Origin of the sequence: Actinomadura sp. SCN-SB, from assembly GCF_043906805.1 — a bacterium.
GTDB lineage: Bacteria > Actinomycetota > Actinomycetes > Streptosporangiales > Streptosporangiaceae > Spirillospora.
Window position 1 is genome coordinate 1 of the sequence record NZ_JBIMPP010000059.1, and the last position, 49723, is coordinate 49723.

Below are 49723 nucleotides of genomic sequence, written 5' to 3' on the forward strand. Positions count from 1 at the left end.
CGTCCACCACCGGCCGTCGCGGCTGCGCGAACCGCACCGGCGCCGGATGGACGGCGTCCGCAACGCCCTGTGGACCACCTGGCTGCGCAGGCCGCTGCCCAGCGCCCTGCGGCGCACCGGCGGGCTGCTGCGCCGCGTGCCCCGCGACCGGGTCACGGCCGCCGCGCTGCTCCGGGCGGCACGGGGCGTCCCGTGGGTGATCCGCGAGCGCCGTCCGGTGCCGCCCGCGGTCGAGGCCCGCCTGCGGACCCTGGACGAGCCCCAGCGGCGCTCCCGCGCCCGCCGCTACGTCAGCTAGACCCGCGAGCCCCGGAGGACACCGCCATGGAGGACGACGTCACCATCGTGGTCATGACCCGTGACCGGGCCGGCGAGCTGCGCCACAGCCTGCCCCGGCACGAGGCGCCGGTGATCGTGGTGGACAACGGCTCCACGGACGGCACCGCGGACGTGGCGCGGGAGGCCGGGGCGCGGCTGATCCGGCTCCCGGAGAACCGGGGCGCCGCCGCCCGCAACATCGGCGTCCGCGAGGCGGACACGCCCTACGTCGCCTTCGCCGACGACGACTCCTGGTGGGCGCCCGGAGCGTTGCGCCGCGCCGCCCGCACCATGGACGCCTACCCGCGGACCGCCCTGGTGACGGCGCGCGTGCTGGTCGGCGAGGACGAGCGGCTCGAACCGGTGTCGGAGGAGATGGCCCGCTCGCCGCTCGGCCACCCCGAGCACCTGCCGGGACGCGCCGTGCTCGGCTTCCTGGCCTGCGCCGCGCTGGTCCGCCGGGACGCGTTCCTGGACGCCGGCGGCTTCTCCGGCACGCTGCACTTCGGCGGCGAGGAGGAACTGCTGGCGCTCGACCTGGCCTCCGCCGGCTGGGGCCTGGCCTACCTGCCCGAGCTGGTCGTCCACCACCATCCCTCCTCGCAACGGCCCGACCCCGCGCTCAGGCTCCGCAGGCAGATGCGCAACCGGCTGCTCACCGCGTGGCTGCGCCGCCCGCTGCCCGCGTTCGGCAAGGAGGTGCTCGCGGCGCTCGCGACACCGGACGGCAGGGGCGCTCTCGCCGACGCCGCCCGCACCTGGCCGAGCGTCGCCCGCGACCGCCGCCGCCTGCCGCCCGAGGTCGAACGCGCCCGCGCCGCGCTGGACGGCGACTAACCGGTGGCTAATGGTGCCAGGGAAGCTCGACCGGCTCCGCCGGGACGTGCCCGGCCAGCAGCTCCCTCAGGAGCGGGACGAGTCCCAGCGGGTAGACGACGTCCTGCGTGGTGGCCAGCTCGTCCACCGTCCACCAGCGGTGACCGGTGACCTGCGAGCGCTCGAAGTCCTCCTGGCCGGTGGTGTCGACCTCGTGCGCGTGCGTGCGATACAGGAAGAAGTCGTCCCGCAGCGTCCCGCGGATCCAGCCGAGGTCGGCGTAGCCGGACGTGACCGCGACCGGGGCGCCCAGCTCCGCCGGTTCGACCACGAGGCCGGTCTCCTCGCGCAGCTCGCGCGCCGCCGCCTCGGCCAGCCCCTCGTCCTCGCCGACGCCACCGCCCGGCGTGAGCCAGTAGTGGTCGACGCCGGGCGTGTGCCGCTCGGCGAACCGGAACAGCAGCAGCCGGTCGTCGCCGTCCAGGAGCAGGACCCGCGCCGAGCGGCGCTTGTATCCCTCCCCGCGAAGGGAACGGAGGCTCACCCGGTCAGCTCGGAGTCGAGCTTGGCCAACTGCTCGTCGTAGATGCGCTGGAGGCCGCGCGGCGCGAACGTCCGCTCGAAGAAGCCGCCGACGCCGCCCGCGCCGTTCCACGTGGTCGTCACCCGGACCCGCGCGCCCTCGCCCGCGGGGGAGACCGACCAGGTCGTGACCATCGAGGAGTTGGCGTCCCGCTCCACCAGCGTGCGCTCCTCGGGAACGGTCACCGTCATCAGGCAGTCGCGCACCCGCTTGCTGGTCGCCGCCAGCTTCCAGTGCACGACGGTGCCCTCGCCCTGGCCGCCCTCGCGGACCTCGTACTCGCTGAAATGCCCGGTCAGGATCTTCGACCGGGTGCCCTGGTAATCGCTCAGCGCCTCGAACGCCCTGTCCGCGCCCGCGCCGATGGTCTTCTCTGCGGTAGCCGTGACCTGACCCATGCGCCCCATCCTTCCAGACACGCGCACGGCGCCCCGTCCCAAGACACGGGACGGGGCGCCGTGGGGGGTGCCGTGCTCAGCCGAGGGAGGCCGGGCGGCCCTCCTTCGACGGGCCGTGGTAGATCGAGTTGATCACGATGGGCCAGGTCACCCGCGGCCAGGACCGGAAGGTGATCTCGCTGCCGGCCAGGGTCGCGTGGCCCTTGCCGACATCGAAGCTGACCACGTTGGCCAGACCGCCCAGCGCCTCGGTCCCGTGGGCGTACCCGCTGGCGAGCAGGTCGCCGTCACCGGGGTAGGTGGACGCGACCGTCGCCTCGCCGGTGACGCGGTAGGCGGCGTCCTGGTTGAACCAGACCGGCCACTTCTCCGGCATGCCCCACGCGGCCGGGACGTCCGGCTTGTAGGAGGCGCGCAGCAGCGCGCCGGGCGCGCTGAACTCGGAACGGTCGGTGGGCGTGGCGTTCTGCACCGGCAGGTTCAGCAGCTGCCGCGCGGTCTCCGAGCCGCTGCCGATCGCGACGAGGTTGCCGCCGCCCGACACGAAGTCGCCCAGCTTGTTCCAGCCCTCCTCGCCGACGCCGCGCGCCCACGCGAACTGCGGCGGATTCTTGGCCGGGTCGAGCCCGTTGACGATGGTGTTCCGGGACACGCCGTCCGCCAGCACGATCGTGTCGTACTTCCCGCGCAGGTCGGCGTAGTCGTCGGCGCCCACGACCGTGTAGTCGATCCCGTACTGGTCGAGCATCCACGTCATCCAGCCGCCGGGCATGTTGTTGGCGCCGCGGATCAGCCCGACGCGGGTGCCCGGCTTGAGGGTGAAGCCGTCCACCTTCGGCATCGAGTCCGTGCCGTACACCGGGATGCCGGTGCCGGCCGCGACCGACTGGAGCGCCTGGCGCGCGGCGTGCGTGGGCGGGACGACGACGGTGCCGGGCGCGAACGTCCGTCCCGCCGCCTTGAACGTCTCACCGGAGCGGAACACCGGCACGCCGGCCTTCTGCAGCCGGGACAGCACGTGCGCCACACCGTACGACTCGGGCGCCACCAGGTACGCGCCGCGCGGGTTCGCCGGCATCGTCACCGGCTGCGGCACGACCTTCGCCACCTTCCGCAGCGAGGCCGTGAACGGCTTGTCGATCGGCTCGACGTCGACGCCCAGCAGCATCCCCAGATTGTCGGTGGTCTCGCTGTACGGCATGATCAGCGGGCAGTCCGCGCACTTGCGCGCCGACTGCTCGGGATAGTCGTCGGCCTGGAGCAACTGGTGGATCCAGCGGCCCAGCGGCTGCCGGGTGCGCAGCACGTACGAGCCCGCCGGGTAGGTCTTGCCGCCCGCGGTGAACGCCTTTTTGGCCTGCTGGATGTCCACCAGGCCGAACTCGAGGACCTTCAGCATCTCGTACACGGCGAAGGGGTCGCGCTGCCCGGCCGGGATCACGTACGCCTCGGGCGTGCCCGGCTGGATGTCCGGCAGCGCCGTGCCGTTCTTCGTCGTCCGGTACAGGTTGTTGTACAGCCACGACTCATGGTTGTCGGCGATGTACTTCATGCCCGCGTAGGCCGCCGTCTTGGCGTAGTCGACGATCTGCTCCAGCGTCCACGTGTCGCTGTCGTAGGGCAGGAAGTTCCGCATCGACTTGGTCTGCGAGCCCAGCGGCCTGCCGTCGGAGCTCTTGAACGGCAGCGCCAGGTCCCGCACGGAGGCGATCTCGGTCAGGAACAGCGAGGTGCCGATGAAGGAGTTGTAGCCCGACACGTCGGCGTTCCAGAAGATGCCGTAGGCGTCGTCGGTCTGGACGCCCTTCTTGTTGCCCGCGACGAGGTCGCGCACCACCGACTGGCCGAGGGAGTTGGCCGACTGGATCGTGATGGGGTCCACGCCGTTGCCGAGCGGCTCGTCGAAGGGCGGCGCCCAGATCCGCGGGTTGCCGGTCCCCGCCTGGTGCATGTAGTGCCCGGCGACCGGACGGTAGGTCTGTTCGAGCCGTACCCGCGTCCGTGTCTCACGCTGGGTGAACATGAACCAGTCGCGGTTGTTGTCGTGCCCGACGTACTTGTGGTACAGGTCCGGGTACACGCGGTTGTACGGGGTGCCCTCGGTCTTGTTGAAGTGATCCACGACCATGTGCTGCCCGTCGGGGTTCCCGGACGGGATCACCATCAGCACCACGTTGTCCAGCACGTTGTCGGTGTAGGCCGACTTCTCGGTGGCGAAGCGGTGCACGATGTCCACGAGGGCCTGGGTGTTGCCGACCTCGGTGGAGTGGAGACTGCCCTCGATCAGGTAGACGGGTTTGGAACGCTCCGAGAGCCGCCGCGCCTCCGACTCGGAGATCCCGGGCGTGGCCAGGCGCTGGTTGTCCTTGACGATCCGGCCCAGGTCGCGCAGGTTCCGCGGTGAGCTGATGAACAGGACCGGGTAGTCGTTGTTCATGGTCGTCTTGTCCACGACCTTGTAGTCGACCCGGTCCGAGCGGTCGCCGATCAAGCGGAAGTACTGCTTGATCCGGTCGAAGCCGGCGAGCTTGCCGGTGGTCCCCATGGCGAAGCCGAAGAAGTCTTTGGGCGCTGGAATGGTCGAGCCAGGTGCCGTGCGGGTGACGGCGCTGCCCACGCCGACCGCGTCGGAGTGCAGGGGCACTGCGACGAGGGCGGCGGAGGTCAGCGCGGCGGCCAGCACGCGGGTGGTACGCCCGACCGAGGGGCGTCGGAGCATTCGATCTCCCGTTGTGCAAGCGGTGGGGGGCATGGATCGAAGAACGCTGGTGCGACCGCCGGCCGGTACGGTCGAGCCCAGAGTGGATCATGAAGTGCCGTGAGTCAATGCGTGATCACCACTTTCCGCGCGGTGCCGTGCCGGCCATCGCGCCGTGTTCCCCTTCCACGTCGCTGGGTAAGGCGGGGGCATGCGTTGTGGGGGTTCGCGGCTGGTCGTGATGGCCCTCCCCGTGGTGGTCGTGTGCGCGGGCCTGTGCGCGGGGTGCGGTACGGGATCCGACAAGGACGGCGTGCGCGCCGCGGCGAACGGTCTGTTCCGGGACGTACGCAACGGCGACGGCCACGCGGCGTGCGCCCGCCTCGTGCCGCGGGCCGCGAGCTCACTGGAGACGGGCGATGCGCGCTGCGACCAGCAGATCCTCCGGCTCGGGCTGAAGGGCGGGCCGCTCGGCCCCGTGGAGGTGTGGGCGGACCAGGCCCGCGTCCGCGCCGGCGCCGACACCGTGTTCCTCACACGCTGGGGGAGCGGCTGGCGCGTCACCGCGGCCGGCTGCGAGCCGCGCGACGACCGCCCGTACGACTGTGACGTCTCGACCTAGGAGGGCGGGCCCATGAGAACGGTGTTCGCCCTGACCCTGACGATCATCGTGACCGGGCTGGCGTACTTCGCCGCGATCGGGCTGCTGCACCGATGAGGACCTGGCTCCGGGAGAACGCGCTGACGCTGTTCTTCCTGGTCGCGCTGGCCGGTGCGCTGGCCGGGCAGGCGTTCTCCGGTCTCGCGCTGTTCAACGAGCGGCAGGCCGCGCAGGGCGCGCCTCCGGTCGGCATGGCCGACTACCTGACCGGCTCGCGGTTCGCGGTGGACGTGACCGAGAACTGGCAGTCGGAGTACCTCCAGTTCTTCCTCTTCATCTATGTGACCGTCTGGCTCACGCAGCGCGGCTCGCCCGAGTCCAAGGAACCGGGCAAGGAGGGCAGGGAGAGCGCGAGAGACCAGAAGGTGGGCGAGTACGCCGGGCCGGAGTCGCCCAGGCCGGCGCGCGCCACCGGCCTGCGCGGCGTGCTGTTCGCCAACTCGCTCGGCCTCGTCATGGCGGCGGTGTTCTTCGGCTCCTGGGCGGCGCAGTCCCTCACCGGCTGGGTCGCCTACAACGCCGACCGGCTCGCGGAGCACGAGGACACCGTCTCCTGGCCCGGGTACCTGGGCCGGCCGGAGTTCTGGAACCGGACGATGCAGAACTGGCAGTCGGAGTTCCTGGCCGTGGCGTCCATGGTGGTGCTGTCGATCTACCTGCGGCAACGCGGCTCGCCCGAGTCCAAGCCGGTCGGCGCCCCGCACAGCAGCACCGGAGTTGAAGGGTGACACGGACGTCCAGGACGTTATGGTCGTCATCACGGATCGCGTACGAGTGGTGGCGCATACGTGGCGAGCACGTGGCGAGCACGTGGCGAGCCGGCGTGGCGAGCGGGCGTGGCGAGTACGGAGGTGGGGGCATGCCGGCGGGCGAGTGGGCACCGACGGGCGTCGACCTCGCGACGCCCAACACGGCGCGGATCTACGACTATCTGCTCGGCGGCAAGGACAACTACGAGGCCGACCGGAGGGTGGCCGAGCGGCTGCTGGAGATCATTCCCCAGGCCAGGACGGCGGCGCGGCAGAACCACCTGTTCATCGGGAGGGCGGTGCGGTACCTGGCGGGGCTGGGCGTCCGCCAGTTCGTCGACATCGGCTCCAAGCTGCCGGCGAGCGGCAACGCGCACGAGGTCGCGGCCGCGGTGGCGCCCGGCGCCCGGGTCGTGTTCGCCGACTCCGACCCGGTGGTGCTCGCGCACGCGCGGGCACTGCTGACCGGCAACGTCGACACGCTGGTGGAACGGTCGGACCCGGTGCGCCCGGACGCGGTGCTGGACGAGCCGCGGGTGCGCGGGCTGCTCGACCTCGACCGGCCCACGGCGGTGATCCTCGACCGGGTGCTGCACTTCATCAAGGACGAGGCGGAGGCCGTGGAGGCCGTCGCCCGGCTGGCCAGGGCGCTGCCGAACGGGTACGTGGTCTTCACCCACATCACGCAGGAGCCCGCGCCGGAGTCCAGCGAGGACGTCGGGCGCGTGTTCCAGCCCAGCACCTCGCATTTCTGGGGGCGGTCCCGCGCGGAGATCGAGCGCATCGTCGCCCCGCTGGACCTGGTGGAGCCGGGCCTGACCTACACCTCGGAGTGGCGCGGCGACCCGTCCGAGGAGCAGGTCGACAAGCACGAGTACACCTACACGCTCGCGGGGGTCGGACGCACCCGTTCCTGAGCCCGTCCCAGGACGTGTCGGGACGCGCATCACGGACGTCCGGTAAATCGGAGACTGGCCGCAATGTGCCGAGTGCCCGATCTACCGTCCCGCGATGGAATCATGTCGGGGACGCGAACCTTGGTGACCATGACGATCGGGCGGGTCAGTGTGATGTCTGAGAACGGTCGCGATCGAGCCCCGCACGCCTACATCGACGACCTGAGCGGGGCCGGCGGCACCTGGCTGACCTCCGGCGCCGGTGGGACGGGCGGAGCGGGCCGAGCGGATGGATCGGGCGGTGCCGGGAGCGGCACCTGGTGGCATGCCTACCGGGATGTGGTGCCCAGGTGGTTCGAGACCTACCTGGAGGTGGAGCCGTCCGCGAGCCTGGTCCGCGTCTACGAGCCCGAGTACGTCCCGGGGCTGCTGCAAACGGAGGACTACGCGCGCGCGACGATCGCCGCCTGGCACCGTGGCGATCCGCCGGAGCGCATCGAGCGCCGTGTCGAGCTGCGCATGCTCCGCCAGCGGATCGTGCACCGCCGCTCGGACCCGCCGCGGCTGTGGGCGGTCGTGGACGAGCGCGCCCTGCGGGCCGACGTCTGCGACGCCGCGACGATGCGCGGCCAGATCGAGCACCTGCTGAAGATGTCCGCGTGGGCGAATGTCACGCTTCAGGTCCGGCCCGCCGCGGCGGACGCGGCCCTCGACCCGGTGTGCCTGCTGCGCGTCCCGGACCGTGCGTATCCCGACGTGCTCTATTTGGAACGACCGGCCGACGCCCTGTACCCGAACGAGCCAGGCGAGATCCGGCACTACCTGAACATACTGAACGGCGTCGTGGACGAGGCGCCGCCACCTGAGGCGAGCGCCGGAATCCTCCACCGGCTGCTCGACGCCCTTTAGCACATCCGCAATTTCCGTTTATGTCACACCCGATCTCGCTAAAGTGCTGATCCCGATGTGCCGAGGGGGAGGGGTGAGGCATGGACGCCTACCGGCGTACCTTGGGGGCCGCGAGCCACGGGGAGTCCCTGGAGACCGTGGCCCTGGAGCCGTTGATGACCCGGGACTACGACACGCGGCCCGCCCTGGTGTTCGAGCGGCTGCGGGCCAAGTACGGGCCGGTCGCGCCGGTGGAGGTGCTCGGCGTGCCGGTGTGGCTCGTCCTCGGGTATTCGCAGGTGCTGGAGGTCCTGCGCAACCACCGGGGCATCTGGAGCAAGCGGCTGACCGACTGGCGCGCGTGGGCCGACGGCCGCGTTCCCGCCGACTGGCCGCTGCGTCCCGCCTTCGAGGTCAACCACGTCATCTTCCAGGAAGGTGAGCGCCTGCGCGCGCTGCGCGCCGCGTACGCCGAGGCGCTGACGCCGTTCCAGGACGCCTCGCACCCGCAGGCGCGGAGGCTGCGCGCCGCCGCCACCCGCTACGCCGACGAGCTGATCGACGTGATGACCGAAGGCGGCCCCACCGGCTTCGCCGACCTGTGCGCCCAGTACGCGAGGCCGCTGCCGCTGATGGTGGTCGACCGGCTGCTGGGCTTCGAGGGCGAGGCCGGCGACGGCGTGCTCATGGACATGTGGCGGGTGCTGGACGCCGGGCCCGACTCCACCGCGGCGCTCGACCGCCTGCTGGCCGCGCTGGCCGAGCTGGGCGCGGAGAAGATGGCCAGGCCCGGCGACGACCTGCCCTCCCTCATGCTGGCCGCGTACCCCGGCTTCACGATCGACGAGCTGTCCCGCGAGCTGATGATGCTGGTGGGCGTGATCGGCGACTACATCGGCATCCTCATCGGCAACACGATGGCCGAGGTGATCGGCGGCGGGCCCCGGGCCAGGGCGGCGCTGTCGGTCGGCATGATCCGGGAGACGATCAACCGGGTGGTGATCACCAACCCGCCGATGCACAACCTGAGCTTCCGCTGCCCGTCGGTGGACACCCGGCTGGGCGAGTTCACGATCGGCGCGGGCGAGCCGGTGATGCTCTCGGTCGCCGCCGCGCACGCCGACCCCGCGTTCGCCGGCGGCCTCGACTCCGACGCGCTCTACAGCACGCGCGCGCACCTGGCCTGGGGCGCGGGCGCGCACGAGTGCCTGGGACGCGAACTCGCCACGACCGTCGTCACCATCGCGATCAGCCGGCTGTTCGAGCGGTGCTCCGCGCTCACGCTGACCCTGCCCGCCGACCAGCTTCCCTGGCGCCCGTCCCCGCTGATCCGCGGCCTGCGCTCGCTGCCCGTCCGGTACGAGCTGGCCGATTCCGGCCCGGGACCGGTCTCCCCGGCGCACGCCTCCCCGCAGGGGGACGCTCCGGCCCAGTCCACCGAGCAGGACCCGGGACCGGAGCCGGTGCGGTCCGTGCTGCGCCGCTTCCTGAGGAGCCTGCGCCGCGAGCGCTGATCCCGGTCGCGCGCCGTCCGCGGGGCTATCGTGGACGTCCCGGCACGATGGGGGGCTACCCATGACAGACCTTGCCGCGATCGCGGCCGAGCGCGACCGCCTGCGGCGGCGGTACCTCACCGAGCCCGCCGAACGCGCGCCCAGCTCGGCGCGCGGGCTGCACCACATGGCCCTGGTGTCCGGCGACGTCGAGCGGACGATCCGGTTCTACCAGGAGCTGCTGGAGTTCCCGCTGACCGAGATCTTCGAGAACCGCGACTACCCGGGCTCCAACCACTTCTTCTTCGACGTCGGCAACGGCAACCTGCTGGCCTTCTTCGACTTCCCCGGGCTCGACCTCGGCCCGTACGCGGAGGTCCTGGGCGGGCTGCACCACATCGCGATCTCCGTCGCGCCCGCCCAGTGGGAGCGGCTGCGCGGCAAGCTCGACGCGGCCGGCGTCCCGTACCAGGTGGAGAGCGAGGTCTCGCTGTACTTCCGCGACCCCGACGGCGCCCGGCTCGAACTGCTGGCCGACCCGCTGGGCGAGATGTACGGGGAGCGCGTGGGCTGAGCCGCGGCCGCCTCCGCGATGCCCGGAAAACCTTTGGTGCCGTTCGACCCCGCGCGGATACCGTTCGCGGTGATCAGAACGAGTCCGCAGCGAGCGCCGAAGGAGGATCGTCATGGTCGCCACCCGTCTGGGACTGGCCGCCGTCCGCAACATCGGGGTCATGGCCCACATCGACGCGGGCAAGACCACCACCACGGAGCGGATCCTCTACTACACCGGCGTCTCGTACCGGATCGGTGAGGTGCACGACGGCGCCGCGGTCATGGACTTCCTCAAGCAGGAGCGCGAGCGCGGCATCACGATCACCGCCGCCGCGACGACCTGCCATTGGACGGTGGACGGCGCCGATCACGCCATCACGCTCATCGACACGCCCGGCCACGTCGACTTCACCGTCGAGGTGGAACGCTGCCTGCGGGTGCTCGACGGCGCGGTGACCGTGTTCGACGGCGTCGCCGGGGTGGAGCCGCAGTCGGAGACGGTGTGGCGGCAGGCCGACCGGTACGGCGTGCCGCGGATCTGCTTCGTCAACAAGCTGGACCGCGCGGGCGCCGACTTCGCCGGCTGCGTCCGGATGATCGCCGACCGGCTGGGCGCGGTGCCGCTGGTCGTCCAGCTTCCCATCGGTTCCGAGGCCGGCTTCACCGGCGTCGTCGACCTGGTCGGGATGCGCGCGCTGGTCTGGCCGGGCGAGGCCGGGCCGGGCGAGGCGTACGACGTGGTCCCCGTCCCGGACGAGCTGGCGGAGGAGGCCGCGCGCATGCGCGCCGCGCTGCTGGACACGCTCGCCGAGCACGACGAGCGGTTCATGGAGCTGTACCTCGGCGGCGGCGAGCCGTCCGAGGAGCAGGTGCACGCCGCGATCCGCGCGCTCACCCTCGCCTCCGGCGCGTCCGGCGACGTCACGATCACACCGGTGCTGTGCGGCACGGCGTTCCGGAACAAGGGCGTGCAGCCGCTGCTGGACGCGATCGTGCGGTACCTGCCGTCGCCTCTGGACGCGGGGGAGGTCGAGGGCGAGCCCGCCGGTCCGGGGGCGCGCGCGGGCGCGGTCGTGCGGCGCGGCCCGTCGGACGACCAGCCGCTGGCGGCGCTGGCCTTCAAGATCGTGACCGATCCGCATCTGGGCCGGCTCGCCTTCGTCCGGATCTACTCGGGACGGCTGGAGACGGGCGGCACGGTGCTGAACCCGGTCAAGGGCGTCCGGGAGCGGATCGGCAAGATCTACCGGGTGCACGCCGCGTCCCGGGAGGAGATCGGCGCGGCGGGCGCGGGCGACATCGTCGCCGTGATGGGCCTGAAGAGGACCGTCACCGGCGAGACGCTGTGCGCCGCCTCCGACCCGGTGGTCCTGGAGCCGATGGACTTCCCGGCGCCGGTCATCGAGGTCGCGGTCGAGCCCAGGTCGCGGCGCGACCAGGACCGGCTCGCCACCGCCATCCAGCGGCTGGCCGAGGAGGACCCGTCGTTCCGCGTGCACACCTCCGAGGAGACCGGCCAGACCGTCATCGGCGGCATGGGCGAGCTCCACCTGGAGGTGCTGGTCGACCGGATGAGGGAGGAGTACCGGGTCGAGGCCGCGGTCGGCCGTCCGAGGGTCGCCTACCGGGAGACCATCAGGCGGGCGGTCCCGGCGGCCGAGGTCCTGTTCCGCAAGCAGAACGGAGGCAAGGGGCACTACGCCAAGGTGCGCATCGCGGTCGAGCCGATCGAGCCGGACGATCGGGCCGAAGGGGGCGGGGACGCCGCGTACGAGTTCGTCAACCGGGTCACCGGCGGCCGGATCCCGAAGGACTTCATCCCTTCGGTGGACGCGGGCTGCCAGGAGGCGATGCAGTTCGGCGTCCTGGCCGGGTACGAGCTGACGGGCGTGCGCGTCATCCTGCTCGACGGCGACTTCCACACCGAGGACTCCTCGGAGTGGGCGTTCCGCACCGCGGGCGCCATGGCCTTCAAGGAGGCCGTGGCGCAGGCGTCGCCGGTGCTGCTCGAACCGGTGATGGCCGTCGAGGTCATCACTCCGGCCGAGTACATGGGCGAGGTCATCGGCGACGTGAACGCGCGCCGGGGCCAGGTCCGGGCGCTCGGGGAACGGTCGGGCGCACGGACGATCGACGCACTCGTGCCATTGTCGGAAATGTTCGGATATATCGGTTCGCTGCGTAGCGCGACCTCCGGCCGTGGCGCCTACACGATGCGCTTCCATTCCTACGCCGAGGTCCCGGACGCCGTGGCCGCCAAGGTGATCCGGGCGGCCGGAGGCTGACGTCCCGGCCCCATCCCGGCCCCGCGCGGGGCCGGGATGGGGAGGCGCCCTCCCGGGAAAAGGGATAAAGCACGCGATATCGCTAAAACCCCGTGGATTTTCCGACCTGGATTGCCCGTGCGGGATCCCTCTGCCACCCTGTTGCGTGCCTCGCCCCGTATCGGGAAGGACCCGCGATTCATGGATCGGGCTCCCCGCGGCCGGGACGTTCCGTGGTGCGCGAGCGGCGGTGGTGACCCATCGTGAGATGGCTCAAGAGGTCCACCCCCGCGGCGCCCCCGGCGTGGTCCCCGCCCGCCGCCCAGGCCGTACCCTCGCAAGCCCTTCTGCCCCCGCCGGCCCCGCACCCCCCGCCAGGGGACGACCCGGCGGCCTGGCCGGTCGTCTGCGAGCAGTTCGCGCAGCAGGTGCTGCTGCTGGCCGAGCACGTCCGCCCGGCGATGGACAAGTTGGAGGCAGGGGAGGACGACCCCGAACGGCTCCGGCTGCTCTACGAGGTCGACCATGCCGTCACCCGGATGCGCCGGGCCGCCCGCGACCTGCGCGTGCTCGGCGGTGCCGGCGCCGAGGAACTGGACGGCCGCACCACCTCGCTGGTGGACGTGTTCCGCATGGCCGAGTCCTCGATCGAGCGCTACACCCAGGTCGTCATCGGCAAGGTCGTCCACCTCGCCGTCGTGGCGTACGCGTCCGACGACGTGGCCTCCCTGGTCGTGGCGCTCCTCGACAACGCCACCCGTTACTCGCCGTCCACCGTGACGGTCAGCGCCCACCTGCTCGACAACGGCGCGGTGATGCTGCGCATCGAGGACGCGGGCATCGGCATGGACCCCGAGCGCGTGCGCGCCATCAACGCGCTGCTCGCGGGCCCCGTCCCGCCGATCGACGCCGACACCGGGCGGCACACCGGCTTTCCCGTCGTCCACCGGCTGGCGCGCAAGCACGGCATCGGCGTCCAGCTGGCCTGCCGCCCGTCCGTCGGCGGCGCGGACACCGGCACGATCGCGATGGTGGTCATACCGCCCGCGCTGCTGTGCGAGATCCCCGCCGAGCCGTCCGATCACGGGGCCGTGCGCCCGGCCGGCGCCGACGACCGCTCGCTGGCGCACCTGACCATGGCGCATCGGGCCGAGCGCCCCTCGCACCGGCCGCTGGAGCCCGTACCGTCCCGGCCGTCCGGCAACGGGGGCGAACTGCCGCGCAGGGAGAGCATGAGCCTGCGCCGCGCCGAGGGCGGGGAACCGCCCGCCCCGGACGCCGGAACGGAACGCGACCCGGTGGAGGCGGCCCGGTCGTTCGCCGCGGACCTGGAGGCGTTCACGGAGGGCGAGCGCGAGGCGCGCGAGGGCGGCGACCCCGCCGCCGGCACCCCCGAGGAAGACCGAGAAGGCCCGGAAGGACGATCCGCATCATGACCGTCAACGCCGAGCGCGGGCGCCCACGCCGCCCGGAGGACTTCGGCTGGCTGCTCAACGACTTCGCCTCCGGCACGCCGGGGGTGGCGCACGCGCTGCTGGTGTCCTCCGACGGGCTGGCGCTGGTCGGCTCCGGCTCGATGCCCGCCGACTTCGCCGACCCGATGGCGGCGATGACCAGCGGGATGATCAGCCTGGGCAACAGCATCGCCCGCAGGGTCGGCGAGAGCGGCTGCGAGCAGGTGATGCTGAAGTTCCCCTCGGGGCACTTCCTGTTCATGAGCATCGGCAGCCTGGCCGGGCTCGCCGTGCTGGTCAACGAGGGCGCGAACCTGGGCGCCGTCGCGTACCGCATGACCCAGCTCGTGCAGAGCGTCGGGCATGTGCTGACCCCGCAGATGCGCGACGACCTGCGCAGGATGACGGCCGCGGGACACGCCTCATGAGCGCCCACCCGTGGGTGCGGCCCTACGTGCTGACCGGCGGGCGCACCAGCGGCCGCCGCCAGTTGCTGGTGCACACCCTGGTCTCGGGACGCGAGTACGACCCGGCGTTCGCGTCCCGGCTCCTGCCCGAGGCCAAGGCGCTGTACGACAGGGTCCACATCGTGAGCGAGTCGGTGGCGGAGCTGTCCGCCCACTGCGGGGTGTCGCTGGGGGTCACCCGGGTGCTGCTGAGCGATCTGGCCGCGGGGGAGCGGATCGAGATCGGCCCGGAGACCACCTCCCCGTACGACCCGCGCCTTCTGGAGAGAGTGATCGATGGTCTACGGCAGCTCGCCTGACCCCCGGACGGGGCCCCTCCCCCCGCGCTCGGTGGAGTCGGCGAAGATCGTGGTCGCCGGCGGCTTCGGCGTGGGCAAGACGACGCTGGTCGGCGCGATCTCGGAGATCCCCCCGGTCAACACCGAGGCGTGGATGACTCAGGCCGCCCGCACGATCGACCCGCTGGGCGAGGCCGACGGCAAGACCACCACCACCGTCGCGATGGACTTCGGCCGGATCACGCTGGCGCCCGACCTGGTGCTGTACCTGTTCGGGACGCCCGGCCAGCCGCGCTTCTGGCCGATGTGGGACGACCTGTGCCGCGGCGCGAGCGGCGCGGTGGTGCTGGTGGACACGCGGCGCCTGGACGTGTCCTTCCCCGCGGTGAACTACTTTGAGAACGACTCCGACGTCCCGTTCATCGTGGCCGTCAACCTGTTCGACGGGATCAGCACGCACCCGCTGCCCGCCGTGCGGGAGGCGCTGCGGCTGCCGCCCGAGATCCCGCTGACCAGTTGCGACGCCCGCGACCGCGGCTCGGTGGCGCGGGTGCTGACCGAGGCGCTGGCGCACACCATGCGCGCCACCGCGGGCCCGCGTCCGGGCGCGCTCACCACTCCCTGACCCCGACCCGGCCCCCGTCACCCCCGCCGGTGGGCCGCCGCAAGGAGGAAGCGTTGCGCAGGATCCTGATCGTCGGCGCCGGACAGGCCGGTCTTCAGCTTGCGCTGAGCCTGCAATCCGAGGGCTACGAGGTGACGGTGATGTCCGCCCGTACCCCCGAGGAGATCCGCACCGGCCGGATCATGTCCACTCAGTGCATCTTCTGGCCGCAGCTCCGCATCGAGCGCGAACACGGCCTCAACCAGTGGGAGGACCAGGCGCCCCGCATCGTCGGGCAGCGCTCGGTGGTCGCCGGCCCGCCCGGCCAGAAGGCGCTGGACTTCATCGGGCGGTGGGACGACTACGCCCAGTCGGTCGACCAGCGGGTCAAGATGTCGGGCTGGCTCGAACTGTTCGAGTCGCGCGGCGGCAACGTGGTCTACCACGGCGTGATGACCTCCGACCTGGAGGGCCTGGCGGCGCTGTACGACCTGACCCTGATCGCCGCGGGCAAGGGGGAGCTGGTCGAGCTGTTCGACCGCGACGCGTCCCGCTCGCCCTACGACCGTCCGCAGCGCCACCTGTCGTGCATCTACGTGCACGGCATGCGTCCCCGCCCCGACTATCCCGAGCCGCACGTGCGCATCAACGTCACGCCCGGGGTGGGCGAGCTGTTCTACATGCCGGGCCTCACCAACTCCGGCCCGTGCGACATCCTGCTGTGGGAGGCGGTGCCGGGCGGGCCGTTCGACTGCTGGTCCGACCACCCGGCCCCGGAGGACCACCTGACCCGCACGCTGGACATGATGCGCCAGTACGCGCCCTGGGAGTACGAGCTGACCGTCGGGGCCGAGCCCACCGACGCCCGCTGCGTCCTGTACGGAGGCTACGCGCCGACCGTCCGGCACCCGGTCGCGCGCCTGTCGGACTCGGCCGCGGTACTGGGCATGGGGGACGTGGTCGTGGCGAACGACCCGGTCACCGGCCAGGGCGCCAACAACGCGGTGCGCTGCGCGGAAACCTACTTCCGCGCGATCGTCGAGCACGGCGACCGGCCGTTCGACACCGACTGGATGCAGCGGACCTTCGACGCCTACTGGGAGTACGCGCGCCACCCGACCGGCTTCACGAACCTCATGCTGGGCCCGCCACCCGAACACCTGCTGAAGATCCTGGGAACGGCCAACGAGGTCGAGGAGGTGGCCTACCGGTTCGCCTACGGCTTCGCCAACCCGCCGGACCTGGAGAACTGGCTGATGGACCCAGAAAAAGCAGAGGCATACCTGGCGTCTGTCACTTAGCAAGCGTGTGTTTATTGCAAGCGCGAGCTGCGCTCCTCGCCTGGCGGCTCGTCGCTTGTCGCGCTTGCGGCGATCGCTGCATCGCTTCGACTCGCCCAGGGGCTCGCTTCGCGATCAGGGTCTCGCTGGCGCTCGCCCCTGCCTTCGGTCGCGATCGCAGCGCTTGGGCGACCGTTCGTGGCCGGGGTGTGATCGTGGGGGTCTGGGTGGCGGGATCAGGTGGTGAGGATCAGTTTTCCTCGTGGGTGGCCTGTTTCCAGGTGGTGGAGGGCGGTGGCGGCCTCGGCTAGGGGGTAGGTGCGGTCGATGACCGGCTTGAGGGTGCCGTTTTCGGCCAGTTCGGTGAGGGTGAGCAGGTCGTCCTTGCGGACCAGGGTCAGGAGGTTGCGGAGCCTTTGGCGGATGAACGGGGTGAGGAGGAGAGCGCGGAACTGGCGTTCCATTCCACCCAGGACGGCGCCGCCGTCCTCGCCGCCTGCCATGATCAGGACGCCGTTGGGGGTCAGGGCGCGGCGGAGGCGGTTGAGAGGGCGGTTGCCCGCGATGTCGAGGATGATGTCGTAACGGGTCGAGGTGCCGGTGGGATCCTGCGTGGTGTAGTCGATGATCTGTGAGGCGCCCAGGGAGCGCAGCAGGTCGTCCTTGCCGGGGCCGCAGACGCCGGTGACCTCCAGGCCGTCGGCGGCGGCGAGCTGGACCGCGAAGGTGCCGTTGCCGCCGGACGCGCCGATGATCAGGATCTTCTGGCCGGGGCGGGCCTTCGCCTTGCCACGGAGGGCCTGGACGGCCACGGCGCCGGAGGTGGGCAGGGCGGCGGCCTCCTCGACGGTCAGGCCGTGCGGCTTGGGGCGAGCCTGCGCTCCTTGACGCACACGTACTCGGCGAAGGCGCCGGGGGACGAGCCGAAGACCTCGTCGCCGGGTTTGAACGCGGTCACCTTCGAGCCCGTTCCCTCCACGGTTCCCGCCAGGTCGGTGCCCTGGATCTTCTGGCGGGGGCCGCGGAATCCGGCGATGAGGCGGAACAGGTACGGGCGGCCCGTCGAGACGTGCCAGACGCCCCAGTCGACGGCGGCCGCGTGGACCCGGACCAGCACCTCGTCGTCGCGTGGCGCGGGACGGTCGAGGTCGCGGAGTTCCAGGGCGCCGCCGTAGACGTCCTGGACGATGGCTTTCATGGTGGGTCTCCTTCGTCCTGGGGGTACTGGAACACCTCGTCGAGCGTGGCGCCGAGCGCGTGCGCGATCTGGAACGCCATCTCCAGGGACGGCGAGTAGCGGCCCTGCTCGATCGCGATGATGGTCTGGCGGGTCACACCGACGCGGTCGGCGAGTTCGGCCTGGGTCATCCGTCCCCGGGCGAACCGCAGCTCCCTGATGGAGTTGGTGACCCTGGTGGGCCTCACCACCGGGGGACGCCCCGGCGGTAGGCGGCGATCTTGGAGATCGACTCGGTGATCGCCGACAGCGCGAACGCCAGATAGAGCGCGTTCGCGATCCAGAAGTGGTCGGCCTCGGCCAGCGCGAGCAGCAGGGCGGCGACCGCGCCGAGGACGACGAACGAGTGCCCGACGTGCTCGCCGAACACCCCGATCTCGCGGTCCCGCTCGTCCCGCCGGCCGTCGTCGCGCGGCGCGGCCATCCTGACCGCGACGTGCAGCGCGATCGTCGTGCCGACCGCGATCCCGGCCGTCCACAGCAGCGCCGCCGCGTACGGGACGTCGGCGGCGGGGGCGTCCAGCAGCCGCGGGAGGACGAGGGCGAGGTAGACCGCGTAGGCGCAGGCGGCCACGACCGCCAGGATCCACGCGCGTTTCTCTTCGAGCGCCATGCCGGGAATGTAAAACAAACCAGACATCATGTCTAGTGTTCTTTACATCTCCGGGCCGCCGCACGGCGACCGGGCCGCCGACGGAGTCGACGGCCCAGCGGCCCGGGGGGTGAGGTTCGTCAGCGGAAGCGGCGGTAGAAGCCGCGGATGTCCTCGATGAGCAGGTCGGGGGCGTCGTGCGCGGCCCAGTGGCTGCCGCGGTCGTACTCGTTCCAGGACACGATGTTCTTGTGGTCGCGCTCGGCGAAGCGGCGCAGCGGCCGGAAGTCGAAGGCGAACGAGGCGAGGCCGATCGGGAAGGAGGTGGGCTCGGTCACCGGCGCGGCGTGGTGGTTCTCGTAGTAGAAGCGGCCGGCCGAGGCCGCGGTGTTGGTCAGCCAGTAGATGGTGGCGTTGGTCAGGATCACGTCCCGGTCGGGGACGCCCGCCAGGAGCTGGCCGATCCAGGCGAGCTGGCCCGCGGGCGAGTCGGCCAGCGCGTGCGCGAGGGTCTGGGGCTGCGCCTGCTGCGCCTTGTCGTGGACGGAGTGGCCGACGAAGCCCTGCAGGAACTGCATGTACTGCAAATCCTCGGGCGTGAGCCCCTCGAACTCGGCCGGGTCACCACTCCTAATGTAGGCCCCATGAACGAAACCACGCAGATCACGCCGTTCCGCATCGAGGTCCTCCAGGTCGACCTCGACGACCTCGCCGACCGGCTGGCGCGCACCCGCTGGACGCAGGAGCTGCCCGAGGCCGAGGTCACCGACGGCGTCCAGAAGGGCCCGATCCAGCCCGGCTGGGAGTACGGCGTACCGCTCTCGTTCGTCCAGGACCTCGTGGCGCGCTGGCGCGACGAGTACGACTGGCGCGCCTGGGAGGCCAAGATCAACGCCTTCCCGCAGTTCACCACCGAGATCGACATCGGCGCGCACGGCAACGACGCCGGCGCCATCATCAGCCCCGAGCTGGGCCGCAGGCACGGCGACCGGATCATCGGCGTGCACGTCAACCAGATCTTCTCGTTCCCGACCGAAGGATCCGTTCCTAATGAACCGCAACACTGGAAAAATGTTGGACACTTCGACCCGGCTGCTGCGACTGCTGTCCCTGTTGCAGACACCTCGCGAGTGGACGGGCAAAGAACTGGCGGAACGCTTGGAGGTGAGCGCCCGCACCATCCGTAACGACGTGGATCGGTTGCGTGCGCTCGGCTACCCGGTGAACGCGACGCGCGGCTCCGCGGGCGGTTACCGGCTCGGGGCGGGCGCGCGGCTGCCACCCCTGGTCCTGGACGACGAGGAGGCAGTCGCGGTGGCCGTCGGCCTGCGCACCGCGGCGGGCGGCACGATCGCCGGTGTGGAGGAGACGTCCCAGCGGGCGCTGGCCAAGCTGGAGCAGGTGCTGCCGGACCGGCTGCGCCGCAGGGTCAACGCGTTGCAGACCTACACGGTCCGGGTACCGGCGACCTCGTCGGCGCCGCGGGTGGACGGTGAGACGCTCGCCGTGCTGACCTTCGCCTGCCGTGACCACGAGCGGCTGCGTTTCGACTACCGCAACTACGACGGCACCGAGAGCCGCCGGCTCGTCGAGCCCTATCGGCTGGTCAACTGGGGGCGGCGCTGGTACCTGGTCGCGTGGGATCCCGACCGGTCGGACTGGCGGACGTTCCGCGTCGACCGGCTCGTCCCGCGCCTGCCGACCGGTCCCCGCTTCACCCCGGTGGAGCCGCCCGAGAACGTCGTCGAACGCGTCATGCGCGGCGTCTCGTCGGCGGCGTGGCGGCACCGCGCCGGCGTCACCGTGCACGCCCCGGCCGAGCGGATCATCGAACGGATCAATCCCGCGGTGGGCAGGGTGGAGGCGGTCGACGAGAACACCTGCGTGCTGCACACCGGGGCCGACAGCCTGAACAGCCTCGCCGTCCATCTGGGCCTGCTGGGCGTGCCGTTCACCGTGGCCGGGCCACCGGAACTGGTGGAGGTGCTGCGCGACCTGTCCGACCGCTACCGGGAGGCCACCAGGCCGAGCTGATCATCTGTCGCCGCGGGGGACCACCAGCCCGGTCTCGTAGGCGTGCACGACCGCCTGGGTGCGGTCGCGCAGCCCGAGTTTGGCCGGCAGCCGGCTGACATGGGTCTTCACCGTCTCCTCGGTGACGACCAGCCGGTCGGCGATCTCGATGTTGGACAGGCCGTCGGCCAGCAGCCGCAGCACCTCGGCCTCGCGGGGCGTCAGCACGTCCAGCGGCGCGGGCCGGCGGACGGGCCGGATCCTGGCGAACTCGGTGATGAGCCGGCGGGTCACCGTGGGCGCGAGCAGCGCCTGCCCCGCGTCGACCACCCGGACCGCCTCGAACAGCCGCTCGGCGTTCATCTCCTTCAGGAGGAACCCGCTGGCGCCGGCGGCCAGCGCGTCTAGACGTGCTCGTCGAGGTCGAAGGTGGTCAGCATGATGACGCGGGGCCGGTCGCCGTCGCTCTCGGCCACGATCCCGCGGGTGGCCTCGATGCCGTCCATCACCGGCATCCGCACGTCCATCAGCACGATGTCGGGGCGCTCGGCGCGGCACAGCCGCAGCGCCTCGGCGCCGTCGGGCGCGTCGCCGGCGAACCCGGCGCGCACCACGTCCTGGTCGTCGGCCACGACGATGCGGATGCTCATGGCGGCGGCCTTTCCATCGGCAGGTCGGCCTCGACGACCAGGCCGCCCGCGGGAGTGGAGCCGATCGTCAGGGTGCCGTTGACCATCGCCGCGCGTTCCGGCATGCCGGTCAGCCCGTGCCCGCCCGCGTCCCCGCCCGCCGTCTGGAGTCCGGGGCCGTTGTCGCGGACGCGCAGCCGCAGCCGGTCGGCGGCGTAGTCCAGCTCGACGTCCACGGCCGCGCCCGGCGCGTGCCGGCGGGCGTTGGTGAGCGCCTCCTGGACGATGCGGTACGCGGTGAGCTCCAGCCCGGGGTCGAGCCGCGCCACCCTGCCCCGGACGATCAGCCGGGCGCCGGCGCCGGTGGAGTCCCTGGCCTCGTCGACCAGCGCGATGAGCTGTCGCAGTCCGGGTTGAGGCCGCCGGTCGTCCTCCCCGGCGTCGGCCCTCAGCACGCCCAGCACCCGCCGCATCTCGGCCAGCGCCGACCGTGCCGTGTCGCCGATCTCCAGCAGCCGCTTCTCGCCCTCGGCGGGCATGCCGGGAGTGGCCAGCCGCGCCGTCTCCGCCTGCACCGCGATCATCGAGATGTGGTGCGCCACCACGTCGTGCGGCTCCCGCGCGATGCGCGCCCGCTCGCCCCGCGCCGCGTGCTCGACCAGGGTGTCGGCCAGTGCCCGGCGGGACGCGTCGCGCCGGGCGGTCTGGCGGCGTGCCCGTACCGCGGCGCCGGTGAGCAGGGCGGCACCGGTCACCACCAGCATCGGCACCAGCGGCGCGCGGCCCGCACGCGGGCCTGCTGAACCGCGACGGCGGCTACGTCCTGCGGGCGGGCGCCGACGAGCTGGACTTCCGCAGGTTCGAGCGGCTCGCCGCAGAGGGGACGGGTGCGCTCGGCGAGGGAGACCACGTCCGAGCCGCGGCGCTGCTCGGCGATGCCATGGCGCTGTGGCGGGGACCGGCGCTGGCCGAGTTCGCCGACCAGCCGTTCGCGCGTGCCGAGGCGGCCCGGCTCGACGCGCTGAGACTGCGCGTCCTGGAAAGCCGGCTGGAGGCCGACCTGGCCTTGGGAGGGCACGGCGACCTGGAGGGCGAACTGAAGTCTCGTCTTCGGCGCCCGCGCGGCACGTCCCGTCGGGCAGGTGTGCCGGCGGTTCGTCGCCGAGGGCTTCCCCGGCATCCGCGACTGGACCCTCTACACCGGCTCCGGCCGCGCCTTCCTCACGGTCGGGATCGGCGGCGACCGGGTCTACTGCTACGCCGACCTCATGGGCGACAGCCTCGACCCGTCGCTCAACGACAACTGGCGGGCGGAATTCCGCGACTTCGCCGACCCCATCCCCGCCCTGCTCGACCAGGGCGGCGACGCGCTGCCCGGCCTGATCGAGGAGGTGGCGCCGCCGGTGTGGTCGGAGGGCCGCGTCGTCCTCATCGGGGACGCCGCGCACGCCAGCTCGCCCAACCTCGCCCAGGGCGCCGCGATGGCGGTGGAGGACGCGCTGGTCCTCGCCGACCTGATCAGCACCCGTCCCATCGGCGAGGCGCTGACCGCCTACCGCGAGCGGCGTTCGCCGCGCGTCTCCTGGGTCCAGGACCAGCCGCACCACCGCGACAAGCTGCGCAAGCTGCACCCGGCCGTCCGCAAGCTCAGCCTGCGGCTGGCCTCCTCGAAATTCTTCGTCGCCGCGTACCGTCCGCTGCGCGAGCGGCCCTAGCGTTCGGGCGGGCTGGGCTCGGAGCCGAACACCGTGTCGTCCAGGTCGTCGTCGGGCGGCGTGTCCGGCGGCGGCCGTCCCTCCGTACGGCCGAAGTCCGCACCGGCGTGCGGCCCGCCACCGCCGCTGGTGCCCGTGCCGCCCACGATCCCGGCCGTGTCGGCGTCGGCGTCCTCGCGCGACACCTTCCGGGGCGCGCGCACCCCGGGCCGCCGTCCGCGGAACCGCGGGTCGTCCGGGTGCTTGGCCAGCTCCTCGGCGAGCTCGCGGGCGTGCCTGTCGTCCCTTTCCGTCACGACCTCACTCTCCCGTGAGGTCGTCGCGGTTCCGCCCGGACTCCTCCAGCGCGTCCTCCAACGCGGCGCCGACCGCGGGCCGGTCGTCGGGCTCGTGCCGCGGCTCGGCGTCCGCGCGCCGGTCCGGATCCCCGCCGGGCCGCATCACGGTCTGGTCGGTCTTCGCGGTCTTCGGAGCGTTCTCCTCGGGCCTGCTCATTTCCGTCATCCCCCTCGTCCTGGTCGTAGGGGACGGCTACCCGGCGGTGATCGGGTCTAACGGATGCCGCGCAGATCATGCGGCGGGGGCTGCCGGGTGCCGCTCTGGTAGATGTGGGGCATGAGCGATGCCGTCGTGGTCGGCGCGGGACCCAACGGGCTGGTCGCGGCCAACCTGCTGGCCGACGCGGGCTGGACGGTGGAGGTGCTGGAGGCCCAGCCCGAACCCGGTGGGGGAGTGCGCAGCGACCACGGCGTGCGCCCGGACTTCGTCAGCGACGTGTGCAGCTCGTTCTACCCGCTCGGGGTGGGATCGCCCGTGATGCGGTCTCTGGGACTGGAGCGGCACGGGCTGCGCTGGCGGCACGCCCCGGCCGTGCTCGCCCATCCGCTGCCGGACGGGCGGTGCGCCGTCCTGGAACGGGACGTCCGGCGCACCGCCGAGGGGCTGGAGCGGTTCGGCGTCGGTGACGGCGAGGCGTGGACGCGGCTCTACGAGAAATGGGAAGAGCTGGGCGGACCGCTGCTGGACGCCCTGCTCGGCCCGTTCCCGCCGGTCCGCGCGGGCGCCGCGCTGGCGGCCAGGGCGGGACCGGCGGAGCTGCTGCGGCTGATGCGCTTCCTGCTGCTGCCCGTCCGCCGCCTCGGCGAGGAGGAGTTCACCGGACCCGGCGGGCCGCTGCTGCTGGCGGGCTCGGCGATGCACGCCGACCTGTTCCCCGAGTCGTCCGGCGGCACCGCCTTCGCGTGGCTGCTGGCGATGCTCGGGCAGAGCCACGGCTGGCCGGTGCCCGAAGGAGGCGCCGCCGAGCTGACGGCGGCGCTCGTGCGCAGGCTGGAGTCGCGCGGCGGGCGGGTCCGGTGCGGCACGCCGGTGACGTCGGTGGTCGTCCGGAACGGGCGTGCGCTCGGCGTCCGCACCGCCTCCGGCGAGGCGGTCCGCGCCACCAGGGCCGTGCTCGCCGACGTCCCGGCCCCGGCCCTCTACGGCGGGCTGGTCGGCTGGGAGCACCTGCCGCCCACGCTGCGGGACGACATGCGCCGCTTCACCTGGGACCACGCCACCTTCAAGATCGACTGGGCGCTGTCGGGGCCGGTCCCGTGGGCCGCCTCCGAGGCCGCGCGGTCGGGCGTGGTGCACCTGGCCTCCGGGATCGACGCCATGACCGCGTACAACGCCCAGCTCGCCACCGGAAGCGTGCCCGCCGACCCGTTCCTGCTGGTGGGGCAGATGACCACCGCGGACCCGTCCCGGTCGCCGTCGGGCACCGAGTCGGCCTGGGCGTACACCCACGTGCCCCAGCGCGTCACCGGGGACGCGGGGCCCGACGGGATCACCGGGGCCTGGGACGAGCGCGACCGGGCGGCCATGGCCGGCCGGATCGAGAGCGTCGTCGAACGCTTCGCGCCCGGCTTCCGGGACCGGATCCTCGACCGCCGCGTCCTCGCGCCGCCCACGTTCCAGGAGCACAACGCCGGCCTGGTGAACGGGGCCCTGAACGGTGGCACGAGCGTCCTCCACCAGCAACTGGTGTTCCGGCCCGTGCCCGGCACGGGACGTCCGGAGACGCCCGTAACCCGGCTGTACCTGGCGTCCGCGTCCGCGCATCCGGGCGGCGGTGTGCACGGCGCGTGCGGCGCCAACGCCGCCCGCGCGGCCCTCCGCGCCTCCGGTCCGCTGGGACGGCTCGTGGCCGGGCCCGCCCTCTCCGGCCTGCAACGCCTGCTGGCCGGGGGATGAGCGCTCAGGGACGCACGCCCGCCTGGTCGGGGACGACCTTGGGCAGGGCGCGCAGCCAGCCGTCCAGGTCGGACGGCCACCAGCGGCCCGCCGTCAGATGCGACAGCACGTCCCGTACCGCCGAGGTCGACGCCGGCGCGGGCACCACGCGCGCGGGCGCGGCCCCCGCCAGGACGCCGAGCCACCAGTGGCGCAGCGTCTCCGGCATCTCCTCGGGATCCAGGACGACGTAGTAGTCGGGCAGCAGCGCCCGCTCGGCGCGCAGGTCGGCCAGCGCCGACTCGATCGCCACCTCCAGCCCGCCCGGCGGCGCGGCCCGGTCGAAGAAGTCCACCCAGGCGTCCCGGACCCCGGCCAGCGGGTCGCCGTCGTGCACGACGTAGGTCGAGGACGAGTGGGCCGCCAGCGCGCTGAGATCGGCGGGATCGCGCTCCCCGGCCACGACGGCGCGCACGTTGTGCAGGCCCCCGAGACCGGCCACGACCTTGTCCGCCCCCTGCCCCGCCACCACGACCACAGTGCTGCTCAGCCGCCGCATGCTCTGGAGTCTACGTCGCGGCCGCCCCGGACGATCACTGCTGCCGCGGGCCGTAGGCCGTCAGGAAACGGTCCCGGAAGACGCTCATCGGCCAGACCGGCGCCGCCGGTCCGGGCCGCAGCCCGTCCTGCCAGCCCCACGCGGAGATCCGGTCCAGGACGGCCCGGTCGCGGGCGACGATGCCGATCGGCACGTCCCGGCTCGCGCCGTGCCCGGTGACGAGCGGCAGCGGCTGGTGATCGCCCAGGAAGATCAGCACCAGCCTGTCGTCGCCGTACCTCTCCACGTAGGAGATCAGCGTCTCCAGCGAGTAGGCGATGGACCGCGCGTACTCGACGCGGACGCGCGCGGGATCGCCCAGCAGGGCGCGCGGGTCGTGGGCGGTCGCCGGTACGCGGTGGTAGACCGAGCCGTCCCCGACCCGCTCCCAGCCGATCATCGTGGGGACGCGCGCCCAGGCCGCGTGGCTGGACAGCAGCGGGATCTCCGCCATCACCGGCTCCCGGCCCCGCCTGCCGTGTTCGAGGCGCCGGAACGCCGCCATCGTGAACTGGTCGGGCATCGTGGCCCAGCCGAACGACGGACCCCGGTACCCCAGGTCGCGGGACGTGTAGACGGTGTCGTAGCCGAAGAACGACCCCTCCGGCCAGGCGCGGGAGACGCCCGGCATCACCCCGACGCTGCGCCGGCCCGCGCGCTGGAAGGCGCGGTTGAGGGTCAGCCGGTCGCTGGAGACCAGCGTGCGATACCGCTGCTGGTCGTCGATCCACAGGCCGGACAGCAGGGTGGCGTGCGCCAGCCGGCTTCCGCCGCCCGCCGTCGAGGAGGTGAGGAACCCGCTGCGGGAGGAGAACCCGGCCGCGGCGAGCCGCCGGTTCCCCGCGTCCAGGACGGGCAGGACCCGCCGCGACATCGGCGGGGTCTCGATCGCGCTGCGGCCGTAGCTCTCGACGAAGGCGAGCACCACGTCCTTGCCGCGCAGCGCGGTCAGCAGCCGGTCCTTCGGCATGTCGCGGAAGGCGTCCGCTTCGGCCATCCTGGCGAACGCCTTCTTGTCCTTGAGCGTCGCGTGCGCCTTGCGGACGTGCTTGTAGGCGAGCTTGGCCGAGCCCTTGGACGCGACCGGCACGCCCGGGACGAGCTGCGCGCCGAGCGCCGCACAGGTGACCCAGGCGGGCACCAGCACGGCGACGGCGGCCGTCGTCGTCCTGTCGTACCGGACCGCCAGCGTGGCCAGGCGCATCGCCGACAGCGCCATCCCGGCCACCACGGCCAGGATCGCGACCCCGGCGGCCACCACGATCCCGGCCGCCGCCGCGGTGCCGGCGGACGAGGCCAGGAACTTCACGGCGGGGCGCAGCAGCGCCCAGTCCAGGATCGGGTCGAACGGCCTGACCAGGACCTCGTGGAAGCCCGCGTCCAGGATCTTCACGATCAGCAGCAGCCCCAGCCCGGCGCCCGCCAGCGCCGCGACCGGCCGCCTCGCCCGCGCCGGCAGGACCAGGACGAGCGCGGCGCCCAGAAGCGCCTCGACCGGCAGCCGGACGAAGGCGCCGGGCCTGATGCCGCCGATCGTGACGGGAAGCAGCAGGGCGAACAGCACGAGCGCGGCGGCCAGCCCGTCGGCCGCCCGTCCCGCGAGACGCCGCCACAGGAGGCGCGGGGCCGCGGGTCCCTCCTCGGAAGGTTCGGACATCGGCACCTGGAGACCCTCCCCCCTGCCGATCCCTCGGCACTGCGAGGTACGTGGAGGGGGCGGGCCCGCGTTCAAAACGTCGATTAGGGTGGCGCCATGGCGGGTGAGCGAGACAGCGCACGGGTGGACGTGTGGATCTGGTCGGTACGGCTGGCCAAGACCCGCTCGATGGCGTCCACCGCCTGCCGCGGCGGCCATGTCAGGGTCAACGGGAGGCCGGTCAAGCCCTCGCACGCGGTGAGCGTCGGCGACGAGATCCGGATCCGCCGTGAGGGCCACGAGCGCGTCGTGATCGTCTCCCGGGTCATCAGCAAGCGGGTGGGCGCTCCCGTGGCCGCCGAGTGCTATGTCGACAAGAGCCCGCCGCCCCCGCCGCGCGAGCAGCGGGCCCCGGTGGCCGTCCGCCCCCGTGGCGCCGGCCGCCCGACCAAGCGCGAGCGCCGGAGCATCGAACGGCTGCTCGGCCGGATGCCCCGCCGCTGACCCGTTCCGTCTTCTGTGCCGTTCTAGGGTCGGCGCGTGCCTGCGGTCTGCGCGGAGCCGCTAAATAAACTTGAGTCGAGCAGACTCAACTGACTCCGGGCCGGTCCGCGCTAGGCCAGGCCGGGCGGGGTGGTGCCGGTGACGTCGTGGACGAAGCCGTACGCGCGGGCCTGCTCCGCGCCGAGGACACGGCCGCGCCGGGCGTCGTCGCGGATCTCCTCGGCCGGCCGCCCGGTGAGCCGTGCCAGCCGCTCGTAGAAGACCTCGACCTGGCGGCGGTGCTGCTCCTCGAACAGCGCCATCTCCGCCGCCGTCCCGTCGAACCGCTCGCTCGGCTCGACCATGCGGATCATCGCGTTCGGGGTGATCTCCCGCCGCCGGGCTCCGGCGAGCACGAGCAGCGCCGCGCCGCCCAGCCGTCCCACGACGAGGGCGTGGACGGGGCAGGTCAGCACGTCCATCGTGTCGAGGACGGAGAAGGCCGCCTCAAGCCCGGCGCTCTCCAGCCGCAGGTGCAGGGTGATCGGCCGTCCCTCGCCCAGCGCGTCCAGCGTCATGAGCCGCGAGCACAGCTCGGCGGCCCGCTCGCCGTCCAGGTGCCCGTGCGCCATGACCACGCGCAGCTCGACCAGCCGGTTCGTCTCGTAGGCCAGGATCCGGGACGGCGGCAGCGGATCCCGGCGCGGTGGATCGGGCTCCGGCTCCCACGGCCGGAACCCGGGGATGAGCGGGTCGTGGCGGCGCGGTCCGGGACGGTCGGGGAACGGGAAGCTCATGGTGGGTCCACCCTCCAGCCGATCGTGCGGTCGATGGCGGCGGCGTACCGTTCGAGCGTCGAGGCGCGCACGTCGCCGTGGCCGGCCTCCAGCCGGGCCACGGCGGACTGCGAGGTGCCCATCCGGGCGGCCACCTCGGTCTGCGACAGTCCGCTCGCCCTCCGGAGCTCGACCAGCTCGGCGATCATCCGCTGCCGCCGTTCCCGCATCCGGGCGCGGTGGCGCAGCGCCATCTCCCGGAACCCCGGCAGGATCGGGAGATCGTCGTCGGGCCGCTCGCTCATGCCTTTCACGGTATCTCGAATATGAGATAACCGCCAGGGCACCCGTTGCCGGCCCGCTCTCGTTGGATAACTTGGCGGCATCGGTTGTGAGGAGGAGCGATGGCGTCTTCTCTCCTTGCGGGCGCCACCATCACCGCGCGGCAGGTGCCGGAGGCGGGGCGGGGCGGCAGGCTCGGCGTCCTGCTGCGGGAGGTGCACCGGAAGGGCGCCGTGTCGCGCGCCGAGCTGGCCGGGCGGATGGCGGTGAACCGGAGCACGGTCATGGCGCTGACCGCGAAGCTCGCGGCGGCCGGCCTGGTGCGCGAGGAGAGCTCGGCGGCGACGGGACGGGCGGGCCGCCCCTCGCTGGTGGTGCGCGCCGAGAGCGACCTGGTGTACGTGCTGGCCTTCGACGTCGCGGTGGACCGCCTGGTCGCCGCCAGGGTCGGGCTGGGCGGCCGGGTGCAGCAGCGGCTGGAGGCGGTGCGCCGCCGCCGGTACCCCGATCTCGACGAGGTGGTCCGCGTCCTGTCCGGGTTCGGCACGGCGCTGGTGGACTCGGCCCCGCCCGAGGCCAGGTGCGTGGGCGTCGGCGCGTCCTTCTGCGGCCTGATCAGGGCCGCCGACGGGATGGTGCGGCTGGCGCCGAACATGGGGTGGACCGACCTCGACTTCGGCCCCGCCCTGGGACGCGGGCTGGGGCTCGGGCTGCCCGTGGCCGTGGGCAACGTGGCCCATCTGGGCGCGCTGGCCGAGTACGAGCGCGGAGCGGGCGTCGCCAGCCGGAACCTGGTCTACCTGCACGGCGATGTCGGCGTGGGCGGCGGCATCATCGTCGACGGCCGGCTGCTGGACGGCGACGACGGCTACGGCGCCGAGCTCGGGCACATGATCGTCAACCCGGTGGACGGGCGTCCCTGCAACTGCGGCTCGCGCGGCTGCCTGGAGGCGGAGGTCGGCGAAAGCGCGCTGCTGGAGGCGTCCGGGCGCGCGGGCGGGCCGGTCGGCCGGGACGGGGTGCGGGCGGTCGTGGACGCGGCCGCGAGCGGTGACGAGGCCGCCCGGCGGGCGCTGGATCGGGTCGGCGACTGGCTCGGGATCGGCGTGGCCAACCTGATCAACCTGTTCAACCCGGGCGTCGTGGTGTTCGGCGGCATGCTCCAGGAGATCTACCGGGGTGCGGCGGAACGGGTGCGGGCGCGGGTGGCCGCCAGCGTGCTGCCCGTCTCCCGGGAACGGGTCGAGCTGCGCACCGCCGCCCTCGGGTACGACTCCACGCTCGCGGGCGGCGCGGAGCTGGGGTTCGCCCCGCTCCTCGCCGACCCGCTGAACGTCCTGGAGCGCGTGCCTAGGCGAAGTCCATGACCTCCCCGAACGCTCTACCGGTGGTACCTCGGGGGACCAGATGACACGTCCTGGCCGACCGCGGCACGAGTGACGGGGCCGGAGGCGTCACACTGGCCTCGTGCGGACACTCATCATCGACAACTACGACTCCTTCACCCATAACCTCGTCCAGTACGTGGCGAGGGCCGGGGGAGAGCCCACCGTCGTCCGCAACGACGAGCCGGCATGGGGCCCGGGGTCGCTGCGCGGCTTCGACAACGTCGTGATCTCGCCGGGGCCCGGCAGGCCCGACCGCGAGGCCGACTTCGGGATCTGCGCCGAGGTGATCGAGCACGCCCGCGTCCCGCTACTCGGCGTGTGCCTGGGGCACCAGGGGATCTGCCACCGGTTCGGCGCCCGCGTCGTCCCGGCCCCCGAGGTCCGCCACGGCAGGCCGTCGCTGGTCGAGCACTCGGGGGACGCGCTGTTCCGCGGGGTGCCGTCGCCCTTCTCCGCCGTCCGCTACCACTCGCTGACCGTCGAGGGTTTGCCGCCGGTGCTGGAGCCCATCGCCTGGGCGGACGACGGCGTGCTGATGGGCGTCCGGCACAGGGAGCGGCCGATGTGGGGCGTCCAGTTCCACCCGGAGTCCATCCGCACGGAGCACGGGCAGCGCATCATCGACAACTTCATGGAGCTGACCGCCGAACGACGCGGTCGTCCAGCACGGGCGAGGCGCCCCGCCGCTGCGCCCCGGCCTCCCGTACCGGACGCGGACGGCGCCGCGTACCGGGTGATCGCCCGCAGGCTGGCCGTGCCGGTCGACCCCGAGGTGGCCTTCGGGGCGCTGTTCGGGGCGTCCGACCGCGCCTTCTGGCTCGACAGCAGCCTCACCGGCGAGCGGGGCGGGCGCTTCTCGTTCATGGGCGACGCGAGCGGCCCGCTGGCACGGGTCGTCACCGCCGACGTGTGGACGGGACGGCTGTCGGTCGAGTCCGCCGACGGCCGCACGGAGCTGAGCCGCGCGTCCTTCTTCGACTGGATCGAGAAGGACCTGCGCTCCCACCGCACCGAGGTGCCCGACCTGCCGTTCGGCTTCGCTCTCGGCTGGGTGGGATACCTGGGCTACGAGCTCAAGGCCGAATGCGGGGGAGCGCGGGCGCACCGGTCGCCGCACCCCGACGCCGCCATGATCTTCGCCGACCGGGCGGTCGCGTTCGACCACGCGGACGGGACCGTCCACCTGCTCGCGCTGTGCCGGGCGGGCGCCGAGCGGGACGCCCGCGCCTGGCTGGAGGAGACGGCGTCGCGGCTCACGGGCCTGGCGGGCCTGGCGCCGCGCGAGCCGTCCCCCGTCACGGCGGTCGTGGGCCCTCCGGCCCTGCGCCACGACCGCGCCCGCTACCTGGACATGATCGAGACCTGCCTGCGCGAGATCGCCGCGGGCGAGACCTACGAGGTGTGCCTCACCAACCTGATGAGCGTGCCCGCGCGGATCCCGCCGTGGGACCTGTACCGGCGGCTGCGCCGCGGCGACCCGGTGCCGTTCGGGGCGCTGCTGAGGTTCCCCGGCCTGTCGGTCCTCAGCTCCTCGCCCGAGCGCTTCCTGCGGGTCTCCGCGGACGGCACGGTCGAGTCCAAACCGATCAAGGGCACCCGCCCGCGCGGGCTCGACCCGGCGGAGGACCGGCGGCTGCGCGCCGAGCTGGCCGCCAGCGTCAAGGACCGGGCCGAGAACCTGATGATCGTGGACCTGGTCCGGCACGACCTGGGCGGGGCCGCCGAGATCGGCTCGGTCACCGTCGACCCGATCTTCGCGGTGGAGAGCTATGCCACCGTCCACCAACTCGTCAGCACGGTGCGGGCACGGCTGCGGCCGGGGGTCTCGGCCGTCGCCTGCGTCCGGGCGGCCTTCCCCGGCGGCTCCATGACCGGCGCCCCGAAGATCCGCACCATGGAGATCATCGACCGTCTCGAGGCGGGCCCGCGCGGCGTGTACTCGGGCGCCATCGGCTACTTCTCGCTGTCCGGCGCGGCCGACCTCAGCATCGTCATCAGGACCGCGGTCTCCTCCGCGGGCCGGATCGACTTCGGCGTCGGAGGCGCCGTCACGGCCCTGTCCGATCCCGCCGAGGAGTTCGAGGAGACCGCGGTCAAGGCCGCGCCTCTCCTGCGCCTGCTCGGCACCCCCTTCCCCGGGATGCCCGCCAAGGCCCCGCCCGCCGACCTGGCCGCCCTCCCCGCCATGTGATCGGCGAACCGGGCATCGGGTACCGGTTCGAGCCGCGAGGTGACATCCTGGGACGGCTTTGGAAGAGACCTACGAAGGACGCCTGACGGCGTTCGGACACCAGCTGATCGAAGTACACCTCTGGCTCCGCGAGGAGCTGGCCGACCTCCGCGAAACCCTCGACGGCGGCGGAGCGCGGCCACGCGAGCTGCGGGCGCACTGCCTGAGCTTCTGCTCCGCCGTGACCCGCCACCACACCGGCGAGGACGGCGACGCCTTCGGCGAGATCGCCGAGCGTTTCCCTGACCTGCGTCCCGTCCTGGACGAGCTCCGCCGCGACCACCGCCTGGTCGAGGACTCCCTGAACCGGCTGGAGGAGCTGCTGGACGCGGTGGACGCCGACCCGATCGTCGTGCGGAGGGAGCTCGACAGCCTCGCCGCGCTGATGGAGACGCACTTCGTCTACGAGGAGAAACGCATCGTCGAGGCGCTCAACGCCCTGGACGTCCCCCGGTGGCGCCAGGCCCGCCCGGCCTTCCTGGCCGCCGGGGACTGATCGCGGCCAGGAGGGCCTGGTCAGTGGCCGATGTCGTGGTCGCCGGCCCGGACCAGGCCGCTCTCATAGGCGAAGATCACCATCTGGGTGCGGTCGCGCAGGCCGAGCTTGGCGAGGATGCCCGATACGTGGGACTTGACGGTCGCGTCCCCGATGTAGAGGTCCTTGGCGATCTCGGCGTTGCTGGCGCCCCGCGCGACGGCGGTCATCACCTCGCGTTCCCGCTCGGTGAGCCGGTCCAGGCGGCTCGCGGCGGCGGCGTTCACCGCGCGGGACTCGGCGAACCGCCCGATCAGTCGGCGGGTGATGGACGGGGCGAGCAGCGCGCCGCCCTCGGCGACCGTGCGCACGGCGGCGGCGAGCTGGTCGGGCGGGATGTCCTTGAGCACGAAGGCGCTGGCACCGGCGCGCAGGGCCCGGTAGACGTACTCGTCCGGGTCGAAGGTGGTGAGGATCAGCACCTTCACGTTCCAGTCGGACTCGGCCATGATCCGGGACGTGGCCTCCAGGCCGTCCATGTCCGGCATCCGGATGTCCATGAGGATGACGTCGGGCCGGTGCAGGCGCGCCGCCTCGATCGCCTCCACCCCGGTCCCGGCCTCGGCGACCACCTCGATGTCGTCATGGATCCGCAGGATCATGGCGAAGCCGCCGCGCACCAGGGCCTGGTCGTCCACCACGGCCACGCGGATCGTCACGGCGCCTCCCTCGTCGGACCGCCCTCCACCGGCAGGCACGCGACGACGGCGAACCCGCCACCCTTACGCGGCCCGGCGTCCAGGGTGCCACCCAGCAGCAGAGCGCGCTCCCGCATCCCGACGACGCCATGGCCGCTTTTCTGGAAGGTCGCGCCCGAACCCTCGCCGTCGTCGACCACCTCGACGAGGACGCGGTCCCCTTCGTAGCGGAGCCGCACGTCGGCGTGCGCCCCGGGACCGGCGTGCTTGAGCACGTTGGTGAGCGCCTCCTGGACGATGCGGTACGCGAACAGGTCCACGCGCGCCGGAAGGTCACGGGGCAGCCGGCGGTCCAGGTCCAGCGAGACGCCGACGCCCGCCTCGCGGATCTGGTCCGCGAGCGCGGGAAGATCGGCGAGGCCGGGCTGCGGGCCGAGGACGCCGTGATCGGCCTCGGGGCGGAGCACGCCGAGGAGGTGGCGGAGCTCGGCGAGCGCCTGCCGGCCCGCCTCCTCCACCGCCCCCATGGAGCGCAGGGCGGCGTCCGGGTCCCGCGTGGCCACGGCCTTGGCGGCGCCGGCCTGCACCGTCATGAGGCTCACGCGGTGCGCGACCACGTCGTGCAGCTCGCGGGCGATGCGGGCGCGCTCCTCGACCAGGATCCTGCGGGCCTCGGCGGCCTGCTCGCGCCGTAGCTCCTCCGCCCGTTCCTCGCGCAGCCGGAAGCGCCGCCCGACGTACCAGGCCACGAACATGACGGCGGCGCCGAAGGACGCCTCCGTCACCCACGAGTCATGGATGTCGAGGGCGTCGACGGCGACCACGGCGACGGCCGCCGCGACGCCCGCAAGGCCCTGCGCGACGTCGGCGCAGTACCGGCCCGCGGCGTACAGGGCGAGGATGGCCACGACCCCGCCCATGTCCCGGTAGCCGCTGCCGAAGGTGGCGGCCCAGCTCAGCACCGCCACGGCCACCACCGCCATCGGCGCGCGCCTGCGCCAGTACAGCGCGGCGCCCGCCACGGCGGAGACGATCGCCGCGCCGATCGGGACGTCCTGGACGGGACGGACGATCAGCTCGTCCCCGGGCCCGTCCAGGACGAACGTCGTCACCAGGAACACCGCGAACGCGAGAGCGGCGTCCGCCAGGCGGGGCCACCGGGTGAAGGGCCCCCGGAACCTCGCCGAACCTGCCGCCAGAGGTGCCCAGAGGGCGGGCGCCGTGCCGTTCACCGTCACTCCACGAATGTGAGGGAAACGCCCGCCATGGCTCACCTGCGGGCACAGCCCACCGTAAGCCGGGGCCGGACGCGCGGTCATCCACCGCGAGACGGAGCCGGCTCCCCGCCCTGCGGCGGGCGGCGCGGCGTCCACGGCCGTCCACGAACCCCTCCGGCGGCGGACGGGCGAACCGACCGCGGGCTGGCGACGGGGAGGGGGTCTGGACCGCACCGTTGTAGGCATCGCGCCACCAGCGGCGCACCCCCCACCAACAGCAAGGAGCACAGTGATGCATCGAATGGTCCGCCGCGTCGGCGACGCCTCGGCTCGCCGACCATGGGTCACGATCGGGGCCTGGGTCATCGCCCTCGCCCTCGTTCTCGGGCTGGCGGCCGCGTTCGGCGGCACGCTGGTGGACGACTACGACGCCCCCGGCAGCCAGAGCGCCGAGGCGAGCGAACTCCTGCGCGAACGCTTCCCCGAGGCGTCCGGCGGCAGCGCCGTCGCCGTGTTCGCCGTCCAGGAGGGGCAGCGGGTCGAGCGCCACCGTCCCGCCATCCAGGCCGCGCTCGCCCGGATGGCGAGGAAGCCGCACGTGAAGGCGGTGGCCGACCCGTTCACCCCGGGAACGGTCTCGCCCGACGGGCGCGTCGCCTACGCCACGCTCACCTTCGACCGGCCGTCGACCGAGCTCGGCTGGGAACCGCTGGAGGAGGTCGCCGGCACGCTGAAGCCGGTCCGGGACGCCGGCGCCATGGCCGAGCTCGGCGGCGAGGCGGCGTTCATCAACGCCAAGCCGGTGAACTCGGGCACAGAGCTGGTCGGCGTGCTGGCCGCGCTGGTCGTGCTGATCGTGGCGTTCGGGACGGTCGCGGCCGCGCTGCTCCCCGTCGCGCTCGCCCTGGTGACGGTCGGCGCGGGCGTCGCCACCATCTTCGTGTTCGCGGGGACGATGGACGTCTCGACCTCCGCGCCGACCGTCGGCGCGATGATCGGGCTGGGCGTCGGCATCGACTACGCCCTGTTCATCATGGAGCGCTACCGCCAGAACCGTGCCGGGGGCCAGGACAACGCCGCCGCCCTGTCGGACGCCATGGCCTCGGCCGGATCGGCCGCCGTGCTCGCCGGCGGAACGGTCGTCCTGGCGATGGGAGCGCTGCTGCTGACCGGCCTGGGCATGATCGCCTCCGCGGGGGTCGGCACCGCGCTGGTCGTGCTGTTCGCCGTGGCCACCGCGCTGACGCTGCTGCCCGCGCTGCTGTCACTGCTCGGCGACCGTGTCGACGCCTGGCGCCTGCCGGGACGCCGCCGTGCCGCCAAGCCCGCCGAGCGGACGGCCTGGTGGCGGTTCGCCCACCACGTCTCCGGCAAGCCCTGGCCGTACCTGATCGCCGCGTCCGCCGTGCTGCTCACCCTGGCCGCCCCCGCGCTGCGGATGGAGACCGCCTTCCCCGACGCCGGCGACGAGGCCCCGGGCGCGTCCCACCGCCGTGCCTACGAACTGCTGGCCGAGGGCTTCGGCCCGGGGATCAACGGCCCGCTGCTGATCGTCGCGGACCTGCGCGCGACCGGCGCGTCCGTCTCCGCGATCGCCGAGCGCGTCGCCGCGGACCCCGGCATCGCCACGGTCGGCGAGCCGCGGTCCTCGGCGGCGGGCGACACGGTGGTGCTGCCGGCCGTCCCCACGACCGCGCCCACCGACCCGCGGACGTCCCAGACCCTCGACCGCGTCCGCGACGTCCTGCCCGCGGGCGTCACCGTGGCGGGCCTGACCGCGACGACCGACGACGTCTCGCGGCAGCTCTCCGACACCTTGCCGATCTTCGTGGGGGCGGTGCTGCTGGCCTCGTTCCTGCTGCTGATGATGGTGTTCCGCTCGGTCGCGGTGCCGCTGAAGGCCGTGGTGATGAACCTGCTGTCGATCGGCGGCGCGTACGGCGTGGTGGTCGCGGTGTTCCAGTGGGGCTGGCTGGGCGGCCTGTTCGGGCTGGAGGAGACCTACCAGATCGCCTCCCCGCTTCCCGTGGTCTTCTTCGCGGTCCTGTTCGGGCTGTCGATGGACTACGAGGTGTTCCTGCTCTCGCGGATCCGCGAGCACTACGACGCCACGGGCGACACCGCCGAGTCGGTGGCCCGCGGGGTCGCGAGCACCGGCCGCGTCATCACCTCCGCCGCGCTGATCATGACCGTGGTGTTCCTCGGCTTCGTCGCCAACCCGCACCCCATGGTCACGATGCTGGGCCTCGGCCTGGCGACGGCGATCGTGCTGGACGCGACGATCGTCCGGATGGTCCTGGTCCCCGCGACCATGGCGTTGCTGGGACGCGCGAACTGGTGGCTGCCCGGCTGGCTGGACCGCCTGCTGCCCCGCGTGGGCACGGCGGAGATCGCCCCCGAGCCCGAGCCGGAGCCGGTGAAGCCGCTGGCGACCGCCTCGGCCGGCTGACCCTCACGGGACGACGGCGCCGCACGATTCGACGTGCGGTGCCGTCGCCGTGCCGGAAGCCCGTTCCGGCCACGGAGGGTCAGCGGGGGTCGTACCTGTAGATGGCCGCGGCCCAGCTCTGCTCGGTGTGCAGGATGCCCGCGGCCAGCAGGGAGCGGGTGCCGGGGACGAGGGCGATCGCCTCGATGGAGGCGGCCGTGCCGTCACCGGTCGGGGCGGGCTGCCGGGTGACCCTGCCGCGCGAGTAGTGCAGCAGGTAGGCGCTCTCGTGGACGTGCTGGGAGACGATCCACAGCCCGCCGCGGCCGTCGGGGGCCAGCCGGTAGAGCATGTCCTCCGGGGCGTCGATCCTCACCTGGCGCCAGCGCCTGCCGTTCCAGTGGTACAGGACGGCCCCGGGCCAGACGCTCTCGTCCTTGCCGAGGACCATGGTCGCCCAGGCGTCGCGCGGGCCGAGGGCGAGCACGTCGCCGGGGAACGCGGAGACGCCGGGCGAGAGCTTCGGCTTGGGCAGCGGCACCTTGCGCCACGACGACCCGGTCCATCGGACGGTGGCCGGGGCGCCGTTCCCGGTACGGCCGGTCGCCCATACGGCGCCGCGGGCGGCGCTCATCTCCTCCGGGACGATGGGCAGTGGCATCGTGGTCCATCCGCTGCCGTCGTAGTGGGAGGCGATCCCCACTTCGCCGTCCTCCGTCCGCTGCGACCCCACGAACCAGGCGTCGTCCGGTGCCAGGACGGCGGCGTCGGCGATGCCGATGTCCGGGTCGAAGACCGTCGTCCGCCAGGTGGACCCGTCCCAGTGATGCCCGTAGAACTCCCCGTCGAAGGTGATCCCGAACGTCCAGACGTTCGCCGGTGAGGACGCGGCGACCTTCGTCAGGGACGCCGCGCGGTCGCCTCCCGGGGCCTCGGGAGGTGTGACGTCCCGCCATTCCGATCCATCCCAGTGGCTGATCTTCCGGTGTTCCCCCTGCACGCAGCAGGGCCCCGAGCCGACGGCCCAGGCGTCCCCCGGCCCGGTCACGGCGATGTCGGAGAAGTCGTCCCGCGGGAAGCCCGGTGAGCTGTGGGCGATGTGCCAGCCGGGAGTGGTCTCCGCCTGGGCCACGGCGGGCGCCGCCGTCACGCTCAGCGCCACGATGGCGCCAACCGCGGACATGCGTTTGAGAACAGTGAACATCGTGCTCCTTTCCCCGTGCGCGCTCTCCGGCAGCGGGGACGTTCGTGAGCACGCCTTTTCAACAAGACGCACGAATCACCGATTGAGATGACAAAGCGGCCATTCCGTACATCGACGGCCGGGCGCGACCGGGGTTCGCCCGCCTGCTGCAAGGGGACGTTCGGCGACCGCCGCCTCACCGGGGCGTGGGTCTACCCGGGCGGGGGCGGCTGCGACTCCATCGCCGAACGCGTCGGGTGACCGGCTCCCGCTGATCGTCAGTTGGAGACGCCGACGGCGTGGCCGATGGTCTCCGGGTCGTCGACGAAGTCGAGCATGGCGCGTGCCACGTCTGCCCTGTCGATCGTGTTGCGGTTGGGGCCCGCCTCGATGGCGTGCTGGTAGCGGCCCTTGCCGGGTCCGTCCTGTAGCCGGGACGGGCGCACCGACGTCCAGTCCAGGCCGCTGTCGCGCAGGACGCGTTCCATCGCCTCCAGGTCGATGTAGACGTCCTTCAGGATCGCCCACAGGATGGGCGAGAGCACACGCGCCGCGAGGAACGGCTGGCCCTTCCCGGAGCGGTTGAGGGGTCCCGCGCTCACCACGATGATCCGCCGCACGCCGGTGGCGGACATCGCCTCCACCGCCGCCCTGGCCGAGGTGGACGCGGGCTTGAGCGGGTCGCGCCGCCCGGCCGCGCCGATGCCGGACAGGACGGCGCCCGCCCCCTCGACGACCGGCTTCAGCGAAGCGGCGTCGAGCGCGTCCGCGCGCACGACCTCCAGGTTCGGATGCCGTACCGGCAGCCGTGCCGGATCCCGCACCGCCGCGGTGACCGTGTGGCCGTCGTCGAGGGCGTGTGCGACGAGGTGCCGCCCGACTCCGCCGGTGGCGCCGAGGATCGCGAGTCTCATGATGGCTCCCGTTTGGTTTGGATACACAAATGGTTTGGATTTTCGAACCAATATACTGCCTTCCATGTCGAGAGCCGCTGAGACGCCGGACGGCGCGCGGGTGCCGACTCCGGAGGAGATCCTCGCGCTCGGCCACGTCCCCCTGCTGGCGTCCTTCTTCCGGCGGGTCCACAACGACATGCCCGAGCCGCTGCGGGAGGTCTTCGCCGAGCACGGCCTGACCGCGCGGCACGGGGCCGTGCTCACCCAGCTGGTGGCCGCACAGCCCGCGAGCGTCAGCCAACTGGCCCAGCGGCTCCACGTCTCGCTGTCCACGGCGAGCGGGCTCGTCGGCGACCTCAGCCGTGCGGGCCTGGTCACGCGCCACGAGGACCCCGGCAACCGGCGCCGCACGCTGGTGTCGATGCCGCAGCGGCACCGTCCCCTGTTCGAGGAGTTCGTGGCCGCACGGGCGGCGCCCCTCCTGCGAGCGATGGACCGCCTCTCACCTCGCGACCGGGCGGGCTTCGTCGCCGGGCTCACCGAGTGGGCCCGCGAGGTGGAGGGCCAGGACGACGACGGGCCCGACTGCTAGTTCCCGGCGGGCGATGGGCTCCCGCGCGGGCGTTGCGAGCGCTTGGAGGACCACCTCCGCAGCCGGATCGTGGAGCTGACCGAGGCCGGCCTGGACGAGGACGAGGCGTTCCTCATCGCCGTCAAGCGCATGGGCAGCCTTGACGAGATGCCCCTGGGAGTTCGCCCGCGAGCACCTCGAACGGCTGTGGAAGCAACTGGTCCTCCCCGGGGAACCGGACGCGCCCACCTCCGGCCGTTCCCGCCGCGAGCTGGCCTTCATGATGCTGTGCGCGGTCGTCGCCGCGCTCGCCATCAAGGTGCCGAGCCTGTTCGGCGCCGACCTGAACGACGACGACGCCCAGTTCTACGCGCGGAACCTCAGCTTTTCGCGCTGCCCCCGCTGGCGGCCTACTTCGCCTGGCGGCGCCGTGTCCGTCCCGCCGTCCTCGTCGTCCTGGGCGTGCTGTTCACACTCGGCGCGGTCACCGTGAACGCCTATCCGGTGGAGGCCAAGAAGAGCGTCATCGAGAACATGGCGCCGGTGCTGACCCGCGTCTTCACGCCGCTCTTCACGGCCGCGCTGCCGGTCTTCCTGGTCGCCTTCGTCGCGACGGGCAACGGCCTGGACGTCGGCCGGGACGGGCTGATCCTCTTCGACCTGCTGCTCGTGGTCGTGGTCGGCCTGGCTGCTCATCGGCTTCGTCCGCGGTCGCGTCCCGTTCGTCCACCTGGAGCTGTGGCAGTCCCGCTACGTCGCCGTGTGGGCCTGGGCGGTCGTCTCCGCCTTCCCGCCCCTGTTCGGCTTCGCCTAGGAACCCGCCCGCCGAGCGGCCGGCGGCTGGTGGCCAGGATGCGTGCCGTCCCGGTGCACCAGCAGGATCACCGCCCCGCGCGCCGGCGGGGCGGTGGAGTACGCGATCAGGTCCTCGGCGAAGCGCGCCAGCGCCGTGTCCGGATCGTCCTCGGCGAGACCCGCGGCGCGTTCGGCGAGCGGGTACGGCCGCCCCTCGGCGTCGCGGACCTCCTCGACGCCCCGCGTGTGCAGGAGAAGCCGGTCGCCCTCGCCGTAGGGGATGGTGGTGGGCTCGCCCCAGGAGCCCCCGGCGTCCGGCGGGGTGAGCCTGCCCAGCGGCGGGTACGCGGGCGCCGCGTCCACCACCGACACCCGCGACCCGCGGAGCATGAGCGGCGCCGGCAGCCCGCAGCGGACGATCTCGGCCTGGTCCTCCCAGTGGCGGATCGTGACCAGCGTCGCGGCGACGGACACTTCCGGGCCGCCCGAGCCGGTCACCCTCGTGTGCAGCCGCTCGGCCACGCCCGCCAGCTCCGGCTCGTGCCCGGCCAGGTCGCGGAAGGCGAGCGTGACGTCGTTCGCCGTCTCCGCCGGGGCGTCGCCTTCGACCTCCGCGACGAGGAGCCGGGTCCCGAACGGCGTGTCCGCCACGTCCAGCACCATGCCCTCGTTCCGCGTCCCGGCGGTCGTGAGGCCGCGGGCGGCCGCGCGCACATGAGCGTGCGCCTGCCGCAGCGGGATCGCCGGCCCGGTCGCCATCGGCGGGTCCAGCTCGCGCAGCAGCTCGCCCATCACCTCGCGGACGGCGCTGGGAGCGGTGCTGTCGACGCACAGCCGCTCCATGACCTTCTGGTAGTCGTCGACCTCGTCGGCCCGTTCGAGGTACTGGGCGCCGGTGAGGGCCTCGACGTACACGACGTCCGGGATCTCGGGCTCGGGGAACCGCAGGATGCTGAACGCCCCGCCCTCGGCTGGATGGCCGCCGAACCGCAGCGGCATCACCTGGATCGCGACGTTCGGCAGCTCGGCGAGCCTGAGCAGGTGCTCGATCTGTTCCCGCATCACGTCGGGGCCGCCGATCGGCCGGCGCAGCGCCGCCTCGTCGATCACCGCCCACAGCGATGTGGTCCCCGGGTCGCGCAGCCGGTCCTGCCGCCGCATGCGCAGCTCGACCCGCTGCTCGATCTCCCGGGCGGACGCGTCGGGATGCCCGCGCCGGAAGACGGCGCGCGCGTAGTCCGCGGTCTGCAACAGCCCGGGGACGAACTGCACCTCGTAGGTGCGGATCAGCGAGGCCGACTCCTCCAGGCCCAGGTAGTTCTGGAACCAGCCGGGCAGCACGTCGGTGTACGGCTGCCACCAGCTCGGCGCGTTGGCCTCCCGCGCCATCTCCAGCAGGTCGTCCTGGTCGGACTTGTCGACGACGCCGTACAGGTCCAGCAGGTCGGACACGTCGCGCTCCTTGAACCCGACCCGCCCCAGCTCCATCCGGCTGATCTTCGACTCGGAGGCGCGGATGGCGTATCCGGCGGCCTCGCGCGTGATGCCCCTGGCCTCGCGCAGCCGGCGCAGCCGCACGCCGAGCAGCATGCGGCACACCGTCGGGCCGGAACCCGGCCGATCACCCGCCAACCCCTCACCTCCGACGTTGAAGCAAGTGGACAATAGCCCAATACCGGGAGCCTTTCGTGGCGACTTCCGGGTAACAATTCGCTCCCGCGCCTCTGCCGTATCGTGCGGCCGCATTTCGGGTGGATCCAGGCACGTCGCTGCGCTGGCCAATGGCGGTCACGCCGATATGCAACGGTCCAAAATCACGATCCGGTCGTCCGTGCGTACGGACCGGCGTTGGGGTTCTTCACAGACCCGGCACGCCCGGCGTGGCCACGGACGCCTCGGCGCCGGATCGCAAGCCGCGTCTCGGTCGCTTTGGCGAGGGTTTGCCGAAAAATCGCCGAAGCCCTGCCCGTGGGCGCCCCGACACCGTCATGACCCGGGCATGGGGAAAGAGTGAGCGACTACGCCCAGTTCGGCCGTGAGCAAAGCGCTGCCGCCTCGGCGAAGGTGTGCGAGCAGCGCGCTCTGGTCCAGAGCCGCGTACGGGAGAAGGCCCTGGTGGACCGGGCCGTCGCGAGGCTGGTGACCAAGCTGGACCTCCGGCATGACGAGGCCGCCGAGCGACTGGAGCAGATGGCGCAGCATGGCGGGCTGAGCCTGTCCGAGGCGGCCGAGCGCATCCAGCCGCCGCCACCACGGGACCTGCCGCGCGGCGAGGCCGACGAGTGGATCCAGAGCATGCTGGAAACGCACGACGACACGGCGAGCTACGCCTGCCCCATCACCGATTCGGTCGGCCGGGTGATCGACTTCCGGGTGCTGGCCGCCAACAGCCATGGCAGGACGGCCGACGGCCGGAGCCGCGAGGCACTGGTCGGCAAGACGCTGCTGGAGATCAGCCCGGGTATCGCCAGCGCCGGGCTGCTGGACGCCTACATCACCGCCTACGAGACCGGCATCCCCTTCTACCAGGCATCGGTGGAATATGTGGAGATCGTGAACGATCGGCCCTGGCCGTTCGTGATGAACGTGCGCGCCGCCCGCGTGCTGGACGGCCTGCTGCTGAACTTCAGGGTGCTCGACGAGCGTGACGCCGTCATCGCGGGCTGGGAGCGGGTGCAGCGCCTGGCCGGGGTCGGCTGGGCCGAGTGGGAGCTGGTCGGTGACGGGGTCATCTGGACGACGAAGGTGTACGAGATGTTCGGCCGCGACCCCACCGACGACCCGATCGCGCTGGAGGACCTGCCCGCCATGGCGGTCCATGAGGACCTTCCCGTGCTCGTCGACGTGCTCGACAGCCTGATCGACCACCAGGAGCCGGTCGACACCGAGTTCAGGGTCCGGCACCGGCACGGGGTCCGGCGGCTGCGCGTCATCGGCGAGCCGCTGCTGGACGGTGACGGCGTCCCGCTCAAGATCAGGTTGCTGCTCCAGGACCTGACCCCGGCCCGGCACCGGGAGCGTGCCGTGACCAGGGCCCACGAGCGCGCGGTCCGGGAGCAGGAGCGCGCTGACGAGGAGCGCCGCATCACCCGCCATCTGCAGAACACCCTGATGCCCCCCGGGAGACGCATCATGCACCTGCCGGGCCTGGCCGTCGGCGTCTGCTACCGCCCGGCCGGCGAGCTGCCCCGCTTCGGCGGCGACTGCTTCAAGACCCAGCGGATCGGCGAGGACAAGGTCCTGCTGGCCGTCGGGGACGCGATGGGCCACGGCATGACCGCGGCCAGCAACATGATCCGGATGCGCTCGGGCCTGGCCGGGCTCGCCTACACCGGCGCCCCGCCGCACCGGCTCGCCGAGTGGCTGAACGAGCTGACCGCGCACACCAGCGAGGAGATCACCATCACCGGCACCGCGGTCATCGGGTGCTTCGACACGACCGACCGCACCTTCGCCTGGGCCAACGCCGGCCACTTCGCCCCCATCCTCCTGCGCGAGGGCGACGCCGAGCCGCTGGAGGGCGAGTCCGGCCCGCTGCTCGGCGGCCCGGAGGCCGACTACGCGCTGAACACCACGCGCCTGCGGCCCGGTGACACCCTGCTGTTCTACACCGACGGCCTCATCGAACGGCGCGACCGCGACCTGGACACCGGCATCCAGGCGCTCGTGAAGGCGGTGCGGTCCTGCGACCATGACGACCCCGACCACCTGATCGACTGCGTGCTGAACCGCCTCGTCTCCGGGACCACCGAGGACGACATCTGCATCCTCAGCGCACGGGTGCTCTGAGCCGCACGCGGGTGGCCGATCTGGCCGATCGGCGCGGCGCGCCGCGGTCAGGACATCGGGGAGGTCCCTCGGGGGAGGCGTCCGACGCCGGGCAGGAACCGGCCGACGCGGGCGGCGTAAGCGCGGTAGGCGTCGCCGTGAACGCGCAGCAGGTAGGGCTCCTCGACGGCCCGGACCTGCACTTGGATGACGGCCACGGACAGTACCAAGCCGAGAAGCGACACCACGTTGGGCACCATGGCCGCCAGCCCGGCGGCGGTGACGATCATCGCGGTGAAGATGGGGTTGCGGGCCAGGGCGAACGCGCCGCCGGTGACCAGACCGGTCCGTTCGTTGTCGTCGACGCCGATGCGCCAGGAAGCGCCCATGGACGTCTGCGCCGCCAGCGTCGCGGCCGTACCGCCGGCCGCGAGGACCGTCCCGGCGATCCGGACGGCGAGGTGGTCCAGGAGGCCGATCGGATCCAGTCCGGCCAGGGCGGCGACGGGACCGGCGACACCGATGACCAGAGCGGCGACGAAGAGCAGCCGGGCCCACCATTGGAGGCTGCCGGGCCGTAGCCCTCCGCCGCGGAATCCGGTGTCGCCGGTGCGGCGCCATTGCATCCAGCTCCGCAGCCCGAAGGCCAGAGCGGCCCAGACCAGGTAGATGATCAGCGCGGTCGGTGCCATGGGGGTCCTTCGCGTCGTTTCGGGAGGTCACAAGCTCGGCGCCGACCCTGAGCCGGCGCCCGTCACGGCCGCCGTTCGGGGTGGACGGCCTCGGTGTGCTCGATGTGGGCGACGGCCAGGTCCAGCAGCATCCGAACGTGCGCGTCGGCCAGGCGGTAGTACGCCATGCGGCCCGATCGGCGCACCTCGACCACCCGGTGCGCGCGCAGCAGCCGCAGCGCGTGCGAGGCGGACGACTCGCTCATGCCGCTGACCGCGGCCAGGTCGCAGACGCACAGCTCGCCGTCCAGCAAGGCCACCAGCAGCCGCAACCGCCTGGGGTCGCTCAGCAGCCCGAACACCTCGGCGGTATCGGCCAGGTCCTCCTCCGCGGGCATCCGCTCGCACACGGACGCGACCCGCGGCGCGTCCACCACCCGCGCCGCGCAGCCGTCGAGCTCGATGATCCGCTCATCTGAAGAGCTGTTCATATGAGATAACCTTCAGGTACCTCCGGCGGCCTGTCAACCCCCTGCGTGGCCGCGGCTCCGTCTGGTGGATGTCACAGCGAAAAGAATGCGCACAAGCGATCCGGCGTAAAGGGTGACAGCTTTGTTGGGGTCGAAATTTCGCTCCAACGAATTGCGTGCACACAACATCAGTTGTGAAGTCACCGCCGTTTCACTATGGTACGGAAAACGCGGTGATGGACGCGAAGGTGCGTGATGCGACGGTGCAGTTGGGAATAGGCTTGCCCAACGGTGGATCGGACGTCGACCCTGCCGGACTCGTTCGGTTGGCCGTGGGCGCCGAAGCCCTCGGACTGGACTCGGTGTGGGTGGTGGACCGCTGGCTCCGTCCGCACGCCCCGGTCGCCATGCCCGGGGTGCCGGTGCCGGTGGTGATGCCGGCCGAGTACTACCGTTGCGTCTACGACCCGATCGAGGTGCTGTCCTTCATCGCCGCGCGGACAACAAAGATCAAGCTCGGCACGAGCGCGATCAACGTCCTTCTCCACCCGCCGGTCCTCCTGGCCCGCCGTCTCGCGACCCTCGACCGGCTGTCGGGCGGACGCCTCATCGCGGGCGTGACCTCGGGATGGATGGCCGAGGAATTCGCGGTGGCCGGCGTACCGCGAGATCACCTGGGCGACGGGTTCGACGACCATCTGGCCGCCATGCGCGCGGTATGGGGTCCTGATCCGGTCGACCACCCGGGCCCCAGGTACGCCATCCCGGCGTCCGACATCGGCCCCAAGCCGTGCGGTCCCGACGGCATCCCACTGATCATCGGCTACAACACGTCGGCGGGGATCCGCCGCGCCGCCCGGATCGGCGACGGCTTCCACCCCTACCGCAACGACCTCGACCAACTGGCGGACGAACTGGACCAGTGGCGCGAGGCCGTCACGGCACAGGGCCGGGACCCGTCACGACTGCCCGTCGTACTGCGGGCCGAGGCCACGCCGGGCGACAACGGCACCGGCGATGAGAAGGCCGCGTTCAGCGGCGCGGTGGAGAGCTGGGCCGATGACCTGGCCCGTATCGAGGCGCTCGGCGTCGATCACGTCCTGCTGCACTTCGAGCCGGGCCTCGGCGTGGACGCTACCCTTCGGGCCATGGCCGACGTGATCGAAATGAGTGGTACGTGACCTCCGGCGTGGTGGTCATCCACACCGATGGCGGCTGCGTTCCGAACCCGGGAGCCGGCGGCTGGGGAGCGGTCCTCCGTTACGGACGGCACGTGCGGGAGATCTACGGCGGAGAAGCCGACACCACGAACAACCGCATGGAGTTGATGGCCGCCATCGAGGCCCTGGAGTGCCTCAAGCGTCCCTGCACGGTGCGGCTCTTCACCGACAGCCAGTACGTCCGCAGGGGCATCACCGAGTGGGTGGCGGGCTGGAAGCGCAACGGGTGGAAGACGGCGGACAAGAAGCGGGTGAAGAACGCCGACCTCTGGCGCCGCCTCGACGACGCCTGCGAACGCCACGACGTTCAGTGGACGTGGGTCAAGGGCCACGCGGGCATCGCCGACAATGAGCGCGCCGACGCGCTCGCGGCACAAGGCCGGGACGAGCTCCGGGCCGGACCCGTGGACACGCGCCCCGCGAGCCTCGTTCCCCCGACGCGTGGCCCGCGTCCTTAGCGTCGTCCGGTATCGATCCGGGTCTCGTCGGTCGCCGCGACCGTCACCATGCCGGTACGCGGGAGCGCGTCGAAGCCGGCGGCGGGCAGCACGACGACCGGCATCTCGATCGTGTAGAGCTCAGGGCCGGTGCCACGAGCTCAACGGCATGGGCACGATCGTGCCAGGGCTCGCGCCGTTCCGGCCGGTCGCGATCTCGTCCGGGCCGTACACCGCGATCCCCGAGGGGCCCTGCGCGGTCATCCCCGACTTCATGCCGGGCCTCAAGGCGATGCACGAACGGTTCGGGTCGCGGCCCTGGGACCGGCTCTGCGCGCCGTCGATCCACCGGGCCGAAGCGGGGCACGAGGTCGACTCCTTCGAGCACCTGGTCCTGGGGCGCAGCTCCGAACTGTGGATGAACACCGCGTCCGGGCGGCGCCACTTCACCCCCGACGGCTACCTGCCGCAGGTGGGGCGGCGGTGGCCGAAGCCGGAGCCGGCCCGGACGCTGACGAAGCTCGCCGCCGAGGGCCCGGACCTGTTCATCGACGGCGAGTGGGCCCGGCTGTTCGTCGAACGCGCGAACGAGCTCGGCTGGCCCATCGAACTGCGGCAGATGCGCCAGGACGAGCCCCGCTGGGGAGACGGCCTGCGCTACCGGCATGGCGACGTCGAGATCATCCAGCAGGCGCCGCCGGAACGCCAGGCCGTCATGTCGGCGATGGTCCTCGGCATACGTGCCCTCGCCGCCGTGCTCTGCTCCGGATGAGCCGCACCAAGGTCGACCTCACCGACCACGTCCGGCTCACCTCGGCACCGGGCGCGCTGCGCGAGGCGACCCGTTCGGCGGAGTCCGTCGGCAGTTGCGAGCTGAGCGTCATCGACCCCCAGGGCAACTGGGTCCAGCTCGTCAACACCGTCCAGGGCGGCGGCATCCCCGGCCAGGTCATCGGCGGCGTACCCATGATCGGCGGCACCATGACGAGCAGCCTCACCGCCATGCTCGGCGGCTGGCTGACCGGCGGCGCGCGGATCCGCTCGGTCATCGGCAACACCCTGGCCCTGCGGGACGGCCACCCCTGGCTCGCCCTCGGCACCGCCGGCATCCCGCACATCACGGTGCCGCAGGTCATGACGAGCATCCTGCCGAAGTAGCCCGCATGGGAATCCTGGTCCGCCCGATGGCGCCCTACCAGTACCGGATGGGCAGCTTCCACATGACCTGGCGCGACGAAACCGGCCTCCTCCACGCCTCCGCCGGCCCCCGCCGCGCGGCCAAGCCGCCGGCTACTGACCGGTGATGCCCCAGCACTCGGCTCCGGAGTGGTGGCCGACGCCGCCAACCAGAGCATGTGGAGGGCGACTGGGATGTCCGGGTGTCGCTGGAAGGTGGATGCGACGGTCACGCCTCGTCGAGCCGTTGCAGGTACTCGGCGAGTTCGGGGACGGTCGCGAGCGCCTCTGGGGCGACGCTCGCCCGGATCAGATCGGCTTCCTCGTCGCCGCGTTGGCCCTCAAGGATGATGACGACGAAATGGGGCGCGAGTGAGTCGTGGATGCCGCCCCGGCGGGCGGTCGCGGTCATCGCTTTGCAGACCCTGGCAATGGCGCCGTCGTGTGCCACCTCCAGCGCCGCCATCGCCGCGTCCCGTTCGGCATCATCGCCGGCGGGCGCGAGGAACTCCTCGGTCAGGCTGCGGTACCACGGCTGCATCGCGCTACTCGCGGCATCCAGGACGTCCCACCGCCATTCGGGCGGGACGAACCGTGTCGAGTCCCCGTAGTTCTGATGCACCGCCTCCTCGGTGTTGGCAGCGAGTGCCGGCGCGAGGATCTGCGTACCGTCCAAGTAGAAAAGGTGGAAGGCCGCAGCGTAAAGCCGTTCGCCTGGATGTGCTCGGGCGAGGTCGGCCAGAGCGTGACATCCATTGTCATGCCATGCCGCCTCAAAGGCGTTCCAATCCACCGGTGCACACTATCGACCGGTACCAGAGCCTCCATCCAGCCTTCAGTCCCCAGGCGGACAGGGGGCCGTAGGCGGTCTTGACGGCCGCCTAAGCGGCGTGCCGCCTGGTCAGCGGCCGGAGAGCCTGCTGGTAGGCGTGCACGTCCACCAGCGGGCCGCGGCCCCACAGAAGGTCATCGCAGATCGGGGTCGCGCCGGACTGCCCGGCGGTCCCGGCTCACTTCGACCGGAACCGCCGGGCGTGGCCTCAGGATGCGGCGATTCCTTCCATACCGATGCCGTTGGCGAATCGCGGTAGGCCGGTCGCAGTGGTGACCAGCTTCAGGGATCCGTCGTTGCGCACGGCGTAGCCCTGCACGTTGCCCGCGGTCGTGTTCTGTACGTACAGGAAACGGCCGCTGGCGGTCATGTCGATCGTTCGGGTCGTGGGACGCCTGACGCCTCGAGACCTCCATCCGCCCGCCGGCCGTCAATACTCTACGACTCCTTGACGTTCCACTACGAGTATGTAGAAGATTGGTGAGCGGAAGGAGATGGACACCTGATGACCACCTTGATGAGCGGGCCCGCCGCCGGGACTGGACAGGATCCCGCAGGTGAGACGGCCGAATCGGTGCACGTTGAGTTCAGGACGCAGGTGTCGGCGTACCGTCATTGGCGGCTGAGCTTTGACGGTTCGGTTGCCACGCTGACGATGGACGTCGACGAACAAGGGGGTCTGGTCCCCGGC

General features: G+C 72.4%; 56 protein-coding genes and 4 pseudogenes. 34 read left to right on the forward strand and 26 right to left on the reverse strand.

What is annotated here, in order from left to right; translation table 11 throughout:
• Together ACGWYJ_RS29515 and ACGWYJ_RS29520 are read left to right on the forward strand one after the other, a co-directional pair.
• A pseudogene (locus ACGWYJ_RS29515) lies at positions 1-298 on the forward strand (glycosyltransferase family 2 protein); the annotation flags it as partial.
• A gap of 26 nt (positions 299-324) precedes the next feature.
• On the forward strand, positions 325-1155 hold the full coding sequence (locus ACGWYJ_RS29520; protein WP_395109704.1) for a glycosyltransferase family 2 protein: 831 nt from the start codon (positions 325-327) through the stop codon (positions 1153-1155).
• A 7-nt stretch (positions 1156-1162) separates the two neighbouring features.
• On the opposite strand, the gene ACGWYJ_RS29525 is transcribed toward ACGWYJ_RS29520, so the two are convergent.
• From ACGWYJ_RS29525 to ACGWYJ_RS29535, 3 genes are all read right to left on the reverse strand, one after another.
• Positions 1163-1678 carry an NUDIX hydrolase gene (locus tag ACGWYJ_RS29525; protein ID WP_395109705.1) on the reverse strand — a complete coding sequence of 172 codons (516 nt, stop codon included), beginning with the start codon at positions 1676-1678 and terminating at the stop codon, positions 1163-1165.
• The gene (locus tag ACGWYJ_RS29530) at positions 1675-2115 is read right to left on the reverse strand and encodes an SRPBCC family protein (RefSeq protein WP_395109706.1); all 441 of its coding nucleotides are present in this window, start codon (positions 2113-2115) and stop codon (positions 1675-1677) included. The genes ACGWYJ_RS29525 and ACGWYJ_RS29530 overlap by 4 nt, the downstream gene beginning before the upstream one ends.
• A 76-nt stretch (positions 2116-2191) precedes the next feature.
• Complete coding sequence (locus ACGWYJ_RS29535) at positions 2192-4834, reverse strand: M14 family zinc carboxypeptidase (protein ID WP_395109707.1); 2643 nt, start codon at positions 4832-4834, stop codon at positions 2192-2194.
• 190 nt (positions 4835-5024) lie between these two features.
• On the opposite strand from ACGWYJ_RS29535, the gene ACGWYJ_RS29540 reads away from it, so the two are divergent.
• The 12 genes from ACGWYJ_RS29540 to ACGWYJ_RS29595 all read left to right on the forward strand — a co-directional run bounded on the left by ACGWYJ_RS29540 (position 5025) and on the right by ACGWYJ_RS29595 (position 16423).
• Positions 5025-5435, forward strand: coding sequence for a hypothetical protein (locus ACGWYJ_RS29540; protein WP_395109708.1), 411 nt, complete (start codon positions 5025-5027; stop codon positions 5433-5435).
• Positions 5436-5527: 92 nt separating this feature from the next.
• Positions 5528-6202: a DUF6766 family protein gene (locus ACGWYJ_RS29545; RefSeq protein WP_395109709.1), complete on the forward strand. Its 675-nt coding sequence runs from the start codon at positions 5528-5530 to the stop codon at positions 6200-6202.
• A 131-nt stretch (positions 6203-6333) separates the two neighbouring features.
• Complete coding sequence (locus ACGWYJ_RS29550) at positions 6334-7140, forward strand: SAM-dependent methyltransferase (RefSeq protein ID WP_395109710.1); 807 nt, start codon at positions 6334-6336, stop codon at positions 7138-7140.
• 153 nt (positions 7141-7293) lie between these two features.
• On the forward strand, positions 7294-8028 hold the full coding sequence (locus ACGWYJ_RS29555) for a DUF5753 domain-containing protein (protein ID WP_395109711.1): 735 nt from the start codon (positions 7294-7296) through the stop codon (positions 8026-8028).
• 80 nt (positions 8029-8108) lie between these two features.
• Entirely contained in the window at positions 8109-9521 is a 1413-nt protein-coding gene (locus tag ACGWYJ_RS29560) for a cytochrome (protein ID WP_395109712.1), read from the forward strand.
• 61 nt (positions 9522-9582) lie between these two features.
• On the forward strand, positions 9583-10074 hold the full coding sequence (locus tag ACGWYJ_RS29565; protein WP_395109713.1) for a VOC family protein: 492 nt from the start codon (positions 9583-9585) through the stop codon (positions 10072-10074).
• A 112-nt stretch (positions 10075-10186) separates the two neighbouring features.
• A complete protein-coding gene (fusA, locus tag ACGWYJ_RS29570) occupies positions 10187-12340 on the forward strand; it encodes an elongation factor G (protein WP_395109714.1) in 2154 nt (717 codons plus the stop codon).
• 242 nt (positions 12341-12582) lie between these two features.
• Positions 12583-13755, forward strand: coding sequence for an ATP-binding protein (locus ACGWYJ_RS29575; RefSeq protein WP_395109715.1), 1173 nt, complete (start codon positions 12583-12585; stop codon positions 13753-13755).
• A complete protein-coding gene (locus ACGWYJ_RS29580; RefSeq protein ID WP_395109716.1) occupies positions 13752-14201 on the forward strand; it encodes a roadblock/LC7 domain-containing protein in 450 nt (149 codons plus the stop codon). The genes ACGWYJ_RS29575 and ACGWYJ_RS29580 overlap by 4 nt, the downstream gene beginning before the upstream one ends.
• Positions 14198-14539 carry a DUF742 domain-containing protein gene (locus ACGWYJ_RS29585; protein WP_395109717.1) on the forward strand — a complete coding sequence of 114 codons (342 nt, stop codon included), beginning with the start codon at positions 14198-14200 and terminating at the stop codon, positions 14537-14539. The genes ACGWYJ_RS29580 and ACGWYJ_RS29585 overlap by 4 nt, the downstream gene beginning before the upstream one ends.
• Positions 14517-15143, forward strand: a complete 627-nt coding sequence (locus tag ACGWYJ_RS29590) for an ATP/GTP-binding protein (RefSeq protein WP_395109718.1) — start codon at positions 14517-14519, stop codon at positions 15141-15143. Before ACGWYJ_RS29585 ends, ACGWYJ_RS29590 begins: the two co-directional genes overlap by 23 nt.
• A 53-nt stretch (positions 15144-15196) precedes the next feature.
• Entirely contained in the window at positions 15197-16423 is a 1227-nt protein-coding gene (locus tag ACGWYJ_RS29595; protein WP_395109719.1) for a styrene monooxygenase/indole monooxygenase family protein, read from the forward strand.
• Positions 16424-16638: 215 nt separating this feature from the next.
• Here ACGWYJ_RS29595 and ACGWYJ_RS29600 read toward each other — a convergent pair whose 3' ends face one another.
• The 5 genes from ACGWYJ_RS29600 to ACGWYJ_RS29620 form a co-directional block, all read right to left on the reverse strand.
• On the reverse strand, positions 16639-17295 hold the full coding sequence (locus ACGWYJ_RS29600) for an NAD(P)-dependent alcohol dehydrogenase (protein WP_395109720.1): 657 nt from the start codon (positions 17293-17295) through the stop codon (positions 16639-16641).
• Positions 17253-17600, reverse strand: coding sequence for an alcohol dehydrogenase catalytic domain-containing protein (locus ACGWYJ_RS29605; protein WP_395109721.1), 348 nt, complete (start codon positions 17598-17600; stop codon positions 17253-17255). Before ACGWYJ_RS29605 ends, ACGWYJ_RS29600 begins: the two co-directional genes overlap by 43 nt.
• The gene (locus tag ACGWYJ_RS29610; RefSeq protein WP_395109722.1) at positions 17597-17830 is read right to left on the reverse strand and encodes a helix-turn-helix transcriptional regulator; all 234 of its coding nucleotides are present in this window, start codon (positions 17828-17830) and stop codon (positions 17597-17599) included. Before ACGWYJ_RS29610 ends, ACGWYJ_RS29605 begins: the two co-directional genes overlap by 4 nt.
• Positions 17824-18252 carry a hypothetical protein gene (locus tag ACGWYJ_RS29615; RefSeq protein ID WP_395109723.1) on the reverse strand — a complete coding sequence of 143 codons (429 nt, stop codon included), beginning with the start codon at positions 18250-18252 and terminating at the stop codon, positions 17824-17826. The genes ACGWYJ_RS29610 and ACGWYJ_RS29615 overlap by 7 nt, the downstream gene beginning before the upstream one ends.
• A gap of 119 nt (positions 18253-18371) precedes the next feature.
• Positions 18372-18809 carry a hypothetical protein gene (locus ACGWYJ_RS29620; protein ID WP_395109724.1) on the reverse strand — a complete coding sequence of 146 codons (438 nt, stop codon included), beginning with the start codon at positions 18807-18809 and terminating at the stop codon, positions 18372-18374.
• Between ACGWYJ_RS29620 and ACGWYJ_RS29625 the strand changes: the two genes are divergently transcribed.
• Together ACGWYJ_RS29625 and ACGWYJ_RS29630 are read left to right on the forward strand one after the other, a co-directional pair.
• The gene (locus ACGWYJ_RS29625; RefSeq protein WP_395109725.1) at positions 18780-19418 is read left to right on the forward strand and encodes an epoxide hydrolase N-terminal domain-containing protein; all 639 of its coding nucleotides are present in this window, start codon (positions 18780-18782) and stop codon (positions 19416-19418) included. The genes ACGWYJ_RS29620 and ACGWYJ_RS29625 overlap by 30 nt on opposite strands.
• On the forward strand, positions 19303-20265 hold the full coding sequence (locus tag ACGWYJ_RS29630; RefSeq protein ID WP_395109726.1) for a helix-turn-helix transcriptional regulator: 963 nt from the start codon (positions 19303-19305) through the stop codon (positions 20263-20265). Before ACGWYJ_RS29625 ends, ACGWYJ_RS29630 begins: the two co-directional genes overlap by 116 nt.
• Here the strand turns inward: ACGWYJ_RS29630 and ACGWYJ_RS29635 are convergent.
• Both ACGWYJ_RS29635 and ACGWYJ_RS29640 read right to left on the reverse strand, forming a co-directional pair.
• Positions 20266-20894 (reverse strand): annotated as a pseudogene (locus tag ACGWYJ_RS29635) (response regulator).
• A complete protein-coding gene (locus ACGWYJ_RS29640; protein ID WP_395109727.1) occupies positions 20891-21637 on the reverse strand; it encodes a sensor histidine kinase in 747 nt (248 codons plus the stop codon). The pseudogene ACGWYJ_RS29635 and the gene ACGWYJ_RS29640 overlap by 4 nt, the downstream one beginning before the upstream one ends.
• Positions 21638-21717: 80 nt before the next feature.
• On the opposite strand from ACGWYJ_RS29640, the pseudogene ACGWYJ_RS29645 reads away from it, so the two are divergent.
• A pseudogene (locus tag ACGWYJ_RS29645) lies at positions 21718-21924 on the forward strand (BTAD domain-containing putative transcriptional regulator); the annotation flags it as partial.
• A 91-nt stretch (positions 21925-22015) separates the two neighbouring features.
• Positions 22016-22588, forward strand: coding sequence for an FAD-dependent monooxygenase (locus ACGWYJ_RS29650; RefSeq protein WP_395109728.1), 573 nt, complete (start codon positions 22016-22018; stop codon positions 22586-22588).
• On the opposite strand, the gene ACGWYJ_RS29655 is transcribed toward ACGWYJ_RS29650, so the two are convergent.
• Both ACGWYJ_RS29655 and ACGWYJ_RS29660 read right to left on the reverse strand, forming a co-directional pair.
• Positions 22585-22884: a hypothetical protein gene (locus ACGWYJ_RS29655; protein ID WP_395109729.1), complete on the reverse strand. Its 300-nt coding sequence runs from the start codon at positions 22882-22884 to the stop codon at positions 22585-22587. The genes ACGWYJ_RS29650 and ACGWYJ_RS29655 overlap by 4 nt on opposite strands.
• Before the next feature lie 4 nt (positions 22885-22888).
• Positions 22889-23083 carry a hypothetical protein gene (locus ACGWYJ_RS29660; protein ID WP_395109730.1) on the reverse strand — a complete coding sequence of 65 codons (195 nt, stop codon included), beginning with the start codon at positions 23081-23083 and terminating at the stop codon, positions 22889-22891.
• Between the two features lie 120 nt (positions 23084-23203).
• On the opposite strand from ACGWYJ_RS29660, the gene ACGWYJ_RS29665 reads away from it, so the two are divergent.
• Positions 23204-24823 (forward strand): phytoene desaturase family protein, encoded by a 1620-nt coding sequence (locus ACGWYJ_RS29665; RefSeq protein WP_395109731.1) that lies wholly within the window; start codon positions 23204-23206, stop codon positions 24821-24823.
• 4 nt (positions 24824-24827) lie between these two features.
• Here the strand turns inward: ACGWYJ_RS29665 and ACGWYJ_RS29670 are convergent, their stop codons facing one another.
• Both ACGWYJ_RS29670 and ACGWYJ_RS29675 read right to left on the reverse strand, forming a co-directional pair.
• The gene (locus ACGWYJ_RS29670; protein WP_285695975.1) at positions 24828-25361 is read right to left on the reverse strand and encodes a hypothetical protein; all 534 of its coding nucleotides are present in this window, start codon (positions 25359-25361) and stop codon (positions 24828-24830) included.
• 34 nt (positions 25362-25395) lie between these two features.
• Complete coding sequence (locus ACGWYJ_RS29675; protein WP_395109732.1) at positions 25396-27057, reverse strand: sulfatase; 1662 nt, start codon at positions 27055-27057, stop codon at positions 25396-25398.
• A 96-nt stretch (positions 27058-27153) separates the two neighbouring features.
• On the opposite strand from ACGWYJ_RS29675, the gene ACGWYJ_RS29680 reads away from it, so the two are divergent.
• Positions 27154-27540 carry an RNA-binding S4 domain-containing protein gene (locus tag ACGWYJ_RS29680; protein WP_395109733.1) on the forward strand — a complete coding sequence of 129 codons (387 nt, stop codon included), beginning with the start codon at positions 27154-27156 and terminating at the stop codon, positions 27538-27540.
• Positions 27541-27650: 110 nt separating this feature from the next.
• Here the strand turns inward: ACGWYJ_RS29680 and ACGWYJ_RS29685 are convergent, their stop codons facing one another.
• Positions 27651-28316, reverse strand: coding sequence for an ATP-dependent Clp protease proteolytic subunit (locus ACGWYJ_RS29685; RefSeq protein WP_395109734.1), 666 nt, complete (start codon positions 28314-28316; stop codon positions 27651-27653).
• Positions 28313-28600 carry a helix-turn-helix domain-containing protein gene (locus ACGWYJ_RS29690; RefSeq protein ID WP_395109735.1) on the reverse strand — a complete coding sequence of 96 codons (288 nt, stop codon included), beginning with the start codon at positions 28598-28600 and terminating at the stop codon, positions 28313-28315. Before ACGWYJ_RS29690 ends, ACGWYJ_RS29685 begins: the two co-directional genes overlap by 4 nt.
• A gap of 99 nt (positions 28601-28699) precedes the next feature.
• Between ACGWYJ_RS29690 and ACGWYJ_RS29695 the strand changes: the two genes are divergently transcribed.
• The 3 genes from ACGWYJ_RS29695 (at position 28700) to ACGWYJ_RS29705 (ending at position 32691) form a co-directional block, all read left to right on the forward strand.
• On the forward strand, positions 28700-29944 hold the full coding sequence (locus ACGWYJ_RS29695) for an ROK family protein (RefSeq protein WP_395109736.1): 1245 nt from the start codon (positions 28700-28702) through the stop codon (positions 29942-29944).
• Positions 29945-30044: 100 nt separating this feature from the next.
• Positions 30045-32156, forward strand: coding sequence for an aminodeoxychorismate synthase component I (gene pabB / locus ACGWYJ_RS29700; RefSeq protein ID WP_395109737.1), 2112 nt, complete (start codon positions 30045-30047; stop codon positions 32154-32156).
• A gap of 58 nt (positions 32157-32214) precedes the next feature.
• Positions 32215-32691: a hemerythrin domain-containing protein gene (locus ACGWYJ_RS29705; RefSeq protein ID WP_395109738.1), complete on the forward strand. Its 477-nt coding sequence runs from the start codon at positions 32215-32217 to the stop codon at positions 32689-32691.
• Positions 32692-32711: 20 nt separating this feature from the next.
• Here ACGWYJ_RS29705 and ACGWYJ_RS29710 read toward each other — a convergent pair whose 3' ends face one another.
• Together ACGWYJ_RS29710 and ACGWYJ_RS29715 are read right to left on the reverse strand one after the other, a co-directional pair.
• Positions 32712-33389 (reverse strand): response regulator, encoded by a 678-nt coding sequence (locus tag ACGWYJ_RS29710; RefSeq protein WP_395109739.1) that lies wholly within the window; start codon positions 33387-33389, stop codon positions 32712-32714.
• On the reverse strand, positions 33386-34600 hold the full coding sequence (locus ACGWYJ_RS29715; RefSeq protein ID WP_395109740.1) for a sensor histidine kinase: 1215 nt from the start codon (positions 34598-34600) through the stop codon (positions 33386-33388). Before ACGWYJ_RS29715 ends, ACGWYJ_RS29710 begins: the two co-directional genes overlap by 4 nt.
• Before the next feature lie 277 nt (positions 34601-34877).
• On the opposite strand from ACGWYJ_RS29715, the gene ACGWYJ_RS29720 reads away from it, so the two are divergent.
• Entirely contained in the window at positions 34878-37034 is a 2157-nt protein-coding gene (locus ACGWYJ_RS29720) for an MMPL family transporter (RefSeq protein ID WP_395109741.1), read from the forward strand.
• 79 nt (positions 37035-37113) lie between these two features.
• Here the strand turns inward: ACGWYJ_RS29720 and ACGWYJ_RS29725 are convergent, their stop codons facing one another.
• The gene (locus ACGWYJ_RS29725; protein ID WP_395109742.1) at positions 37114-38196 is read right to left on the reverse strand and encodes a hypothetical protein; all 1083 of its coding nucleotides are present in this window, start codon (positions 38194-38196) and stop codon (positions 37114-37116) included.
• Positions 38197-38304: 108 nt separating this feature from the next.
• Between ACGWYJ_RS29725 and ACGWYJ_RS29730 the strand changes: the two genes are divergently transcribed.
• The gene (locus ACGWYJ_RS29730; protein ID WP_395109743.1) at positions 38305-38457 is read left to right on the forward strand and encodes a hypothetical protein; all 153 of its coding nucleotides are present in this window, start codon (positions 38305-38307) and stop codon (positions 38455-38457) included.
• A gap of 17 nt (positions 38458-38474) precedes the next feature.
• Here the strand turns inward: ACGWYJ_RS29730 and ACGWYJ_RS29735 are convergent, their stop codons facing one another.
• Positions 38475-39110: an NAD(P)-dependent oxidoreductase gene (locus ACGWYJ_RS29735; RefSeq protein WP_395109744.1), complete on the reverse strand. Its 636-nt coding sequence runs from the start codon at positions 39108-39110 to the stop codon at positions 38475-38477.
• Between the two features lie 64 nt (positions 39111-39174).
• Between ACGWYJ_RS29735 and ACGWYJ_RS29740 the strand changes: the two genes are divergently transcribed.
• Positions 39175-39684: a MarR family winged helix-turn-helix transcriptional regulator gene (locus tag ACGWYJ_RS29740; RefSeq protein WP_395109745.1), complete on the forward strand. Its 510-nt coding sequence runs from the start codon at positions 39175-39177 to the stop codon at positions 39682-39684.
• A gap of 139 nt (positions 39685-39823) precedes the next feature.
• Positions 39824-40156 carry a hypothetical protein gene (locus ACGWYJ_RS29745; RefSeq protein ID WP_395109746.1) on the forward strand — a complete coding sequence of 111 codons (333 nt, stop codon included), beginning with the start codon at positions 39824-39826 and terminating at the stop codon, positions 40154-40156.
• 317 nt (positions 40157-40473) lie between these two features.
• Here the strand turns inward: ACGWYJ_RS29745 and ACGWYJ_RS29750 are convergent, their stop codons facing one another.
• The gene (locus ACGWYJ_RS29750) at positions 40474-41250 is read right to left on the reverse strand and encodes a SpoIIE family protein phosphatase (protein ID WP_395109758.1); all 777 of its coding nucleotides are present in this window, start codon (positions 41248-41250) and stop codon (positions 40474-40476) included.
• Positions 41227-42048, reverse strand: a pseudogene (locus tag ACGWYJ_RS29755) (helix-turn-helix domain-containing protein); the annotation flags it as partial. The pseudogene ACGWYJ_RS29755 and the gene ACGWYJ_RS29750, both read right to left, overlap by 24 nt.
• A gap of 420 nt (positions 42049-42468) precedes the next feature.
• Between ACGWYJ_RS29755 and ACGWYJ_RS29760 the strand changes: the two are divergent.
• Positions 42469-44247, forward strand: coding sequence for a SpoIIE family protein phosphatase (locus tag ACGWYJ_RS29760; RefSeq protein ID WP_395109747.1), 1779 nt, complete (start codon positions 42469-42471; stop codon positions 44245-44247).
• Between the two features lie 47 nt (positions 44248-44294).
• On the opposite strand, the gene ACGWYJ_RS29765 is transcribed toward ACGWYJ_RS29760, so the two are convergent.
• Together ACGWYJ_RS29765 and ACGWYJ_RS29770 are read right to left on the reverse strand one after the other, a co-directional pair.
• The gene (locus tag ACGWYJ_RS29765; RefSeq protein ID WP_395109748.1) at positions 44295-44918 is read right to left on the reverse strand and encodes a methyltransferase; all 624 of its coding nucleotides are present in this window, start codon (positions 44916-44918) and stop codon (positions 44295-44297) included.
• 62 nt (positions 44919-44980) lie between these two features.
• Positions 44981-45388 (reverse strand): ArsR/SmtB family transcription factor, encoded by a 408-nt coding sequence (locus ACGWYJ_RS29770; protein ID WP_395109749.1) that lies wholly within the window; start codon positions 45386-45388, stop codon positions 44981-44983.
• Positions 45389-45603: 215 nt separating this feature from the next.
• Here ACGWYJ_RS29770 and ACGWYJ_RS29775 point away from each other — a divergent pair, with 215 nt between their 5' ends.
• The 5 genes from ACGWYJ_RS29775 (at position 45604) to ACGWYJ_RS29795 (ending at position 48328) form a co-directional block, all read left to right on the forward strand.
• Positions 45604-46548, forward strand: a complete 945-nt coding sequence (locus tag ACGWYJ_RS29775; protein WP_395109750.1) for a TIGR03619 family F420-dependent LLM class oxidoreductase — start codon at positions 45604-45606, stop codon at positions 46546-46548.
• Complete coding sequence (rnhA, locus tag ACGWYJ_RS29780) at positions 46545-47045, forward strand: ribonuclease HI (protein ID WP_395109751.1); 501 nt, start codon at positions 46545-46547, stop codon at positions 47043-47045. Before ACGWYJ_RS29775 ends, rnhA begins: the two co-directional genes overlap by 4 nt.
• A gap of 148 nt (positions 47046-47193) precedes the next feature.
• Positions 47194-47796: a gamma-glutamyltransferase gene (locus ACGWYJ_RS29785; protein ID WP_395109752.1), complete on the forward strand. Its 603-nt coding sequence runs from the start codon at positions 47194-47196 to the stop codon at positions 47794-47796.
• The gene (locus ACGWYJ_RS29790) at positions 47793-48182 is read left to right on the forward strand and encodes a hypothetical protein (protein ID WP_395109753.1); all 390 of its coding nucleotides are present in this window, start codon (positions 47793-47795) and stop codon (positions 48180-48182) included. Before ACGWYJ_RS29785 ends, ACGWYJ_RS29790 begins: the two co-directional genes overlap by 4 nt.
• Positions 48183-48187: 5 nt before the next feature.
• Positions 48188-48328: a hypothetical protein gene (locus ACGWYJ_RS29795; protein ID WP_395109754.1), complete on the forward strand. Its 141-nt coding sequence runs from the start codon at positions 48188-48190 to the stop codon at positions 48326-48328.
• 101 nt (positions 48329-48429) lie between these two features.
• Here ACGWYJ_RS29795 and ACGWYJ_RS29800 read toward each other — a convergent pair whose 3' ends face one another.
• Entirely contained in the window at positions 48430-48993 is a 564-nt protein-coding gene (locus ACGWYJ_RS29800) for a DUF4303 domain-containing protein (RefSeq protein WP_395109755.1), read from the reverse strand.
• Positions 48994-49240: 247 nt separating this feature from the next.
• Positions 49241-49402 carry a hypothetical protein gene (locus ACGWYJ_RS29805; protein ID WP_395109756.1) on the reverse strand — a complete coding sequence of 54 codons (162 nt, stop codon included), beginning with the start codon at positions 49400-49402 and terminating at the stop codon, positions 49241-49243.
• A 135-nt stretch (positions 49403-49537) separates the two neighbouring features.
• Here ACGWYJ_RS29805 and ACGWYJ_RS29810 point away from each other — a divergent pair.
• On the forward strand, positions 49538-49723 hold a 186-nt coding region (locus ACGWYJ_RS29810), incomplete at its 3' end, for a hypothetical protein (protein WP_395109757.1).

Bases quoted from the DNA above. Each gene is read 5' to 3' on its own strand.
- ACGWYJ_RS29560 (WP_395109712.1), top strand. From the start codon at position 8,109: ATGGACGCCTACCGGCGTACCTTGGGGGCCGCGAGCCACGGGGAGTCC.
- ACGWYJ_RS29735 (WP_395109744.1), bottom strand. From the start codon at position 39,110: ATGAGACTCGCGATCCTCGGCGCCACCGGCGGAGTCGGGCGGCACCTC.
- ACGWYJ_RS29580 (WP_395109716.1), top strand. From the start codon at position 13,752: ATGACCGTCAACGCCGAGCGCGGGCGCCCACGCCGCCCGGAGGACTTC.
- ACGWYJ_RS29750 (WP_395109758.1), bottom strand. From the start codon at position 41,250: ATGGGCGAGCTGCTGCGCGAGCTGGACCCGCCGATGGCGACCGGGCCG.
- ACGWYJ_RS29765 (WP_395109748.1), bottom strand. From the start codon at position 44,918: ATGGCACCGACCGCGCTGATCATCTACCTGGTCTGGGCCGCTCTGGCC.
- ACGWYJ_RS29565 (WP_395109713.1), top strand. From the start codon at position 9,583: ATGACAGACCTTGCCGCGATCGCGGCCGAGCGCGACCGCCTGCGGCGG.
- ACGWYJ_RS29550 (WP_395109710.1), top strand. From the start codon at position 6,334: ATGCCGGCGGGCGAGTGGGCACCGACGGGCGTCGACCTCGCGACGCCC.
- ACGWYJ_RS29740 (WP_395109745.1), top strand. From the start codon at position 39,175: ATGTCGAGAGCCGCTGAGACGCCGGACGGCGCGCGGGTGCCGACTCCG.
- ACGWYJ_RS29520 (WP_395109704.1), top strand. From the start codon at position 325: ATGGAGGACGACGTCACCATCGTGGTCATGACCCGTGACCGGGCCGGC.
- ACGWYJ_RS29785 (WP_395109752.1), top strand. From the start codon at position 47,194: ATGGGCACGATCGTGCCAGGGCTCGCGCCGTTCCGGCCGGTCGCGATC.
- ACGWYJ_RS29690 (WP_395109735.1), bottom strand. From the start codon at position 28,600: ATGAGCGAGCGGCCCGACGACGATCTCCCGATCCTGCCGGGGTTCCGG.
- ACGWYJ_RS29665 (WP_395109731.1), top strand. From the start codon at position 23,204: ATGAGCGATGCCGTCGTGGTCGGCGCGGGACCCAACGGGCTGGTCGCG.
- ACGWYJ_RS29585 (WP_395109717.1), top strand. From the start codon at position 14,198: ATGAGCGCCCACCCGTGGGTGCGGCCCTACGTGCTGACCGGCGGGCGC.
- ACGWYJ_RS29805 (WP_395109756.1), bottom strand. From the start codon at position 49,402: ATGACCGCCAGCGGCCGTTTCCTGTACGTACAGAACACGACCGCGGGC.
- ACGWYJ_RS29620 (WP_395109724.1), bottom strand. From the start codon at position 18,809: ATGCAGTTCCTGCAGGGCTTCGTCGGCCACTCCGTCCACGACAAGGCG.
- ACGWYJ_RS29670 (WP_285695975.1), bottom strand. From the start codon at position 25,361: ATGCGGCGGCTGAGCAGCACTGTGGTCGTGGTGGCGGGGCAGGGGGCG.
- ACGWYJ_RS29590 (WP_395109718.1), top strand. From the start codon at position 14,517: ATGGTCTACGGCAGCTCGCCTGACCCCCGGACGGGGCCCCTCCCCCCG.
- ACGWYJ_RS29725 (WP_395109742.1), bottom strand. From the start codon at position 38,196: ATGTCCGCGGTTGGCGCCATCGTGGCGCTGAGCGTGACGGCGGCGCCC.
- ACGWYJ_RS29720 (WP_395109741.1), top strand. From the start codon at position 34,878: ATGCATCGAATGGTCCGCCGCGTCGGCGACGCCTCGGCTCGCCGACCA.
- ACGWYJ_RS29615 (WP_395109723.1), bottom strand. From the start codon at position 18,252: ATGGCGCTCGAAGAGAAACGCGCGTGGATCCTGGCGGTCGTGGCCGCC.
- ACGWYJ_RS29775 (WP_395109750.1), top strand. From the start codon at position 45,604: ATGGACGCGAAGGTGCGTGATGCGACGGTGCAGTTGGGAATAGGCTTG.
- ACGWYJ_RS29540 (WP_395109708.1), top strand. From the start codon at position 5,025: ATGCGTTGTGGGGGTTCGCGGCTGGTCGTGATGGCCCTCCCCGTGGTG.
- ACGWYJ_RS29675 (WP_395109732.1), bottom strand. From the start codon at position 27,057: ATGTCCGAACCTTCCGAGGAGGGACCCGCGGCCCCGCGCCTCCTGTGG.
- ACGWYJ_RS29530 (WP_395109706.1), bottom strand. From the start codon at position 2,115: ATGGGTCAGGTCACGGCTACCGCAGAGAAGACCATCGGCGCGGGCGCG.
- ACGWYJ_RS29795 (WP_395109754.1), top strand. From the start codon at position 48,188: ATGGGAATCCTGGTCCGCCCGATGGCGCCCTACCAGTACCGGATGGGC.
- ACGWYJ_RS29695 (WP_395109736.1), top strand. From the start codon at position 28,700: ATGGCGTCTTCTCTCCTTGCGGGCGCCACCATCACCGCGCGGCAGGTG.
- ACGWYJ_RS29535 (WP_395109707.1), bottom strand. From the start codon at position 4,834: ATGCTCCGACGCCCCTCGGTCGGGCGTACCACCCGCGTGCTGGCCGCC.
- ACGWYJ_RS29770 (WP_395109749.1), bottom strand. From the start codon at position 45,388: ATGAACAGCTCTTCAGATGAGCGGATCATCGAGCTCGACGGCTGCGCG.
- fusA (WP_395109714.1), top strand. From the start codon at position 10,187: ATGGTCGCCACCCGTCTGGGACTGGCCGCCGTCCGCAACATCGGGGTC.
- ACGWYJ_RS29545 (WP_395109709.1), top strand. From the start codon at position 5,528: ATGAGGACCTGGCTCCGGGAGAACGCGCTGACGCTGTTCTTCCTGGTC.
- ACGWYJ_RS29630 (WP_395109726.1), top strand. From the start codon at position 19,303: ATGTTGGACACTTCGACCCGGCTGCTGCGACTGCTGTCCCTGTTGCAG.
- ACGWYJ_RS29685 (WP_395109734.1), bottom strand. From the start codon at position 28,316: ATGAGCTTCCCGTTCCCCGACCGTCCCGGACCGCGCCGCCACGACCCG.
- ACGWYJ_RS29605 (WP_395109721.1), bottom strand. From the start codon at position 17,600: ATGAAAGCCATCGTCCAGGACGTCTACGGCGGCGCCCTGGAACTCCGC.
- ACGWYJ_RS29730 (WP_395109743.1), top strand. From the start codon at position 38,305: ATGACAAAGCGGCCATTCCGTACATCGACGGCCGGGCGCGACCGGGGT.
- ACGWYJ_RS29660 (WP_395109730.1), bottom strand. From the start codon at position 23,083: ATGAGCAGGCCCGAGGAGAACGCTCCGAAGACCGCGAAGACCGACCAG.
- ACGWYJ_RS29555 (WP_395109711.1), top strand. From the start codon at position 7,294: ATGTCTGAGAACGGTCGCGATCGAGCCCCGCACGCCTACATCGACGAC.
- ACGWYJ_RS29790 (WP_395109753.1), top strand. From the start codon at position 47,793: ATGAGCCGCACCAAGGTCGACCTCACCGACCACGTCCGGCTCACCTCG.
- ACGWYJ_RS29680 (WP_395109733.1), top strand. From the start codon at position 27,154: ATGGCGGGTGAGCGAGACAGCGCACGGGTGGACGTGTGGATCTGGTCG.
- ACGWYJ_RS29640 (WP_395109727.1), bottom strand. From the start codon at position 21,637: ATGCTGGTGGTGACCGGTGCCGCCCTGCTCACCGGCGCCGCGGTACGG.